The following is a 50,706-nucleotide window of genomic DNA, read 5'->3' on the forward strand; positions in this document are numbered from 1 at the left end:
TGACATCTTGATTGGCTTGTCGCCGTCTACGATGGTTCGGATCTCTGGCACCATTGCCACGATGACAATCACGACAATCGACAATAGGAAAATCAAAACCGCATTACGAGCCGAAGTTGGCAGAACTTCATCCAAAGAGGTCGCGGTGGTGCTTTCAATGCGTTTTTTCCACTCAGGATCTTTCAAGCGCTCTTGATAATCAGGATCGTCGTTCAGTTCCTTACCGCGTTTCAAGCTGTACAGAGAAAGCAAAAGTGTGCCGAACAGCGTTGCAGGAACCGTCACCATCAAAATAGAAAGCAGAGTTATGGAATGTTGAATATCTGAAAGCTGCGCGAGGTAGTACACCACTGCTGCTGAGATTGGCGATGCAGTAATGGCAAGTTGAGATGCAACAGAAGCCGCTGCCATTGGACGCTCAGGACGAATCCCGTTCTTCAATGCCACATCACCGATGATAGGCATGATGGAATACACCGCGTGGCCAGTACCCAATAGAAAAGTCATCGAGTAAGTCACAAACGGAGCTATCAAGGTGACGCGTTTAGGGTTCTTTCTCAACACCCTTTCCGCCACTTGCAGCATGTATTTTAAGCCACCGGCCGCTTCGAGGATCGAAGCACAGGTTACCACCGCGAGAATGATCAACATGACGGTGACAGGTGGAGACGTTGGTGGCATCTTGAAGACAAACACCTCGATAACCAAACCAATACCAGAAACAACACCTAAGCCAATACCGCCATACCGAGACCCGATATAAAGGACGACTAATAAAAATAGAAACTCAAAATACAACATAAGCAACCCTGCTAAAAATGTGGACTAATGTTATTTTCTCCCTAAGCTCAGCCATTTACTTATTGCTTGGTCACACTATGATTGTAGGTTCACGTCAATTGTTTTTTATAAGATTATGGTCACGCTAGCACGCCCATAAGTTTATGAAATGTAATAAGAAGCCAGACGCAAGACCTAGATTTGTTATGTGGAATAATCATAATTGTTTCTGTTAGATCTGGATGGCCTATAAAACATCAAACTCATAACTTAACGGTATGTTTTCAATCACAATCAATTACACTTAAAGTCACTCAGAAGCATATTGCCGAGCTGATTGGATACATTCTTACTGAACGCTGACTCGCCTATCACTAGACACTATGTCAAAATACCCGCCCTCACGACGACAACACAGAAAGAACCACGTATATGAATTTTCAAGCTGCTATTTTTGATATGGATGGACTGCTGCTCGACACCGAGCGACTTTGTATGCAGGTTTTTGAAGAAGCATGTCACGCGCAAGGTGTTCCGTTTTTGCAGGATGTTTACCTAGGCATCATTGGATGTAACGCAAAAACCATCGAACAGATTTTTCGAAATGGCTACGGTGAAGGGTTAGATTACCCCGCGCTGAATAATGAATGGCGCACGCGCTACAGTGCGATTGTTAAAAACCAAGCGATCCCCGTAAAAGACGGCGTGATTGAGTTGCTAGAGTGGCTAAAGTCGAATGACATTCCAATCGCGGTGGCAACCTCAACTCAGCTAGATATCGCAAAGAAAAAGCTTGAACTGGCAGGCCTAGATTCGTACTTCACCTCGTTAAGCACAGGCTGCGAAGTGACTCACGGCAAGCCTCACCCAGAGATCTACTTACTGGCGGCAGAACGCCTAGGTGTTGCGCCTGAAACTTGCTTGGCGTTTGAAGATTCAAACAACGGCATTCGCGCTTCTATGGCAGCCAACATGATCAGCTTCCAGATCCCTGATTTGGTTGAGCCTTGTGAAGAAGTAAAAGCGCTTGGACACACCATCAGCCCTTCTCTGCACGATGTGTTAGCACAGCTTCAACAAGCTGCAGCTTAAGCTCTGACTGCCGTTGATAATGCTTTTATCTGTCTCGTCCTAAAATACGTAGACAAGCCTCTCTATTAAGCCGACTCACAGAGTCGGTTTTTTTGTTGCTATTCCTTTTATAAAAGATAAAAAATCGCGCTTGAAACTGTTACAGTCGATGTGAAATAAATGCTAGGTAATCAATAAGATTGCTAACGTCTAAATATGGAGACAGAGACGCGTGAAGGAAAAGTTTGAAGACCAACTGCTTGATTTTGCACAGCAAGAAATGACACAAGATGCGGCGCACGACATTAGCCACATCAAGCGCGTCGTCAAAACCGCCAAGGCATTGTGTGCTCAAGAACAGGCTAAGCTTGAAGTCGTGCTGCCCGCCGCTTATCTTCATGATTGCTTCACCTTTCCTAAGAACCATCCAGACAGAGCCCAAAGCTCGCAAATGGCGGCCGACAAGGCTATCTCTTTCCTCAAATCTATCGAGTATCCCGCGCCCTACCTTGATGAAATCCACCATGCTATTGTCACTCACAGCTACAGCGCCAACATCACACCAGAAACCTTGGAAGCTCAAATCGTCCAAGATGCCGATCGCCTAGATTCTCTCGGTGCGATTGGTATTGCACGCTGCCTATACGTGGGTCAAAGCTTTAACGCAGAACTCTATAACCACCAAGACCCGTTCGCGGAACATCGTGACTTGGATGACAAGCATTACAGCGTCGACCACTTCTACGTGAAGCTGTTTAAGCTCGCTGAAACCATGAATACAGAATCCGCCAAGTTAGAAGCCAACAAGCGCACCGACTACATGCGTGGTTTTCTCGCTCAATTGGCGACAGAAGCTTAAGCTCCTTTTCATATAGAAATTAGTCCCCATATCATAAAGAATCGCTTTAGTTTGGAACCTTCAATGACCCAAGAAAAATTCGACACCATTTATCAACGTGCGGCTCACCGTAAAGGCGGAGCGGCCGAACTCGAAAAGATTGTCCGTGCGCCCCTTTCACAAGCCGAGTTATCACAAATCACTGATGACCGTTGGCTGGCCGCTTTTACCGAAAAGGTCTTCCAGTGTGGTATTTCGTGGAATGTGGTGAGAAAGAAGTGGCCACAATTTGAAGAAGTATTCTTTGAGTTCGATATTGAAAAGATGCTGATGCTGCCGAATGAGATGTGGGAACAGAAAGCGCAAGACCCGCGCATTATTCGCCACCTCACCAAGGTAATGACCATACCTGCCAACGCCATGATGATCCACAATGCCAAGCGTGAAGCGGATTCCTTCTCGCAAATGGTTGCCGACTGGCCATCAGAACGTATCACCGAGCTGTGGGATTACCTGAAAAAACACGGCAAGCGATTAGGTGGTAATACTGGAGCCTACACTCTGCGCCAAATGGGTAAAGATACTTTTATCTTATCTTCTGACGTTGAAGCGCATCTGCGCAGTACCGATGTGGTCGATAGTGGTCGTAACACCAAGCGAGCACAACTGGCAGCGGGTAAAGCCTTCAACGAATGGCAACAACAATCAGGCCGTAGCCTGAGTGAAATAAGTCAGATCGTTGCATACAGCTGTGGTGATAATCGCGTTTAGTTGGATTAAAAATGGCTTAAAGCTAAAGATTGCACACAGTTCCTCGCAAACTAAATGTTATAAGTCATTAACAAACAAGCGTACATCGCACTTTCACTCGGTGGCATTGTATAGATAAGTGTATACAATGTAGGGTAGCACTCATGAATTATTCTCGATTAACCCTATCCGACTAAACAAGGGCCCTTATCTCTATGACAGTTCTCAAAAACTCTGTCTCCAAAGGTGTAAAAACTAAAGTAACAGGCCAGACTCAAGACGATGTTGTTTACTGCCATATCTTCGACGCGATACTAGAACAAAGGCTGCCACCAGCCACCAAATTAAGCGAAGAAGCCCTCGCAGAAATCTTTGGCGTTAGCCGTACTATTATCCGTCGTGCCTTACTACGACTCTCTTTGGAGCAAGTTGTGGTGATCCGCCCTAACCGAGGAGCTGTGATTGCGGCTCCAACAGTAGACGAAGCCAAACAGATATTTAAAGCACGTGAAGTAATGGAAATTGCTATCACCGAGCTAGCCGTTAAAAACGCGACCAAAGCTCAAATCGAAGAGTGCAGAAAATTGGTCGCGAAAGAGAACTGTGCTTTCGACCAAGGTGATTACGGCTCTGGCTTACGTTTGTCTGGAGAGTTCCACATCAAACTGGCTGAAATGGCCGAAAACGCTCCACTGCTGGCTTTCCAACGCAGTTTAGTATCGCAAACCTCACTGCTGATCGCTCAATACGAAACGGGCAACCACTCAAACTGTTCTTTAGACGAACACTCCGGCTTACTGGATGCAATAGAGTCAGGCAACGAACAACAAGCCGTCGAGTTGATGCAAGAACATCTAAGCCATATTCGTTCTAAACTCAACCTAGACAGCAGCACAGCTTCTAGTGATCTACATGTGGTATTCTCCGATCTGCTTAAGAGCAAGTCATAGAAGATTCAACAAGCGATTAATAACTATCATTCAACAACTTCTTGTTAACAGCTTTTTGTTAACAAAATTGGAGAGAAGTAAGCCTGTGCGTTTACTTCTCTTTTTTATGCCCCCTCCCCTAAAAATAAAGACGACGATCGGCTCACACCCATCTAAAACACTGCCTATTCTAGCCTCAACAACGATCTTAGCCTCTACCGAATCACTTCCAACAGCGCCATAAACCTTGCCTTTATCTTGTATACATAGTTATCAATTCATTCACGCCATAAAACTGCTCACCCTCAATTCAAACCCTTATAAAACAGACGACTACAACCAAAATTAAATTGTATACAATTCACTACAACCTCTCTTTGTTGCATTTTTGTAAATAAATAGTTGACCACAGGGTCAGGATGGATAATTATTGACCTAGAAGTCAAAAAGAATACACATGGAAATATGTCGATTTACAAGGAGGTCTCTTGATTACTTTTTTGCTCAATCAGGAAATAAGACGTGAAGATAATCTGTCGCCAAATATGACAGTGCTCAACTACCTTCGTACCAAGGTGAATAAAACGGGTACAAAAGAAGGTTGTGGGTCGGGTGACTGTGGTGCATGTACGGTAGTTCTGGGTGAAGTGGTTAATGGACAGCTGCAATACCGCTCGGTGAACTCTTGCCTAACTTTCGTTTCAGCGCTGCATGGCAAGCAACTGATCACAGTAGAAGATCTACAAAACCGAGATCGCTCTTTGCACCCAGTACAGAAGGCGGTGGTAGATTTTCACGGTTCACAGTGTGGTTACTGCACACCGGGCTTCATCATGTCGATGTTTGCACTAGGCAAGAACAAACCCGATGCAAGTAAAGAAGACGTCATGGAATCACTGGCGGGTAACTTATGTCGCTGTACTGGCTACCGACCAATTGTTGATGCTGCGATGTCACTTTCAACAGACCAGCCTTTGATCGACCAATTTGCTGAGCTTGAACGCAACACCATCAAGAAGCTAGAAAGTATTCAAGACACCGAAGCCAACTTACGCCTTGGTCACCTCACCGCTTTTTCCCCGAAAAGCACCGATGAACTGGCCAAGCTTTTTCAAGCGCATCCGAACGCTAAGCTGGTTGCTGGCGGTACGGATTTAGCACTGGAAGTGACGCAACTCCATCGCGAGATTGAAACACTGATCAGCGTGAACCTTGTTGAAGACATGAAGGTATGTGAAGAGACCGACACCGATTTAATCATTGGTGCCAACCTGCCTATCAGTGATTCTTACTCACTACTGAAAAAGCACTACCCAGATTTTGGTGAACTGTTGCATCGCTTTGCTTCACTGCAAGTACGCAACCAAGGCACCATCGGCGGCAATGTAGCCAATGCTTCACCTATCGGTGACACCCCTCCTCTGCTGATTGCCCTGAACGCGAAGATCAAACTTCGTTGCGGTGACGAGTCTCGCACAATGCCGATTGAAGATTACTTCATCAGCTACAAAGTGACAGCGCAGAAAGAGAGTGAGTTCATTGAACAGATCATCATTCCTAAAACAAGCAACGACAGCTTTCGAGCTTACAAACTGTCTAAACGTTTAGACGATGACATCTCTGCGGTGTGTGGTGCGTTTGATATTCAAATCGAAGATGGCAAGGTTTCTTACGCTCGTATCGCCTTCGGTGGTATGGCTGCAACACCTAAGCGCGCGGCGCGTTGTGAAAATACGTTATTAGGTAAACCGTGGACAGACGCTAATATTAAGTTAGCGATGCAGGAACTGTATAACGACTTTGAGCCGCTATCTGATTTCCGTGCCAGCCAAGAATACCGTTCATTGTCGGCGGCCAATATGTTGCGCCGTTACTTCATTGAACGACAGAACAAAAACAACCAAATCGAAACAAGGGTAACGTCTTATGTCTAAATCAAATTCCTCTGGTCACAAGAGCAATGCGATGACCCACGAAGAGATGGTTACCATTGCAAAACAAGACCTAAAAACTGGCGTAGGTAAAAGCGTTAAACACGACAGTGCAGCCAAGCAAGTCACAGGCGAAGCGGTGTACATTGATGATCGCCTAGAGTTCCCGAATCAGCTGCACGTATACGCACGCCTGAGCACGCAAGCGCACGGCAACATCACCAAAATAGACCTATCTCCGTGTTACGAATTCGAAGGCGTGGCGATTGCCATTCAAGCCAAGGACGTACCGGGTGAACTAGATATCGGTGCCATCCTACCGGGTGACCCACTGCTCGCTGATGGCAAAGTAGAATACTACGGCCAACCTGTGATTGCCGTGGCAGCCAACGATTTAGAGACGGCACGCAAAGCCGCACATGCAGCCATTATTGAATACGAAGAGCTACCCGCCATTCTTGATGTAAAAGAAGCGCTAGAGAAAGAGCACTTCGTAACAGAAAGCCACACTCAACAACGTGGTGACTCGAAAGCCGCGCTGGCAAAAGCGAAACATGTGATCTCAGGTGATCTAGAGATCGGCGGCCAAGAGCACTTCTACCTAGAAACTCAAATCAGTAGCGTGATGCCAACCGAAGACGGCGGCATGATCGTGTACACCTCGACTCAAAACCCGACCGAAGTTCAAAAGCTGGTCGCGGAAGTAATTGGCGTACCGATGCACAAAGTCGTGATTGATATGCGTCGTATGGGTGGTGGTTTCGGTGGTAAAGAGACTCAAGCGGCCTCTCCAGCATGTATGGCTGCGGTTATTGCCCACCTTACAGGCCGACCTACCAAAATGCGTCTGCTACGTAACGAAGACATGCAGCAAACCGGTAAACGCCACCCGTTTTACAACCAATACACAGTCGGTTTTGACGACAACGGTGTGATTCAAGGTGCCGACATTACCGTTGCAGGTAACTGTGGTTACTCACCAGACTTATCAAGCTCAATCGTAGACCGTGCAATGTTCCACTCAGATAACGCCTATTATCTAGGCGATGCAACTGTAGTAGGTCACCGATGCAAAACCAACACAGCATCGAACACCGCATACCGTGGCTTTGGTGGCCCGCAAGGCATGATGACCATTGAACACATCATGGACGAGATTGCGCGTTACCTGAAAAAAGATCCTTTGGAAGTACGTAAGGCAAACTACTACGGCGAAGAAGGCCGTGACGTGACCCATTACTACCAAACCGTTGAAGACAACTTTTTACCTGAGATAACCGAACAGCTTGAACGCAGCAGTGACTATCACGCACGTCGTAAAGAAATCGCTGAGTTCAACAAGCAAAGCCCTATCTTGAAGAAGGGCCTAGCGATCACACCAGTGAAATTCGGCATCTCGTTTACTGCGACTTTCTTGAACCAAGCAGGTGCGCTCATCCATATCTACACCGATGGCAGTATTCATTTGAATCACGGCGGTACGGAAATGGGGCAAGGCTTGAACATCAAAGTGGCACAAATCGTTGCACAGGAGTTCCAAGTCGATGTCGAACGTATCCAGATCACCGCTACAAACACAGACAAAGTTCCGAACACATCACCAACCGCAGCCTCATCGGGCACCGACCTCAACGGTAAGGCCGCGCAAAACGCCGCAATGACCATTAAGCAGCGACTGATTGATTTCGCTTCTTCGCACTTCAAAGTGTGGCCTGAAGAAGTGGTGTTTAAGAACGGCATGGTGCAGATCCGCGATGAGATCATGACCTTCAACTCGTTTGTTGAACTGGCTTGGTTTAACCAAATTTCGCTATCGAGCACGGGCTTCTACCGCACTCCAAAGATCTATTACGATCACGAGAAAGCGCGCGGTCGCCCGTTCTATTACTACGCGTATGGCGCTTCTTGTTCAGAAGTTATCATCGATACCCTAACCGGCGAGAACAAGATTCTGCGTGTCGATATTCTGCATGACGTAGGCGCTTCATTGAACCCAGCGATAGATATCGGCCAAGTAGAAGGTGGCTTTGTGCAAGGTGTTGGTTGGTTAACGACGGAAGAGTTGGTTTGGAACCAGCAAGGCCGCTTGATGACCAATGGCCCAGCGAGTTACAAGATCCCAGCTATTGCTGATATGCCGATTGATTTCAGAACGCACCTTTTAGAAAACCGTAACAACCCAGAAGACACCGTCTTCAACTCGAAAGCCGTGGGTGAACCGCCTTTCATGTTGGGTATGTCAGTATGGAGCGCACTGAAAGATGCCATTAGCTATGTCGCCGTCGATGGCGCGATTCCTAAGCTCAACACACCTGCAACGCCAGAGCGCATTCTGATGGCGATACAGGAAGTGACTGAAACGGCTCCGACTTCGGTCGATGCACAATCAGAAACGGCTTAATCAGGTTGATTTAGAGCTTAGGAAGCATAAAAGGGATTTAGGAGGACATATGTTTAAGGATAATTGGATTCACGAACTGGCAAAACTGGAAGAGAACTACGAACCGTGTGTGATGGTGACAGTGCTCGAAGACAGAGGTTCCGTTCCACGCGATGCGGGCACCAAAATGCTTGTTACTCGTGACCGAATCATCGCTACGATTGGTGGTGGTCACCTTGAACATGTGGCCACTAAAATGGCGCGTGAAATGCTGATTGCCAGCGAAAAATCACTCAAAGTAGAACGCTTCAACCTAGGTGCCCGTTTAGGCCAATGTTGTGGCGGAATGGCAACATTAAGCTTTGAACCGATTGGCACTCAGCAGAATCACCTTGTGCTGTTCGGCGCTGGCCATGTTGCCAAAGCGCTGTTGCACATTGTCGCAACCCTGCCCTTCCGTGTGACCTGGATTGATGAACGCGAAGAAGTATTCCCTGAAACGCTACCACACGGTGTGAAAAAGCTTGTTTCAGATGATCCGGTTGGTGAAGTGAAACACATGCCGCCGAACAGCTATTACCTTGTGATGACCCACAACCACCAACTCGATTTCGATTTAACCAAAGCGATTATCGACCGTGAAGACAGCCGTTACTTCGGCATGATTGGCTCGCTTACCAAACGTAAGAAGTTCGACTTCCGCTTAGAGCAACGCGGCTACAGCCAAGAGCAAATCGAAACCATGATTTGCCCGATTGGCATTAGTGCTGTGAATGGCAAACATCCGGCTGAAATTGCGGTATCGGTTGCGGGTGAACTGATCGCACACTATCAAGGCCAAGCGCTTGAACAAAAGCGCCCAACCAAACACTATCGAAATCAGGATTTGACCGAGCAACACAGTCAACCAAGCGATGTAGGCGAACCACCTTTGGAAGAGAAGATCGCCTAGTACAAGTCGCAAAGCTTCGGTAGCCATAACGTTACTGAAGTCATTAAAAGGAAGTAAACATGACAACGCAACGCAAAGCTTATCGCGCCAGTATTTTACATAGCGTAGCCGATCCAAAAGATGTCGGTATCGATGAGTCTTACGACTATTTTGAAGACGGTGTTTTAGTCATAGAGAACGGCCATGTCGTCGATTTAGGGCATGCCAATGAAGTATTGGCTCGCCAGCCTAAAACACTCGAAGTAAAAGAATACAAAGACAAGCTGATCACCTCTGGCTTTATTGATACGCACATCCACTACCCTCAAACGGGTATGATCGCGTCTTACGGTGAGCAGCTACTTGATTGGTTAGAGAACTACACCTTCCCTGAAGAAAAACGCTTCAAAAACCCCGTCTACGCACAAAAAGTAGCCAAACTATTTCTTGACGAACTGGCCAGCAACGGTACGACTACAGCATTGGTATTCGGCACCGTACACAAAGAGTCGGTGAATGTATTCTTTGAAGAAGCCGAAAAGCGTAACCTACGCATGATAGCGGGCAAGGTACTGATGGATCGCAATGCGCCCGATTACCTCACAGATACACCAGAATCAGGCTATGCTGAATCCAAGGAACTGATTGAGAAATGGCACAACCGCAGACGTTTGCTTTACGCCGTGACACCTCGCTTTGCCCCAACCAGTACACCAGAGCAACTTGCTACTGTCGGTAAACTGCTAGAAGAATATCCCGATGTGTACATGCATACTCACCTTTCTGAAAACGAGAAAGAGATCGAGTGGGTGAAATCGTTGTTCCCAGAGCGCAACAGTTACCTAGATGTTTATGACCATTACGGATTGCTTCACAAGCGTTCGGTATTTGCTCATGGTATTCACCTTTCTGATTGTGAATGCAAACGCCTTGCCGATACTGAATCTGCCATCGCATTTTGCCCAACCTCAAACCTATTCTTAGGCTCGGGCTTGTTTCGATTACCTGAGATGGAAGATCACGGCATTCGTGTCGGTATGGGTACCGACGTAGGCGCTGGTACTAGCTTCTCAATCCTGCAAACCATGAGTGAAGCGTACAAAATCATGCAGTTACAACATAAGAAGCTGCACCCGGCTAAGTCGCTGTTCTTAGCAACACTAGGCGGGGCACGTTCACTGCATTTAGAAGACAAGATTGGGAACTTGGAAGTCGGAAAAGAAGCGGATTTCGTGGTATTGGATCTACACGCCACTCAGCTGATGCGTTTTAGAATGGAACAAACCACTAAGCTTGAAGAGAAACTGTTTGTATTAATGAGCTTGGGTGACGACAGAACCGTTAGCGAGACTTATATCTACGGCGAAAAAGCCTACGACGTTAACTTTAAAGATTATAAGAAGCTCGTTAGCTAATCTTAAAGTCGAGTAACAATCGCTAGATAGCGGCAACCGTCGTTTATTAAATAATCCGTCCAGATTTATCTAGCTTTTAAAGACCAGCCGTTAACACTGCTGGTCTTTTTTTGTCATTAATTCAAAGAAATATAAATTATTGCTCATCGTGTGCTTCATACCCATGACGTGGCCGGCTTATATTGATAGGTTAGGTTTACTCGGTGAGAGTTTGCACATTTTTTCAGACAGTCAGCTTTTTCCGTTTAAAACAGAACCAACACTCTCTTAGAAAGGAATTCTATGTTTGAACAGGTCGTCAGCATTCTGTTTCCCGTTTTTGCTTTAGCCAGTGCTGGCTTTGCAGTCGGTCGTTGGCTTAAGCCCGATTTTAAACCAATCAATCGCATCAACATGGATGTGTGTATTCCTGCGCTAGTATTTGCATCGCTGACCACCATGCCTCTCGACACAGAACAACTGCCACTCATCACCGCTTCTTTAGTTACGGTACTAGTGCCAGCATTGTTGATGATTCCGATCTGTAAGATCTTTAAGCTCAACTTCAAAGCTTGGGCTCCCCCACACATGTTTCGTAACAGTGGCAACCTTGCAATTCCCCTGTTCACTTATACCTTTGGCGAAAGCGCATTAGCCCCTGCAGTACTGCTATTTGTGGTGTCGGCTTGCGTGCACATTAGTGTAGGTTTGGCATTACTAAGTGATGGTAACCCGATAAAACAGATTCTTAAGATGCCGATCTTCTTAGCCGCTGCATTAGCGATGACGCTCAACCTGTCTGGCATTGCAGTGTGGAATCCAATCTATGAAGCCACATCGCTACTCGGCCAAGCCGCCGTGCCTATCATGTTGTTGTCGCTGGGCTCGCAAATGGTGAACTTAAAGCTAAGCGGACTCAAAGTTGGCTTATTTTGTACCGCTCAATCGCTGTTTACAGGATCCATCGCCTTTACCATCATCTACTTCTTTATCCCGTTGCCTACGTTGCACCTACAAATGATGGTGTTGTTCACCATGTTGCCACCCGCCGTGATGAACTACCTGTTCGCTGAAAGGTTCAATGTAGAACCTCCGAAGGTCGCGTCTATGGTGTTGTTTGGTAACTTCTTGAGCGTGATTACCTTACCGATTTTGCTGTCGTTCGCGCTGTCTTTGTCGCCTTAAAGAACCACGAACCTTCAGGTTTACGACCTTTAAAACTTAACAAATCAATAAAAAGGGAGCGCAACTTAGCAGAGTTGGCGCTCCCTTTTCAGACTATATTTTCTGTTTATCTTAGGCTGTGTTTCTTTCAGCAAGCACTTCCTTGAAAGCAAACATGCCATTGAGTGCCGAAGGGAATCCCGCATAGACCGACATCTGCAATATCACTTCTTTGATCTCTTCCTCGCTACATCCAACATTGAGTGCTGCATTCAAATGTACCTTAAGCTGAGGCGCACAATTGCCAAGTGCAGTGAGAGCTGCCACGGTCGCAATCTCTCGCGATTTCAAATCCAAACCGGTGCGTGAATAGACGTCACCAAAGGGATACTCGATAGTATATTTGGCAAGATCAGGACAGATATCTTGCAGGCTTTCGATAACCTGTTGCCCTGCTTCTCCGTCGATATGATTAAGCCTTTCTAAGCCAGTTTCAAAACGTGATTGATTCATGAGTCTGTTCCTGTATTTATAGTTCACAGGAACACCTTACAAGTTAGAGTCGACTCTAAGTCAACGGACTTTTCCATCTCGATACAAACTAATTTTTTGCTCTAACGCTGCCAGATGTTTTTGTTGCTCTTCGATATGAGCTCGCAAATTCTGTTGATGTTGTTCGAGTAACACTTGCCGCTGAGAAGTCGACTCTGGCCCTAACTCCCTCAGCTTTGCGTACTCTAGAATTTCATCCAGTGGCATTGCGGTATCTTTCAGGCGCTTCACAAACTCAATCCAAGTAACGTCCTTCGATGTATACACTCGATGGCCGCTACTGTTTCGTTGAATATTTTTCAGCAAGCCTATTTTTTCATAATAGCGAAGCGTGTGAGCCGACAACCCCACCAACCGAGAAAACTCACTCACATTCATTACTTCACCTTTTCTATCTGGGTATAAGTACTAGGAACTCAAACTATGCGCACTTATCTAATTTGAGCTCTGCGGTCACTTTCGTCAAACGTAAAGCAATAGCAAAACACACTAAGTAAGGACTCACATACCAAAAGATGCTTTCTAGTGGCTGCTTCACCTGCGCTTCTCTGGTTTTTATGTACTGGTTTTTCTGCTTCTCATACTGACTCAGCATACCACTCACCCACACGGCGTCGCTTTCCACCAGCGATACGCTAGGTTCAGGAACCGTAAAATCGGCAGCATTGGGCAACAGAGTGAAATCGACATCTTTGAATGTGATCGCTGTATTCAAATACCACAAACACGCTTCGTGGTACTGACCATTAATGTCTAAAGACGGCTGACCGGTGCAGAGATCACTTCTTAATTTATCCAAAGAAAACTGCTGAATCGACTCTAAAATAGCGACCGCTCTGGTTTGTTCTGTCTCAACCCAATCACCGGCCACCGATGCGCGAATTTCAGACACAGCACCAAGCATGCCGATACCCGCCAACAACGGCCATAAATAATCCATCAATTTCCACTTTCGTCGGCTCAAGTTGAACCCACACAAAATTGGAATATGTAAGATGAGCGTTAGCCCTAGTGATAGCAAAACGAAATTCAAAGAGCTAGAGAGCATGAGTTCGCTATCGAAGAAGTTCTTCATAATGAGAAACTTGCCTGTATAACAAAGAGAAATTTGATACTAGGTTCGATATTTGAAAAGAGTGTAAGGGGAAGGTAAAAACAGCACCAAGATTGGCGTTGGCGCTGTTTATTTGAGCATATAGTTACCGAGACTAAACTTACTTCGGAATTATTTGATGGTACTAAAATCGAGGTTTCTAGGAACAGCAACACTAACAACCTGGCTTCCCGCGATTAAGTCATGCAAGCAACGTCTGTTTTTACGTAAAGCAAATAGATAGTTTAGCAACGCAATAAATTGACCAATCAAAGGGATATATATAACGACTGTCATCGGTAGGACTCGTTTACCCAGTATATTGAGCAACCCCATTTGTTCGCCCTTCATATCGACAATCGCGATTTCCATTACATTTTTGCCAATAGTCTGCCCTTTCTTATGCAGCAAATAACCATTCAACAAAAGGAACACGAACCAACCGTAAGCAGTGACAGCTATTAGTTCTGCTGTATCAGCCGTCCCTGTTTCAAATATTTTTTGGAAATAATCGGTATAGAGATAAATTGGCGTCACAGTAGCTACAGCAATTAGGACATCAATAAAAATGGCCCAAAAGCGTAACCATCTAGACGCAAGTCTTACTTCAGGTACATTTTCAACTGTCGGTGACAGGCTTTCTAATGATTCGTGCTTATTTTTCCCCAAATTGTTGGCTGACACACTAACAACTTGAGTGCCTGCGATTAAGTCATGCAAGCAACGTCTGTTTTTTCGGAAAATAAAAAGAGAATCCAACATGGATATTAAATGGCCAGTGATAGGTATAATAGTAAAGGTAATCATAGGTATCATTCGTTTACCCACTATTTTATATAACCCTATAGATTTACCTTCCATATCGACAATCGCAATTTCCATTAGATGTTTGCCAATCGTCTGTCCCTTCTTATTCAGTAAATACCCATGTACCAATAAAAACATCAGCCCTAAATAGGCATAGACAGCAGCGACTTCTCTAAGGTCTATCACCCCTGTATCGATTGTTTTTTGAAAATAATCTGTATACATAAAGATTGGCGCAATGATGGCAGCCGTAATAACACCATCAATAAAAAACGCTAAAAGACGAGGCCATCGAGATGCAGGGATAACTTCCGTTGTATTTTCACTAATTTCAGAGTTGTCGCTACCTGAACTTTTCTTTGAAACAATGACAACTTGAGTGCCAGCGATTAAGTCATGTAAGCAGCGTTTGTCTTTGCGAAAAACAAACAGATAATCTAACGTCGGTATAAATGGACCAATAAAAGGTATGTAAGCTATAGCCACCATAGGAATGATTCGTTTGCCCACTATGTTTAGCAAACCTATTTGTTTACCTTCCATATCGACAATCGCAATATCCATTAGATTTTTACCAATTGTCTGCCCCTTCTTGTGAAGTAAGTACCCTTGGCACAAAAAGTAAACCACCCAACCATAAACAGTCAGAGCAACTTGTTCTGTTAGCTCAATGGTTTCACTGGAAAGCAATTTATCGTACAAACCGCCATATAGAAAAACAGGAACAATGAAAATCGCACACACGAAAACATCAATGATAGATGCCCATAAACGAGACCATCGAGACGCGAGTACAATTGCAGGGGTGTTTTCTATTGCTTCAGACATGTCCTTTCCTAAGGTGGTATTGATTATTGGCGTAGAGGAATCGATTTTGATAGCGCCAAGTTGACGTACTGATAGACAAATCTTGAAATTATTCCGAAAGAAAACACTTTGCTTTCAACGGATAAGTCACGCTTTATAAAATCACGCGAAACATAACACAAACCTATAACTCCACTAATACTCCATGCAATATATGTGAGCTTAGTTGCGTAAATTTAAGCGATTAAACCTCGGTAAGATAGTTTGAAGGAAATTTAAGAGGATAAATCTTCACAGGCTCGTTGTTTTTACTTAACACTCTGTATTAATAAGATTTTTGTTAATTAAAAAATGAGATATTAGGAGCACTGTTGCTATTTCACAGCCAGCACATGCTCGATAAAGTCAGACTTCTTTTCACGGTACTCATCTTGTGGCCAACCTTCGCAAGACATTTTGAAGGTGTTATATTGCTGAACTAATGCCGGATTCGCACGTAGCTTGTCACGAAACCTTAGAAAGCATTCGAACTCAGAACCATTGGCGACCACTTGCAACGCCACATCATCCCCTGATGTAGACGCCAACATACAAAGTTCGGGTGTTCTTAAGGTATCGAGTTTCTCTTTAAAGCCAAGTGTTGTGAGTCTCTCTATAACATCCTCAAGTTCGCCAAGTTCAACACCTACGAAGATATCCAAATCACCCTTAGACAAGGCAAAAGGAATAGAAGATGCGCCTACGTGCTCAACTCTCGCGTTAGGGATTAGCTTTTTGATGTCACGTCCGTATCGGACAAACAGCTCATTGCAAGCCGCTTGATATTGTTCAGCGGGGTAAAATTTCATGTATCCTCACTCCTAATCACAAACTATTGAACACACCAATTACTAACAGAAACAACACGATGCTAATAGCTCCGATATAAGAGATTCTGATTCGCTCTTTTTCAGTTGGAATCAATGAGGGAAAGCGCCCTAGAGTGAATGCTTTACAGACTATCCAGCCAGATCCGTAACCAATGAACTCAATCACTAACGACTGAAACATATATCTGAAGAATGCGCTTAATGCCCTAAAATACGCGACTATCACCTCTTCCATTTTCTGCCCTAATTAAAGTCAATTTAGAACAGAAAGTGCCATGGATAGAGATTCAGATCAAGAACCTTATATGGAACTATCGGTGCGATAACCAGCCCTATTTCATTCTACTTAATGAGGCAATAAAAATGCAGCTAGGGAAAGCGCCAATTGTTTTAATTAGCGCCTTAAGTCAGTTAAACAAAAAATTTATTCGCTCACTAACAAAACTGATTAGAACAACGAACAGCGAGACAATCAACTAATTCACGTTGATATTTCTCGACAACTGAAAAAGAAAGAATAGGCTTAAGTAGTTGCTGAATGTCCTCAACTGAAGTATTAGAAAGTAGTGTTCCTTTATAATTTATCGATAGATTTTCTTGAGAGTTAGGGCTCTTAGTTCCTAACAATATGTTTAGCTTAACCATACGAGCAAGCTCTTCCTGATATAAAAAGAAATTGCGTAAATGCGTATCGTTAACATAAGATTTAGCGTCTTGATGAACAGTTAACACATCTTCAATCATCTTATTTAGCTTACTTCGAGATTCAATAGCGGTTTCCATTATTTTTAGCCATTGGTTTTCTTCTTGGGTCAACAATGATAATAAAAATAACGTCCGAGCCTTATTATAATCAATAAACCCCGGCCACATAATATCATCGCCACACGCTAGATGCGCTCGCTCAAACTGCTCACATGCTGATCTAAAGTACAAGATTGCATCTTCTTTATGAGAAGGAGATATAGAGCTCACTTTGTCTAGTAACAAATCAACGCCGCCAATAGACAGAATATCTACGTCCTTCAAACCCAAAGAACTAGAAAGAACATACATTGCTTTTTTATTAAAATAGAGTCCTAAGTAATTATGATATATCGTTTTAGTAACTGGATTACGAAGAATTGGGCCTCTAACGTGCAGTAAATCAGCATGAATGTTGAAATTCCTATCCGCTACAAAACTCTGATAAGAAACGACAGCTTTGAACAACTTTATCGTCTCGGTAATCTGAATAGCATTACCTTTACTAATGGAATGCAAGATACCACGCCTTCTCTCTACTTCAACAAGGATAGAGTCCATACGTTTTCGATACTCCAGCTTATCAATATCGCTGGCGTTAAACACCGCTGGAAACAATACGATCAGGTCAATCATATATTGAAGAGTATCGGCGAAAAGAACAGCTGTGTCAGATTCCTTTTTTAACTTAATTTCTATTGATTTGAATAACTCTTCACCGAGCTCTTTTTCATTCCTATGCTGGAATCGATTCACTAGTTCAGGTACCGATATTACATAGTTTTCATTATCAAGAATATTACCGTCCATTTTAGTAATATTGTTTACACTATCAATTGATGTATAGGTACGAACAGCTATAAAAAGAGCCAAGACAGCTATACAAAAGCCAACAATTGATATAGTAAAGTTAAGTAGGTCTTTACCTTCTTTTATGTAGTAAATCCAAATCGCAAATGCTGCTGATAGAGCAACAAGTATCGCAATCACAAAATATATTATCCTAATCGCTCTCATACATTCCCTTTAATATTTTTATTAGATAATACTAAAATATGAGATGAGTTTCATCCATATAGATAATTCACTTTCCCGATTGCCCAAAAACAAAAAGCCCCGGTTATAGGAACCGGGGAAACAGGGTGGGATGAGTTTGGCGCGTGCCCGAAACCAAACTCTCCCCAAGCCTCACCTAAGACTCATGCTCTTAGGTAAAGGATGCTGATTACTGTTATTGCAAAGTACTGTTATTGAAGCGTCGCGCCTTGCTCAACCCAAGTGCCGATGAGTGCGCGTTCTGCATCGGTCATTTGAGTCATGTTGCCAAGCGGCATCACCTTGGTTGTTACGGTTTGAGCAACAATTCTTGGTACGTTGGCTTTAATCTCTTCTGGGGTATCAAACATCACACCGGCTGGCGCAGCAGCAAAAGCGGCGTGGCTCGGGGTTGAGGAGTGACACACAGAACAGCGCTCTTGAATGACTTTGTTGATGGTTTCAAAGCTTACGCCTGCGCTAGCCGTTTGCATTGCGTGGTCTGCAGGAACAGCTTGAGAACGAGTCGTCGTTGAAGCTGTGCCGTTCGAAACAGCCTCTTCTGTCGTCGATTCAGTCGCGCTTACTTGCACTTCTTGAACCACTGGCGCTTGTACAACCGGAGTCATCTGCTTTTTCGCGTAAGGCGAGGTAACAAACGCAAGCGTGATCATCCCCAATGCCGCTACAGGTACTGTCCATGCAAACTTCTGGCTACCATGACGGGTGTTGAAGTAGTGACGCACCAAGATACTAAAGATCGCTAGCCCAGCAAGAATCAACCAGTTGTATTCCGAGCCATAAGTGCTTGGAAAGTGGTTACTGATCATGATGAACAGCACTGGCAGTGTCATGTAGTTGTTGTGACGAGAACGCAGTAGGCCTTTCGCTGGCAATGCAGGATCCGGTTCGCGCTTCTCTTCAATCGCTTTCACTAAGTTACGCTGCGCCGGCATGATAACGCGGAATACGTTACCCACCATGATGGTACCAATGATGGCCCCTACGTGGATGTAAGCGCCACGACCACTGAACACTTGAGTTAGGCCATATGTTGCAGCGACTAGTAGTACAAACAGCACAACGCCAAGCAACACGGGGGTTTTACCTAATGGCGAGTCACACAGTAAGTCGTAAATAAACCAACCAGCAACGAATGAACCAATACCAATCGCGATTGCCGTTGTTGAATCAAGGCCAGAGCCCGGTGCAATCAGGTAAATTTCAGCGTTGAGGTAGTAAACCACACCCAGTAGACACACACCGGTGATCCACGTGAAGTAAGCTTCCCATTTAAACCAGTGCAGGTGCTCTGGCATCTCTGGTGGCGCAAGTTTGTACTTCTCTAGATGATAGATACCACCGCCGTGAATCGCCCATAAGTCACCTGAAAGGCCCGTTTTAGGGTTAACTCGGTTAAGGTTGTTTTCTAACCAAACAAAGTAAAATGATGCGCCTATCCACGCAACACCAACAATCATGTGAGCCCAGCGTATTGCTAAATTCAACCATTCTGTAATATGCGGATCCATAATAAACTCCTGTATCACAACGCTTTAGCTAAGCGTTGCTCTTCCTTGTTGTCTTCCGTTGGCAAATCGTCCAAATGCAATGCCACTCGATCGCTGTCGAAATAAACTTCGTCACAGTTGTGCCCTTCGCCGCCTCTATCGACGATCAAGAACTGGTCTTGATCGGTGAGGGCGAGAACTGGGTGATGCCACACCCCTTTGTGATAGTTCACTCCTTGACGGCCGTTGCTCATGAAAGCTCGGCTATTGGCTAATGTTGGATCGTCGCCTTTTGGCGCAACAACAATTAAATAGGGTTGACCAAGTAATGGAATGAATGCCTGAGAGCCAAGTGGATGACGCTCTAACATTTTGATGGTCAGTGGGTAGCTCAACGGTGTGGCTTGGAAGATGCTGATGATCGCTTCTCCTTCTTGGTCTTGCACATCCGTTGTCGCTAGCTTGTGGTAACGACGTGTTGATCCACTGTTGATCATGAAGAAATCACTATTATCAGACTCAATAACATCGCCAAACTCTGCAAAAGCCTGCTTGGTTAACGGTTCGATAGATAAACGACGTATTCCATTACTCATACTCATTTCCTTACCTATTTCGCTTTCGTACCAAATAGACGCAAACGGCTGATACCACCATCTGGGAATATGTTTGCACGTACGTGGGTAATCGCACCAAGGTCGTTAACCTCAGAAATGAATTCGTGAATCTCGTGCGCTTGCAGTTTTTGTGCTGGCAAGAGTTCACGCCAGAATAGGCTTTGTGTTTCAACTTGGTCGTCGGTGCCACCTTTCACGTAAGCCGCTTGAATTGAGCAGCTGTCTGGGTAGTTACCTTTGAAGTGTGCCGTATCCACAACGATACGTTCGATATTACCTGGGTGGCCTAATGCCACGATTACCCAGTCGTTACCCGGTGTACGACGACGTGCTGTTTCCCAGCCATCACCCATGTTTTCACCGCGCCCAGGGCCTAAGATGTTGGCTTTGTTGCCATAATGTTCATCGCTACATGCGAGTGCTCGGCCACCGTGCTCAACGGCTGCTAGGTCAACTTGTTGCTGAGAGTCTATTGCGTCCCAATCCACGCTTGGTCGGCCATAAACACGTAAGCGTGCGACACCGCCATCTGGGTAGATGTTCAAACGTAGGTGCGTAAATACTTGGTCGCTTTCGATGTCTTCAAGATGATGATGATCGCCTTGTAGTGCCATTGAAGACAGAATCTCTTGCCACTCTGTTGAGTCTGTTGGCTCACCTTGTGGTGAATAACACGCGTCAATTGATGCCGAAGGTGGGAAGTTACCTGTGAAGAATGAGGTATCAATATCAACGCCAGCAATGGTGCCAGCTAGGCCAAGGCGAACGACACAGTAATCGTAACCTTCGCCGCGTTTACGTCTGCTTTCCCAGCCGTCCATCCACTTGCCGTTATCGTCGTATAAGTCGTCTTTCCACTCTGGTGCTGCGTGGCTGAGTAGACGGCTTTTATCTGCGAAAAAATCATCTGTTGCAAAAATAGCTTTTGCGCCGAGTTTTTCATCTGCAAGGTTTATGTACTGTTCAAATTTATGGGTCATGTCCGTGTAATCCTATGAAATTAATCAAGTAATAATAAAATGAGAACTTAGTGGCTTATTCGCTTATAAAGCATACTCTTAGCGCACTAAGACTGGGCTGAGATAGCTGTTAACTCCGTTAACTTACATATCCCAGAGACGAAACATCGCGATCTTATTGATCTCTTGAATCGCCGTAGCAAACTCAGTTTCACTATCATTTCCTAATCGCATCTCGAACGACTCAAGAATTTGGTAACGATTGGCTCCCTTCACCGCCATGATAAAAGGGAAATTGAAGCGACTTTTGTAGCTGTTGTTATAAGAAGTGAATTTTTCAAATTCTTCGGCGTTGCACTGGTCGATGCCCGCCCCCGCTTGTTCTTTGGTCGACGACTCGGTAAGTTCGCCGTTTACTGCTGCTCGACCGGCTAAATCCGGGTGAGCATTGATCAAAGCCAACTGTTTACCTTGGTCTGCACTTAACAAAGTCGATGCCATTTTCAGATGAAGATTCTCGATATGGTCGTCTTCGGCATTCAAACCTTGGTCATACACCAGTTCTGCAACCCACGGGCTGTGTTCGTAGACGTCAGCAAAGTGAGCGACAAAGATATCGCGGTCCATGGTTGTTGGTTGGCATGATCGAAATTTAGTCACGTTAAGCCTCCTTGCTTCACTGCTACTTTTGCGGTTGATGAATAGCGTTATTTGGTTGATATGGATGATGTTGGTGCCAGTGGTTAGCAATATCGATTCTACGACACAACCACACGCTGTCGTGCTGTTTGACGTAATCTAAGAAACGTCTTAATGCAGCAATACGACCGGGGCGGCCAATCAAACGACAGTGAAGCCCAACCGACATCATTTTCGGTGCGGTTTCACCTTCCATATAAAGGGTGTCAAACGTATCTTTTAGGTATTGGAAGAACTGCTCACCCGAGTTGAAGCCTTGCGCCGTTGAAAAACGCATGTCGTTCACATCGAGTGTGTAAGGGATCACCAATTGCGGATGACCGGTTTCGATGTGCCAATAAGGCAGGTCATCATCGTAGGCATCCGAGTCGTAAAGAAAACCGCCCTCTTCTGCTACCAAGCGACGCGTATTTGGACCTGTTCGACCTGTGTACCAACCTTGTGGGCGTTGACCCGTCACTTGTTGGATGATCTCAATCGCTTTGCTCATGTGGTCGCGCTCTTCAGACTCATCAATGTATTGATAGTCAATCCAACGATAACCATGACTACAGATTTCGTGACCCGCCTCGACCATGGCTTTAGCAACGTCTGGATGACGCTCAATCGCCATAGCAACCGCAAAGACGGTCAATGGGATTTCATATTCATCGAACAAGCGAAGAACACGCCATACACCCGCGCGGCTACCATATTCATAAATGGATTCCATGCTCATGTGACGTTCGCCTTTGATCGGCTGTGCTGACGGGATCTCTGAAAGAAAAGCTTCAGACTCGTCGTCTCCATGTAACAAACAACGCTCACCGCCCTCTTCATAGTTCAATACAAAAGAAACCGCGACGCGCGCATTACCTGGCCATTGAGGGTTTGGAGGGTTAGCTCCATAACCGATCAAATTCCTTGAATAATCCTTATTCATCCAAGTACTCCTAACATAAGTGGTTGGCTTGGCCGCTCTTTCACTGGTTCATCAAAATAAATCAGTTAATGGACTTTCCAAAAATCGAGTAACCTTACCCCTGTATATTTATTGTATACAATTATTTATCTCGATGTAAAGATTTTGTTATCCAAGTTAAATGGTCGCAACTTTTTTAATTAAAAACAACAAGTTAACAAAATTCAAGTTCATTAAAAAGCGATAATCAAGATCTATAAAGTCAAGAAAAACGACAGATTAACCAACATTTTTATAACAATTAGCTTTACTAATTGTGTACAGTTCGTACATAGTTAGTGATAACAAAGTGACCAGTTGCATTCTTTGCAAGGTCGAAATAGACAGATAAACCACGGAACAGAGGAGCGCCAAAAGCGCTATTAAAGGACTATGGGAAGACTAACAACACACGTATTAGACACTACTCACGGCTTACCGGGTGCAGAGATAAAGGTAGAGCTTTTTAAGGTCAACGAAGGCTCAACAGAAAAGCTGGTGACGGTACTCACCAACTCCGATGGCCGAACCGATGCACCGATTCTGGCAGGGAATGATTTCCGACCGGGGAAGTATCAATTGGTGTTTTACGTAGCCGATTACTACAGAAGTAAAGGCGTAGAGCTGGATGGCGTGCCTTTCCTAGACGACGTGGTTATTCGTTTCGGCTTAGATGATCCAGAAGCGCATTATCACGTTCCTCTTCTCGTCTCGCCTTACAGTTTCTCCACCTATCGGGGCAGTTAGTCCCGTGACCTAGAACTTCGAACTAAGCTCAACCGTCGAATAATAAACAGATTAACGTGTACATCCCAAAGGGTGTGCACTCACTAAACACGCTCATATAAAAATACTAACAACGTTATTAGTTAGAGAGTTGATGACTAAACAACAGATAACTAAAGAAATAACGGCTAGGAAAAAACCATAAAACTTAATATTGAAATCTCGCTGTATTCAATAAATGGATCACAACATAAAAGGACTTGCTGACATGAGTGAGAGTAAAACAGAAATACTCAACCAAGATGCGAACAACGGAATTTTAGAGAAATTTTTTAAAATTAAGGCCCATGGAAGCAGCGTAAAAAATGAGTTAGTCGGCGGTGTCACCACCTTCGCAACCATGGCTTACATTATCTTCGTTAACCCACAAATCATGGCCGCTTCTGGCATGGATTCAGGCGCGGTATTCGTCGCGACCTGTATTGGTGCTGCGATCGGTTGTTTGTTAATGGGACTATTTGCGAACTGGCCTGTCGGCCTTGCACCGGGCATGGGCTTGAATGCCTTCTTCTCGTTCACGGTTGTAAGCGAAATGGGTTACAGCTGGGAAGTCGCACTGGGTGCGGTGTTTATCTCCGGCATCTTGTTTGTCGGGATGAGTTTCTACAAGGTTCGACAATGGATAATCGAAAGTATCCCAGTGAGTCTGCGTTACTCCATGACAGCGGGTGTTGGTTTGTTCTTAGGTCTGATTGGCTTAAAAACAGCAGGTATTGTCGTCGAAAATCCAGCGACTTTGGTTTCTTTAGGGGATTTTACTAAACCAGAAGCGCTACTGGCCGCTATCGCCTTCTTGATCATCGCGGTACTCAGTGAGCGTAAAATATTTGGTGCCGTGTTAATCGGAATTTTGAGTGTGACTCTGGTTGGCATGATGCTTGGCTTAGTGCAGTACAACGGCTTCTTCGCAGCTCCACCAAGTTTAGCGCCTACGTTCCTAAAAATGGACATTATGGGTGCTCTCGATGTTTCGATGATCAGCGTTATCTTGGCTTTCCTTTTTGTAAACATGTTCGATACCGCGGGTACTTTGATGGGCGTAGCTGAGCGCGCAAACCTAACCAACCCTGAAACGGGTAAGATCGAGGGCTTGAGCAAAGCGCTGAAAGCCGACAGTATCTCAAGCGTGGCAGGTGCATGTGTGGGTTGTCCACCAGTCACCAGTTACGTAGAAAGTGCCGCAGGCGTTGCAGCAGGTGCGCGAACTGGCTTATCAGCGATTGTGGTTGGCGTGTTGTTCTTAGCAGCGATTTTCCTATCACCACTTGCAGGCATGATCCCCGCTTACGCTACTTCTGGCGCGTTGATTTACGTGGCGTTTGTGATGATGAGCAGCATGCAGCACGTGGATTGGAAAGACTTCACCAACGGTGCTCCCGCAGCTATTACAGCGTTAATGATGCCACTGACGTTCTCTATCGCGAATGGTATCGCACTGGGTTTCATTACCTACACAGTGCTGAAACTGGCGACAGGTAAAACAAAAGACGTATCAATTTCGATGTACTTCCTAGCCGCGATTTTTGTCGCGAAGCTCGTGTTCATCGGTTAATCAAATCGTTCTTGAGCCGTCTCTTAGACATTTGGTCATTTAGAGATGGCTCAAGAATGAGTGCTTGGTTTGTTCACAAGCCAAGCTATTAAGACACATGCTAGAACAACATTTTTAAGAAAAAGCTAATAGTGCTAATCAGCGGAGTGTAGACGCATTCCGCTCGGTTAGTGCACCTTTTTTATGACCCTACGCAGTTTGTAGAAGTCATTATTTGACCGCCAATCGCCTGTAAACGGAAACGCAGGCAGAGGAATATCAAATGAAACTTCTGTACACCCTAAATGAAAGACCGCCTCACGGCTTAACCTTTTTACTCGCTTTACAGCACATGCTCGCCTCGATTGGTGGCATTGTTGCTGTTCCCCTCATTGTCGGCGCTTCTATCGGCCTACCTAACACAGAGATCGTCTCGCTGATCAATGCTGCGCTACTAGCGTCAGGTATTGTAACCGTCGCTCAATGTCTCGGCTTTGGCCCTGTTGGCATTCGACTGCCCGTTGTTATGGGTTCGAGCTTTGCCTTTTTAGGTGTCGCTATCTCAATCGGTAACGAAGGCGGTGTCGCCGCTATCATGGGCTCGGCGCTTATCGGCTCGTTTGTCGTGATTGGTGCCAGCTTCTATATGGACAAGGTTCGGAAACTGTTCCCAACCGTGGTAAGTGGTGTGGTGGTTACCCTAATCGGCTTAACCATTTTACCGGTTGCCATGAATTGGGTCGGAGATTCTCCTGCCAACACGGAACAATTCGCTACGCTACCAAAACTGTTTCTAGCTCTAGTCTCTTTGGGGATTGTGGTTGGTGTATCGGTTTACTGTAAAGGCGCGGTTGCCGCTTCAGCCATCGTGATTGGTTTAGCGGGCGGCTACATTGTGGCGCTATCGCTCGGTATGGTCGACCTTGAACAAATCAGCTCTGCCGCTTGGGTTGGCGGACCTGAACCTTTCAAATATGGCTTTACCTTTTCTGCCAGTGCCATCATCAGTATGAGCTTGGTGTACATCGTGGTGATCGCCGAAGCAACGGGTGACTTCATGGCATTGGGCAACAACTGCCAAACCCAAGTCAGCGGTAAAGATCTAAAACGTGGGCTGTTAGGCGATGGCCTTGGTAGTACCTTATCTTCGATTTTAACAGCGATGCCATTGGCGTCGTTCAGCCAAAACGTCGGCATTGTGGGTATCACAGGGGTAGCAAGTCGCTATGTAGTGGCTGCAACCGGTGGTTTACTAATTTTAGGCGGTTTATTCCCGAAATTAGCTGCTATTGCCGTCACGATTCCGAAACCTGTTTTGGGTGGTGTGGGCTTTGTGATGTTCGGTATGATTGCTTACGCGGGTATCCGCATGTTGATCAAAGCCGCAGACACCAAACGAAATGCCTTGGTAATCTGTGTAGGTTTGGCGTCTGGCTTGGCGGTAACTTTCGAACCAAGACTGCTGCAACACTTACCGCATGATTTGGCGAACTTCCTTCACTCGGGCATTACCACAGGCACCATCATGACGGTTCTGCTAAACCTTGTGTTACCAAAATCATCAAAAGCTGAAGAACAAGAAGCGTTAGCCGAGAGCCAAGCGCAAGTTGAGCTAAAAATGAAAGAACAGGCTGAAGAAGAACTACACTCAGGCGAGCAGTTAGAGATTCAACATGCAAGTACAGAAGCAGACGTTCAAGCGGCATCAGAAAATCCTGAGCCAAAAACGAACTAGCTGATTCCCCAATTTAACTGGTTCACTGACTAGCGTAAAACCGATTTTCACAGAATCAGGGAATGATTAGAACATTGAACGTTTTAACGCCCCCTGATTCGAATTTATCTATCAACAGCAAATACCAACAAAGACCCTCTTCCCTGAAAAGGCTGAGATGGCTAAGGACTACTATGAATGGAAACAATCTGGATTAAGAATCCTCTCGCAATCTACACTGGCTCACAGGCTGATGCAGAAGGCGGAATCGTCATTAAAGGTAATAAAGTCATTGAATTGGTTGGCAAACACAAAGAGCCGACCTTACCCGTAGATTACAGCGTCGACGCCTCTCGTCATGTTGTAACTCCCGGGCTTATCAATGCGCACCACCACTTCTATCAAACCCTAACGCGTGCCTACCCTGGCGCACTCAATAAAGAACTCTTCCATTGGCTACAAAGCCTCTACCCAGTTTGGGCTAACCTCGATTCTGAGATGATGAGCCTTGCTACAGAGCTAGCATTGGTCGAGTTAATGATGTCGGGCTGTACCACCGCGTCAGACCACCATTACTTGCTACCAAACGGGCTTGAGCATGCCATCGATTTACAAGTCGAAGCGGCAGAGAAGCTAGGTGTGAGAGCGATATTTACGCGTGGCTCCATGAGCCTTGGAGAAGATGAAGGTGGACTACCTCCACGACACACCATTCAAACTGAACAAACCATTATTGATGACAGCCAACGCTTAATTCGCGATTACCACCAGCGTGATGAAGGGGCGATGATTCAAATCGCACTCGCGCCTTGTTCGCCGTTTTCAGTCACTACAGACCTGATGAAAGAAACCGCCAAGATCAGTGAGCGTGAGAACGTGATGATGCACACTCACCTATGCGAAACCTTGGATGAAGAAGACTTCTGTATTGAGAAATTTGGCCTACGCCCTGTGGATTACCTAGAAGATGTGGGGTGGCTGAATGAACGCACTTGGCTTGCTCATGGTATTCACTTCAATCCAGAAGAGATCAAACGTTTGGGTAAAGCGGGCATTGGTATCAGCCATTGCCCGACGTCCAACATGATGCTGGCTTCCGGTATTTGTAAGAACAACGATCTTGAAGCAGCAGGCGTAAAAGTCGGGTTGGGTGTTGATGGTTCCGCCTCAAACGACGGTTCAAATATGATTGCCGAAGTGCGCATGGCAATGTATCTACAACGCCTGCAATATGGTTCTGCCAATGTTTCACACCTCGATGCACTGCGCTGGGCAACGTCAGGCTCAGCACGCGCAATGGGCAGAACCGACATTGGTACGCTAGAGGTTGGCAAACAAGCCGACCTCGCAATGTTCAAACTCGATGATATTCGTTTCTCTGGTAGCCACGATCCACTCGCTGCATTACTACTTTGTGGTGCTCAACAAGCGGATAAAGTGATGGTGGCCGGAAAATGGCGAGTTAACGATGGTGCCGTTATTGGCGTAGACATGGAGCAACTGATGCACCGCCACCATTCTGCCGCAATGAAGCTAGGTAAACTGGCGATGAATAACAACTAACTAAGATACTTGCCCATCAAAGACTGTAGGCCAAAGCGAACGGCTTTGGTGGGTAAACTTATAAGCATTAGAAAACACCCGCAAGCATCCCAAAAAATCTGCAAACATGATTGCCTCTCAATCTGTATCAATCTATTTCTTTAAATAGTTCTACCTTTATTAAATCGGAAATATAAACAATAACTAATTAAATACAATCTAATTGAATATAATCTAATTTAATTACACCTAATATAAGATCACCTAATAAAACATTCGCTAATAAAAATTCCCGTCATTATAAAAACACCCGTACATTGTTTGGCACAGATCAAATTTAAAACGCTCGTTCTATTTATATATTCATTAAATTAATCAACAGATTTAGTAATAATAAGAATAATGGCGATAATTATATTTTTATCATTTAACACCTTTATGAATAGAATGAAAACCTCTCGAGGCCTTTCCATAACTAGCCTGACAAAAGAACCAAAACTAATGATTCAAATATCATTAAATTCAATAGATCAACAAACGACCAATATAAATCCAAATGTGTGACCTAAATAGAACTTTTCATTATAAATCTGCTATAGATTGACCGAATCTTATAAAAACAAAAAACACATTAAAGAGGTTAGTTTTAAAGAACAAAAAATAATCACAAAAATAACAATATTAAAATATTCAATAACCCTTCATAAATATTTAAAAAATGCCATCAAGTGGTAGGGGGATTATTGTCTTTGCAAAAAGCTAATAACAAATCTAACAGGGCTAAACGATGAAAAAAATCACAAAAACACTCGTATTATCTTCGATATCAATTGGGCTACTTTCCTCTTTTGCACTCACTTCTCAAGCCGCTCCAGTTCAAATCAACCAAGCGTCAGCTGAACAAAACATACCTCAAGTTACCTACGACACGATCATTGGTGAGAATGGCGTCTTTATCGATTTAGAAACTGACAACTTTATTCTTAAGCAACAAGAGTGGTATCAGATTCAAGCCTATGTAGAAGGTGCTTTGGCCCTACCCGTGACAGAAGCCAGTATGAAGTCGACTTTAAGTATTCCTAACGACATTCCTTTCTCTAATTTCCAAGCACTGGTTCAGCAATACTCAAATATTCACGATACCGCCTTTTATTGGAAAAAAGATCTTTATCCAAGCATCGTTGGTCTTTCATTAAGCTTGGCCAATTACGTCCAAATTAAAGACTACATGCTTAACCCACTTAGTGATGCTTTGAATGAAATGCTGGCCAAAGCATTCTCGCCGCTCCCAGAAGATATCGAAGCGGTAGAACGCAATAGAAAGGTGGCGATCGCTTACCTGAAAAGCCTGCAGAGTTTTTCCATGAGATACCAACAAGAAGTGTCTGACGTTGGCGGTAACCTATTGGAATTTTCAGCTACATTAGATACACAAAAATTGCAGTTAGATGTGTTGGAAGGCACTCACAACGGTTACCTAAGCGACGATGGCAGCGCGCTTCAGCAGCGAGTGAATGACATCAATGCGCGTATTACTCAACTCAACAAAGATTACACTCACTACGTTACGGTCGCCTCTACCGCGGTGACTTATGCATGGTTCCCTCTGGTTGCAGGTCCAATCATGGGCGTATATGGCGATAAAGCAGAAAAAGCACGCAAACTTCGTAACGAATTACAAAACGAAGTAAAAGAGCTTCAAGACCAGTTAACTTACACACAGAAAATATATAACTCTTATCATCGCTCTTCAGAGAGTATCGATATGATTTCTCAACAAATAGAAAATGCGATTCCACATATTAATAAGCTGAAACTAAATTGGCAGAAAATGAATGCCGACTTTACTTCACTGCTCGTTGCTTTAGAACAAGCCCAGAATAATGCCGACATCATGAAAGACGACGCAATGCTAGGCGCAATAGGCGCTCTTGCCAATACAACGGTTGCAGAAAGTAACTGGAGTAATATTAGTGAGAAAGCAAAAGCGTTCGCAAACAATGCATATATACAAGAAATGGAATAGTCCATAGACCTCTCGATCATATAAAAACACAAAAATATAACGCAATAGCCAAAAATATATCCCTAACAGAAAGCCACACCTTATCAAAATTAAGGTGCTGGCTTCTGCTACCCAAAATTTGGCAAATACTAATTTCGACAGGACATCAATATGAGACTTCTACCTATTATTATTTCTCTTTCATTCTCTCCACAGGCTTTTTCTAGCGATTGGCTTGAACTGAACAATTTACCCAATTCAACCGAATACCCAACTTGGGTTCAATCGGCCTATTCCGATGTCGGCGTTCTATCTCGTTCCACATCCGATTTACACATCAACCTCAGTGATTGGATAGCAGAACAAAACCTTTACGTCACTCAACCCTCAAAAATCGTCGTTTTTGCAGATACCATTGAAATTCCAGAGAATTTCAACTTGCTTGTAAACAACCAAAACATCCTTATTTTTGCGCGGAAAATCGTTGGCCAAGGCACGCCGACGTTTGTGCTCGGACAGCAAGGCTCTGCAGCCTCAATTTCTGTGATTGCCGGCGAAATAGAAACACCGATTAATGTACTCGCTTTCCAAAGCGATGGCAGCATTACACGAGATGCCCTAACAGGAAATACAGGAGATGGTGAATCCGTTGTCTTAGCAGGAGAGCACTACCGAAGAACGACCATTGACTCGAACATTACTGGGCAAATGAAACTGGCTACTGAACCTTTTACAGACATTGTTAATCGCTCGTTTGATATGGCAGCCAGCTTATACGATACCAACCCAAAGCTTAGCCTCGACCTCATCAACTGGATTGAACAGAGCTTGCGTTACTCAGGTTCAGTGGTGGAAGACGATCCGATTCTTTCCGACCTTTACCTACAAACGGTCGCGTTCAAGCAATTCATTAGCTTCAGCACCAAAGAGAGCAATTACGTTCCTTATCTCGACAAGGTGTTATATCAAGATAAATACGAAGCCTATTTGAACGCTATGATCGCGTATCAAACTCAATGGGACATTATTCAAGATAGAAACACGGTCATTGAAGACAAGATTGAAGCCGCCAAGTTAGCACTCGCTAACATCGAAGACGTTCTACGCGCTCAGAGTTCGATCATCACACAAACCCAATCCAACATAGACAAGATAGGCGATAGCCTGACCGAGGTCGATAGCCAATATAAAGCACAAGAACTAGTCACTCTCAGTTCAAGAACCACTTATTTAGTTGGTGTCGAGAATTGGAAAACCCAACAACAACTCAATGCGGCTCTCGCAATATTCAAAGCAATAGCCGAAATTGGAAGTGCCGTGAGTGGGGTATTCACAGGCAACCTTTCTGGTGTGAATGACCTAACCGAGCAATTGGCTAAAACACCTGAAGCATTAGAAAAAGCGAAAAACCTCGTCACCAATATCAAGTCCGTCACAGGCATTATTGATAGCGTGACCAAAACGATTTCTGGCATTTCTCAGTTAACCGCGGATATTAAATCAACCATCAAGCTCCAGAAGGTATCTGAAGCGATGGATGGCTTTAACTTCAACATCCCAACCATCAATGAAAGCAATCTGGCGTGGGATCTGATGATCACCGAGATCCGCAGCAACTTAAGATATGCCGATAGCTTAGGTATCAAAGGATCAAGACAATACCTACTCGAACTCGAAAAGCAGGTTCTGCTCGGTAAGGCAATTAACATCACGCAGCTTAACTTTGCTCACGAGCAAGCGAAGTTGGTAGACCTCTTACTCACCAATAATGTGACTATCAATCAACAACAAAGATTGAACGATGCGATCGAGGGTTATCAAGTAGACACCGACAGCTTCGATTCGATTGAACGTGAACTATCACGAGTATTGATGCACTTTAAGCGTCCGATGTTCGTTGCTTTGTCTAACTATGTTCAGGCATACGAATATTGGGCATTGAAGCCAAGCGAAGTTACGCCTTCTCTGAATAAAAGCTACTTGGACTACCAATTTGATTTGGCTACTGTCGAAAGTGAGTATGTAAATGCTCTGTCTTCTTTCCAACCAGCACCACAAGATTTCACCATCGACAACTACACCATTTCTAGCCCCGAGCAACTAGAGAGCTTTGCAACAACCGGACAACTAAACTTCACCATTCCACTAGAACAAGTTCAATTGTGTTCGTTTGACCGCGTTAGGCTTTCCACGGTACGAGTGTTCTTAGAGGGTGAAAACCTACCTTATGGCAAGCAACTCAACCTGCGAGTTTCCAGTTCGGGTAACTATTTAGACCGATATGAGAACAAGGACTATCAGTTCAGTTCTAACCCTGTTTCACGCGCGTTCTATTACCGCCTAGATGATCCAACCACCAACGATGTTAGCATCATCACCGATGGTGCCGTGGCGAATAAATTCGAATACGCCTACTTCCAACCCACTCCGTTTTCATCATGGAATGTCACGCTCAACAACTTTGATAAAACCGAGCAAACGAACAACCAGTACTTAAAAGATGTCGAACAGATTCGCGTCGAATTCTTAGGCAGCGGTATCCCGAATGGCAATAGCTGCTCTAATTAGCTATGTGCTACTTTAGCTAACCGAAGCGTTGCGTTAATCCAAGAGACCGAGGTTAAGGGGATCAACCACCAACAAAAAGGCCGACGTGGTGTCGGCCTTGTTCAATCAGTTCGATTTTTAAAAACCGATTTACATCTTAATCCATCAGGCTCTTAGACTTAATCGCCTTCTTAGAAAGCTCTTTGGCAAAGGCTTTGATATCAGTTTCAAACTCATCGACGCTTTGACGAATGTCATCCAGTTGAACGGTCTGCATCACTCGATTTTCCATTACGATTTGGCCGTTAACAATAGTGGTGTCGATGTTGCTTGGGTTCGCTTGGTAAACCAAAGTCGCATATGGGTCGTAATTCGGCATCATGTTCGCCGATTGTGTCTCTACAATCACGATGTCTGCTTTCTTACCCGCTTCAAGAGAACCGATTTGGTCTTCCATGTGTAGGGCTTTCGCACCACCTAATGTCGCCATCTCAATCACTTGCTCAGGAATCATGATGGTGCGATCTGAATGCTTTAAGCGCTGCATATTAGCTGCGTAGCTTAGGGTGCGCATGATATCGACTTGGTTTGAACTCATTGGACCGTCTGTTCCTAAGCCAATGCGCATGTCGGCACGATACATCTCCCAAGCAGGCGCAATGCCTGTCGCCCCTTTGGCGTTCGCCATTGGGTTGTATGAGATACCCGCGTCAGCTTGCTTGAGTAGCTTTTGATCGTTCTCTGACAGGTGGATACCGTGAGCAATCACGACACGCTCATCAAGCACACCGATTTCATCCATGTATTCAACTGGCGATGTCGCTTTGGTTTCGTCTTTGATGCGCTTTTCTTCATTCGGGAATTCAGCAACGTGAATCAACACGGGTACATCGTATTGAGCCGACAGTTTATTGATTTCTTGCAGCTTATCTTTGCTCACGGTGTACACCGCGTGTGGTGCATAAGCAGGTGTGATTAACTCATCGTTTTTGTACTGCTCAATAAAGCCTTTGGCATACTCGATGCCGCCGTAAGGTTCTTTGGCATCAACCACTGGGAATTTAATCACGGTTTCACCCAGCACGGCGCGCAGGCCGACTTCTTTGGTCGCCTTAGCCATTTCGTCCATGTGGTAATACATGTCAGCGTAAGTCGTGACACCACTTTGCGCCAACTCGATAGAACCAAGTTTGGTTGCGTTGTAAATCAATTCACGGCTTAGCTTTTCTTCCTCAAGTGGGAAGAAGTAAGCAAACAGACGATTCGAGATGCCCTCTTCCCCCAAGCCACGAAACGCTATCATAGGCAAATGGTTGTGAGCATTGACCATGCCCGGCATAACGATTCCATCTTGAGCGTCAATCACCTTTTCAGCGCGGTATTGAATAATCAAATCCTCGTTACCAACAGCGATGATCTGGTCATCTTTCACCACAACCACACCGTCTTCAATCACATCCATTTCTGAATTGATTGTTAGAACCTGTCCATTGGTGATGATCAGATCGGCGTTGTATGTTTGCGTCGCGACCGTCGAACCACAACCTGCCAGTAGAACTGTGCTGATGGTGCATGCCAAGCTTTTAAGCGTCATTGCTAAACCTTAATGTTGTGCGTGTAATAAATATAGAAGTCTAATATTAGCTTCTAGCTTTAATAAAAATGAGGTAATTGAATTTTTGCCGATACTATAACGCTAACTTTAAATAAAATGGCATACCTAATCGAGCCAAATTCAAGATAAATAAGTTATTGCACAACAGGTCACAAAAGTAGCTTTGCACATATGCTCACTCACATGCACAAACAAAAAAGGCCTGCAATCGCAGACCTAAATAAACGTTCAAACAACGTTAGCCTTTCACCCCACACCCTTTAATCACTAGCTGGGTGATGAATTCAGCGGCATCTTCATAGTCTTTATCATCGAGCTGCTCTTTCTGCATCACGCTACAAATCTGCCAGCCAAAATCGGCGTAGGTTTGGGTGGCTGCCCAGATGGTGAACATCAGGTGGTGTGCAGGAACGTCATCCATTAAGTCTTGTGCTGACCACGTTGAGAACTTATCGAGGATCATCTGGGATTGCTTATACAGTTCGTCACCAATCTCTTTCGGCAATACTTTAGCGCCAGACATCACTTCGTTTGCAAATACCTTAGAGGCGTGTGGATGGTCACGAGAGATGATCAACTTAGTTTGAATATATTGAGATAGGGCTTCAACAGGGTCGCTGAGCTCTTCAATCGGACGTGACGCTTCCAGTAAGGGCTGAGTGACGGTTTCTAGAACGGCATTGTAGAGCTTATCTTTGGAGCTGAAATAATAGAATACATTAGGTTTAGGGATGTCGGCCGCTTTCGCGATATCAGCCATTTTTGTTGCGGCATATCCATGAGTAGCGAATTGTTCACACGCGACTTCGATGATTAAATCTTGATTCTTTTGTCTGATCCTAGACATATTGCCCCCCTTACAGCTCATCAATAAAACCATAGTAATCAACGTGCTTTATTAGTCCAGAAGATAATTCCAGAACTCAAGGTCACCGCATCGATAACAATAAAATGGCCGCTCTATTTGTTAAGAAGCGACCATTCCATACCGTGTTTTTGAACTGTTCAAGTTATAGAATCAATATTGCGCGGAAGTCATTCACATTGGTCAACGTCGGTCCCGTGGTAAGAAGCACACCGACTTGCTTGAAGAAATCGTAGCTGTTGTTGGCATCGAGATAGTCTTGCGCTTTAAGCGACAAGCTCGAACCTTGCTGCCATGTTTGTGGGGTAATCCACGCGCCCGCATTGTCCTCCACGCCATCAATCCCATCAGTATCAGCGGCCAAAGCGAAGATATTGTCTTGGCCCTTGAGCTCGTTATATAGACTCAACAAGAACTCACAATTACGCCCACCGCGACCATTTCCCTTAACTGTTACCGTGGTTTCGCCGCCGGAAAGTATCACGCAAGGCGTCGCAAATGGGTGCTTGTGATTGGCCACTTGCTTAGCCAATGCAGCGTGAACTTTCGCAACATCTCGCGCTTCTCCCTCTATACAATCACTCAACAGATAAGCCGGAATGCCTAAGCCTTCAGCTTCTGCTGCAGCGGATTCCAATGCCGACATCGGGGTGGCGATAATATGGTGCTCTGCATTTTTCCAACATACGTCATCTGGCTTAACGGTTTCTGACTCTGGATTATTTAACCATTCAAATGCCGAGCGTGATGTTTCTATTTGGTAACGTTCTAAAATTGCCATTGCATCAAAACGCGTGGTGGTGTCGGGTACGGTTGGGCCAGAGGCAATCACGCTAATGTCATCACCCGGCACATCAGAAATCGCCAGTGACACTACCCTTGCAGGATACGCCGCTTTGGCGAGTCGCCCACCTTTGATAGACGATAAGTGTTTACGCACACAGTTCATCTCATCAATGGCTGCGCCCGACTTGAGCAGCGCCTTATTGATTTGTTGCTTCTCAGCCAAGCTGATGTCGCCACCGGGCAGGCTTAGCAAAGCAGAACCGCCGCCAGACAGTAGGCAAATAACGGTGTCGTCAGCACTCAGGCCGTTCACTAATTCCAACATACGTTGGCTCACTTCTAAGCCCATGGCATCCGGGACGGGGTGCGCCGCTTCGATCACCTCAATGTGTTCGCAAGGTGCGGTGTGTTCGTAACGGGTCACGACGAGACCTTCAAGGTCACGCAGTGCGAGATCTTGCTGTTGCTTTGCTTGCCAAACCGCTTCGAGCTCAGCGGCCATCGACGCGGCTGCTTTTCCTGCGCCAATTATCACAGTTCGCCCAGCTTGGTTAGCTGAGCGGTAAAAAATGTCTTGAGGAAGAAAAGGTTCGATGTGATTTTTAGGTAGCGCCTGATTAACAGCACTTGAGAAAAGGGTTTGCAGAAACTGCTTAGCATCAATGTCCATCAGCCACTCCTTAGTTGACGGAGAAAAAAAGAACCCCGATACAAGGCTAAAGGGTGCCTGCTAAGATCAAGTTGGAAAGGAACAACTTCAACCTCTGCCTCGTATCAGGAACGCGTATAAAAGGAGACGAAACTACGCGATTTATAAACAAACAGGTGGGCTACGAATCAATAGCAGCCCGAATTAATTAACGAATCGAGTGGTCAGAACGTTTCTCAATCGCTTGGATAAGCGCAGAGTGGTCCCAACCTTCACCGCCCATTTCGGCGCACTCGCCAAACAGCTCTTGAGCGTTAGCCGTATTCGGCAGCGCGACACCCAATTCTTGAGCGCCCGTTAGCGCTAAGTTCAGGTCTTTCTGGTGAAGCGAGATTCTAAAGCCAGGATCAAATGTGCCTTCAACCATGCGCTCGCCGTGTACTTCCAATATCTTAGAGTTAGCAAAGCCACCTAGTAGCGCCTGACGGACTCGTGCTGGATCAGCACCGGCTTTTGAAGCAAACACTAAGGCTTCAGATACGGCTTCAATATTCAGTGCCACAATGATCTGGTTTGCGACCTTACACGTTTGACCTGCGCCGTTGTCTCCGACTAGCGTGATGTTCTTACCCATGATTTCGAACAGAGGACGAGCTTTATCAAAGGCGTCTTGTTCACCGCCCACCATGATAGTCAGTGCCGCATTGATAGCGCCTACTTCGCCGCCGGATACCGGAGCATCAAGGTATGACGCGCCGCCTTCGTTGATTCGAGCTGCGATTGCTTTGGTCGCGATTGGCGAGATCGAACTCATGTCGATAACCAGTTTTCCAGCTGCACCGCCCGCCGTTAGGCCTTTCTCAACACCGTTATCACCAAACAGGACATCTTCAACTTGAGGGGTATTCGGCACCATTAGGATAATGATATCTGCTGCTTCAGCCGCTTCTGCTGGTGAATGACAGATCGTTGCACCCGCTGCCACAAGATCGGCAGGTGCTGCATTAAAGTGATCCGACAGAATCAAATCGTGACCTGCTTTTTGAAGGTTACTCGCCATAGGTTTACCCATGATGCCAGTTCCTATAAATGCAATTTTAGACATGTTGTTCTCCTTAACGTTTGAGGGTTACCAGACGCAATTAACGGTACTGGTGTAGCCAACCAAGGCCTTCTGTCGTCGTTGTTTTTGGCTTGTATTCGCAACCAACCCAGCCTTGATAGCCAAGCTCATCAAGATAATTGAGCACGAATGGGTAATTGATTTCTCCAGAACCCGGTTCGTGTCGGCCTGGGTTATCAGCCAGTTGGACGTGTGCAATTTGGCCAATGTTCTGCTGCATGGTCGGCGTAAGATCGCCTTCCATTATTTGCATGTGATAAATATCGTATTGGATAGAAAGGTTATTGCTCCCTACCTCTTTGATGATCGCTTTGGCTTGCTCTGTGGTGTTCAAGAAGAAGCCCGGAATATCGCGGGTGTTGATCGCTTCTATCACTAAGCTGATGCCTTCTGCTGCTAGCGCGTTTGCCGCGTAATGCAGGTTAATCACAAACGCCGATTGCGCGTCTTGTTGGGTCACACCTTGCGGAACAATCCCGGCCAAGCAATTCACTTGTGTACAACCGAGTGCTTTAGCGTAAGCGATGGCTTTAGGTACACCCGCTTGAAACTCTTCAACTCGTGTTGGGTCTACCGCGATACCACGATCACCAGCATCCCAATCACCCGCTGGCAAGTTAAATAGCACTTGCTCTAGGTTATTAGCGTCGAGCTTTGCTTTGATTGCCTGAGCATCAAAAGCGTAAGGGAAAAGATACTCCACACCTTGAAAGCCCGCTTCTGCGGCAGCTTCAAAGCGATCCATAAAATCAACTTCCGTGAATAACATTGACAAGTTTGCTGCAAATTTTGCCATGACTCTGTCCTTATTCTTTATCTGGTAAAACTATGACGGTTTAGTGAAGCAACGGTTATTTGGTGGAGCTACGGTTGCTTAGCAAGCCTCGCTCTATTGGAGACTTTCCATAGAGCTAAACCTCAGCTCTACGGATACACATGACTTAATGATTACTTGTACGCTAGCGCTGTTGGGGCATCGCCACGGCTTTCGGCTAGCGGTTCAAATTCATTGATGGCGTTGATCTCCACGCCCATCGCAATGTTGGTCACTCGCTCAAGAATCAACTCAACAACAACCGGTACCTTATGCTTGTTCATCAGCTCTTTAGCTTGCTCAAACGCCGCCGCAATTTGGTCTGGCTCACGAACTCGAATCGCCTTACAGCCTAAACCTTCAACAACGGCTACATGGTCAACACCGTAGCCTTCAAGTTCTGGCGCATTCTGGTTATCGAACGCCAGTTGTACACAATAATCGATATCAAATTGACGCTGTGCTTGGCGAATCAAACCTAGATACGAGTTGTTCACCAACACATGAATGTATGGCAGGTTGAATTGAGCACCTACCGCCAGTTCTTCGATCATAAATTGGAAATCGTAATCACCAGAGATGGCAACGATATCGCGATTTGGATCAGCTGCTCTTACACCCAATGCGGCTGGTGTTGTCCACCCTAACGGGCCAGCTTGACCACAGTTGATCCAGTTACGCGGCTTATAAACATGCAGGAACTGAGCGGCAGCGATTTGCGACAAACCAATGGTGCTCACATAGCAAGTGTCACGACCAAATGCCTTATTCATCTCTTCATAAACCCGCATCGGTTTCATTGGCGCTTCATCGAAATTGGTTTTACGCAGCATGGTCGACTTGCGTTCCTGACACTCACTTGCCCAAGCATTTCGGTTCGGCAGCTTGCCAGCGTCACGCCACTCTTGTGCCACTTCAACCATTAGCTCTAGTGCAGCTTTTGCATCAGAGACAATGCCTAAATCAGGACAGAACACGCGTCCAATTTGCGTCGGTTCAATGTCGACGTGTACGAACTTGCGGCCTTCGGTATAAACATCCACAGAACCGGTATGACGGTTAGCCCAGCGGTTACCAACACCAAACACAAAATCAGAACTCAGCATGGTTTCGTTACCGTAACGGTGAGAAGTTTGTAGCCCCACCATACCCGCCATTAACTCATGATCATCCGGAATCGAGCCCCAACCCATTAAGGTTGGAATAACAGGAACACCAGTGATCTCGGCAAACTGCTGCAACAATTCAGACGCGCCAGCGTTAATCACGCCACCACCCGATACGATCAGCGGTTTTTCCGATTGAGACATCATGGTTAATGCTTTCTCAACCTGAGCGCGTGTTGCTTGTGGCTTATAAGGCTCTAGCGGTTCATAGGTATCGATATCAAATTCAATCTCAGCCAGCTGAACATCAATCGGTAGATCAATCAGGATTGGACCCGGACGACCCGAACGCATTAAATGAAAGGCTTTTTGGAATGCACGTGGCACTTGAGCCGGTTCAAGAACCGTAGTCGCCCACTTAGTGACTGGTTTAGCGATAGATTCAATATCAACCGCTTGGAAGTCTTCTTTATGAAGGCGGGCACGCGGGGCCTGACCTGTAATACATAGGATTGGGATTGAATCTGCAGACGCCGAATAAAGTCCCGTGATCATGTCCGTTCCCGCAGGGCCAGAAGTACCAATACACACACCGATATTGTCTTGATTGGTACGTGTGTACCCTTCAGCCATATGCGATGCACCCTCTACGTGGCGAGCTAAGACGTGGTCGATTCCTCCGAGTTTTTTCATAGCCGCATACATAGGGTTTATTGCTGCGCCGGGAACACCAAATACGATGTCTACACCTTCACGTTTAAGCACTTCTACCGCTGCTTCAATCGCTTTCATAATTGCCATTCGAACCTCCAGTTCAGATTGTATACAATTAACCTAACTTTTGTGTACTATGAACCATCCTCGCTATTTATCAACCCCAGAATGAAACAATCTTGTTACATAAACCCATCACATTAAGTACGCACTTACCCTGAAAAGCTTACAATTCATTGCTTTACATAAAATATCTTTACGTAAAAATAAATTACAAAAAGATTAAATGATAAATAAATGTTAAATACCGTTTGCTTGTTTACAATTTCTACCATATAAATATCCTTAAAAAGATAATTTTGTATACAAAATGACATCGTGTTGTATAAAGGAGACAAGCAATGATGAATGACGTGAAAGAGAGAGAAGATGTGCTGTGTATGCAGGTACTTGGGAAGATGGACAACTCCGAGTACAAAGAGATCTTGTCTAAAGATGCATTAAAGTTCTTAGAAGCCCTTGTTAATAAGTTTGGAGATCGCCGTCATACCCTGCTAAATGACCGTGACATAAAACAAGCTCAATATGACAACGGTGAGTTACCTAATTTCAGAAAGGACACCATATCCATTCGTCAGAATAATGAATGGAAAGTGGCAACACCGCCGCCAGAGTTACTGGATCGCCGCGTAGAGATCACCGGACCTATCGAAAGAAAGATGGTGATCAACGCGCTAAACTCAGGCGCGAAAGTCTTCATGTGTTGCTTTGAGGATGCCTCTTCCCCGACTTGGGCCAATATGGTCGAAGGGCAAATCAACCTAAGAGACGCCAACCTTGGCACCATTAGTTATTTCGATGAGAAGAAGCAGAAGCGTTACCAATTAAACGACGATCCTGCACTGCTGATCGCACGCCCACGAGGGATCCACCTTCCTGAGCAATCCATCCAATTCAACAATCAGCCTATCGGCGGTTGCTTGATGGACTTCGCCTTGTACTTTTTCCATAACTATCAATCACGAGCACAACAAGGTTTAGGGGTTTACTACTACATTCCCAAGCTTGAGAGCATGGAAGAAGCACAGTGGTGGGACGATATTTTCAGCTTCACCGAAAACTATTTCCACGTACCCAAAGGCACCATTCGTGCGACGGTTTTGATTGAGACGCTTCCAGCCGTATTCCAAATGGAAGAGATCTTGTACGCAATGCGTGATCATATCGTGGCAATGAACTGTGGCCGTTGGGATTACATCTTCAGCTACATCAAAACGCTGAAAAACCATAAAGACCGCATCCTGCCTGACCGCCACGGGATCGGCATGGATCAAGAGTTTCTAAATGCCTATAGCCAACTGTTGGTGCGTACTTGTCATGCTCGCGGCGCACTGGCGATGGGTGGTATGTCGGCCTTTATTCCAGCGAAAGATCCGCAAGAAATGGCGCGTGTAACCGCCAAGGTTATCGAAGATAAGCAAAGAGAATCTCAGAACGGACACGACGGCACATGGGTCGCGCACCCTGCACTGGTTGATTTGGCAATGTCGATCTTTGATAAGCACTTAGATGGCAAAGTAAACCAAATGGATTTCCAAAGCCCAGAGCATGTGATCAATGCAGACTCGTTGCTAAAACCTTGTGAAGGCAGCCGCGACGAAGCCGGCGTGCGCAAGAATATCCGTATTGCGCTGTATTACATCGAAGCTTGGATTCAAGGCTACGGCTGTGTACCTATCTACGGCCTTATGGAAGATGCCGCCACCGCAGAGATCTCAAGAGCCAATATTTGGCAATGGATCCACCACGGCGTCACGCTTGATGACGGCCAAACCTTTACCAAACAATTGTTCCACTCTTGGCTTTACCAGGAGTTAGACACGATAAAACATGAAGTCGGTGACTCGCGCTATGCAGCAGGTCGATTTGAAGAGACAGCTGATCTTTTCTATCAACTTTCTACAGCCGAAGAGTTCGCTGCCTTCCTAACTTTACCCAGCTATGGGCTATTACAAGAGTCCAGTTAGGACTCTTGTACCGAGCTGAATCAGTCAATGATATTCACAAACAAGAGTAATGATTGGCTGGCTGAGCTTGGTACGTATGCCCCTTGAAAAACTAGGAGATAACATGGGAAGTTTAACTCTACAACAAGCGTTAACCATCATCGATGGAACCTTAAAAGCAGGAAACAAAATCCACACAGAACCTTTGACGGTCGCCGTCTTAGACAGCGGTGGCAAGCTGATTTCTCTGCAACGTCAAGACGGCTCTAGCATGATGCGACCAGACATCGCGATCGCTAAAGCGTGGGGGGCACTCGCACTGGGTTGTTCCTCTAGAAAACTCGCCCAAGATGCTGACAACCGACCAGCATTTATCTCCGCCGTAAACGTGCTCGCGCACGGAAACATGGTGCCAGTTCCTGGGGGGCTACTGATTCGAGACAAGGATAAAACGGTATTGGGTGCTATCGGCGTGAGCGGTGACATTTCAGACATTGATGAAAGCTGCGCCATTAATGGTATTGGCTGCGCAGAACTGTTCAGTGATGAGATGCTGCAAGCTTAACTCGCTAACTCTCTGTACTTGAAATTCTTAGACAGGAACAAAAAAACGAAGCGATTAGGCTTCGGTTTTTTGATTCATAAGTTGCGCCAACAACACTAACGAATAACGTGTGATTAGACAAAGAGCACTAACGAACAAGAACCATTAAGCGCGTCCATTTGGTATCTTGCTTTAGCTTGTTAGACAGCCAGTAATCCACACTAAACGATCCCGCGCCAAGTACCGCTAACGCTAGATACCCACCAGCAACAGAGACATTTTTGTAGAAGTGAATCATTTGACCCGACGAACTTGGGTCGAAGTGAAACATAACACCAGAGACTAAAGAAAAAAATGCAATCGAGAACGCTGTAAAGCGAGTCATAAATCCAGCTAAAATTGCAAGCCCGCCACCGAGTTCAAGCAAGATAACCAAAGGCAACAAGTGAGCACTAACTCCTTGAGATGCCATATATCCCGCGGTTCCTTCATAGCTAAATAGCTTTCCCCAACCCGCTTGAATAAACAAGTAAGCCAATAAAATACGAGCGAAAAAAGTTAGTGTGTCGTTCAATCTAGTGTTCATAGTTCTAAGCCTTGATAAGTTTCATTGCCGATAGGTTATTCGACTTAGCATTAAGATGATAACGAGAAAAATAGAACAACTTGTTTGAAATTTTAGTAGACATGCTCGCATACAAATTACTGACTAAATCCGAAGATTGAACAACCTCAATGCGGTTACCATTGCCTTAAATTCATTAAAACACTTGCTTTGAAAAAGCTAGAGAAGTGCTGGAGAGCCTCGGCTCAACCTAAGCCATCTAAATGAGTCAGAGATGTAAACCCATTTAACAAACACAAAAAAACCGAAGCTCATCACTTCGGTTTTCAAATCAGATTAAGTTAGCTCAGTTCAATAAATTCAGCAAGCCGCTCCAGCCAGTCAATTACTCGTAAGCACTCAACCATGTTTTCAGCAGCTGGTTAGTATTTTTCTTCTGGCTCGCAGACAGAGATTTCACAAGCTTCTTCTGCGTTTCAACATGCTCAGTCATCATTTGGTCAATAAGAATAAGACCATCTTTTGTTAACTGAACACTCACGCTGCGTCTGTCTTCTTTACTGTGCTCACGACTGATCAGCCCTTTAGCTTCTAGCTTATCAAGGCGATTGGTCATCGCGCCTGATGTCAGCATCATCGAGCCGATCAATTCTGACGGAGTCAGTCGGTAAGGCTTTCCAGAACGTCGCAACGTCGCCAGCACATCAAACTCACCCAGCTTCATGTCGTATTTTTTATGAAGCTCGGCAACTTGCGTCTCCATATACTTGGCAATACGCATAATCCGGCCCATCATTGCCATAGGCTCAGTTTCTAATTCGGGCTTTTCCTTTGCCCATTGCTCTACAACGCGGTCGATAGCATCCATTTGCAATCTAGCTCCGTGATTAGTCTTGTTTACTTCAAACTAGTTTAACATAAAGATACTTTACAACCACTAGTTCTCAGTATACAGTTCCACACAACAGTTATCTTAACGTAAAGATATTTCAGATGAACATATTATTAGCAATGATCCCCGCGTTCTTTTGGGGGACAACCTATGCAGTGACGCAATTTACGCTACAGGAGTGGCCACCATTATTATTGGGTGCTTTGCGTGCATTACCTGCTGGTTTGTTATTGCTAACGGTAAAACCAACGCTGCCTAAAAAAGGCGAGTGGCAGATCATTTTCACATTGGGCCTTATCAATATTGCGACCTTCTTTGGCTTAATCTTCGTAATGGCGTTAACGCTGCCTTCGGCCATCTCTGGTGTAGGCATGATCTCCGTGCCGGTGTTCGCGATGATCTTCCACTGGGTAGTGAAAAAGCAGCGTCCACATTTGATTCAAGCTCTTTCAGGTATTGGCTTGATCACCTTAGCGTGGATATTGTTTAATCCAAGTCAGATCGCATTAAACCCGATCGGTTTGGGCGCCATGTTTGCGGCAATCATGTGTATCGTTATCGGCAGCAGCATTACCAAATCACTGGGTAATCGCATGCACTGGTGGAAAGTATTAACGTGGCAACTGATTTTGGGTGGTACGATTTTGTCTGTCGCGTCTGGCGTTCATGCGTTCATCGACCCGCAACCTTATGTTAATGCTGTCACTCATTTCGATTCTCGCAATGCAATGGGTCTATTGTGGGTAATTGGGCTAAATACTGCGCTTGGTTACGGCATGTATGTATGGTTACTACAACGTATGTCTGTGGTTGATTTCACCTTCGGTGGCATCGCTAACCCAGTGGCTGGCATCGTTACGGGGATGGTGTTGATGGGTGAATCCTTTACTCCAGTACAGTATTCACTGATGACAGGCATGATCGTGATGTCACTGCTACCGCAACTTATTCTGGCAGTAAGACAGTCCAAACAAGTTAAGCCTGTTACGCAGTAGACACTGTCTCTTAAACGTATTGATCAAGAACGCGCCTCATTGTGGGCGCGCTTTTTGCTGCTACGCTAAAAACAATAATCCAGCAGCCATACTCGCCGAGTTGATCATTCCTTGAACTAAATTAAACCCTCAAAAAGAACAATAACTTTAACTCACCCTGCCTTTGTGAAAATAAATCATTAAAAAAGATTACATTAGAGATTTAATTTCTATATTTCATTTCAATTAGAGATAAAAAGACAAAAAATTTCTCCGACGACCTACTTATACTGTGCCACGTCATTAAGGCGCCACAAGCTTATGATTTAAAATAATTATTAATGAGTAGTCACCATGAATTCGAAGTCTCTAACTATCTTGCTTTTTGTCTCTGTTTGCTTAATTTGGGGAACCACTTGGTTCGCTATGGAAGTAGCATTGCATTCTATCCCACCTATTTTTGCTACTGCGTTACGCTTTTTACTTGCAGCACCTCTGCTTGCGGTATTAGCGAAAGTCTTCAACCAACCACTGCTGTTCCCTAAAGGTAAGCGCCAATGGCTGCTTATTGTTGCGCTGATGTATTTCGCGATTCCGTTTACGTTGATGATCTATGGCGAGCAATACATCTCTTCAGGTTTAGCGTCGATCATCTTCGCCAACATGCCTGTGGTTGTGATGCTGATGTCTGGCTTATTCTTAAGTCTACGACTGGCGAAGCACCAGATATTCGGTTTGATTACTGCTGTTGTGAGCCTATGTTTAATCCTTGGCAACGAAATGCAGATGGGTGGCGATGACTACCTAATTGGCACGGTTTGCTTAGGCCTTGCTGTTGCGATTCACGCAGTTATGTATGTGCTGGTTCAAAAGCACTGCAAAGGTATTGAAGTACTGACCTACAACGCCGTACCGAGCCTGATTGCTGCTTTATTCTTATTCGCTGTTTCAGCTGTAGGTGAAAACGTGAATGTTGAATCCTTCACTGGGGATTCAATCTCAGCCGTGGTTTACCTAGGCTTTGTCGCGAGTGTTGGCGGCATTGTGGCTTACTTCAAATTAGGACAGGTTTCGACCCCTTTCCAAGCGTCTATCTGCTTTTTGATTTTCCCGGTAGTAGCGCTGCTAATATCTTGTTACGTCAACGGTGAAGTTCTGTCTGAACAATCATTGTTTATGATGATCCCCCTGCTTTGCGGCATTTTACTCACCAAGGCACCAAAGGGAATTTTCAAGCTGCGTACCGAATTAAAAACCGTAAGAAACTGATCCGCGTGAAACCTATTTTGCGGATTAGATATACATATCCCACATAAACAAAAAGCTCCAATATCACTATTGGAGCTTTTTGCTTATTTCATAATATCGAGACCAACATTAGCGCCAGCTAAACATTCGCACTTCGTTGCCCTCTTCAGGTTTCTTCGGAATGTTTAAAGATAGCGCTAGAGAAACCACGGCCATCACTGCACCAATATAGAAAACCGTTGCAGGAGAAGACAACCAAATCACACCAAACACCACTGGAATAACGACCGCTGCAATATGATTGATGGTGAAAGAGACACCAGCGGTTGATGCCATGTCAGCCGGATCTGCAATTTTCTGAAAGTAAGTTTTGATCGCTAGTGCCAATGCAAAGAACAAATGATCGACCACGTAAAGTGCTGCCGCCCACTCTGCGTTTTGCACTAAGCCATAACCGACAAATACACCAATCAAACCGACATACTCGAAAATCAGCGCCTTACGCTCACCCACCACACCAATAAATCGACCAATACGTTTTGCGAACAAGAAGTTAAATAGGTAGTTGATTAAGAACAATAGCGTTATGTCAGCTGCCGAGTAACCGAATTTCTCTACCATCAGAAAGCCTGCAAATACGGTGAAGATTTGTCTTCTTGCACCACTCATAAACGTTAGTGCGTAGTAGAGCCAGTAACGCTTTCTCAATACCAGTTTCTTATTTTGTTGGGTCTTAGTCTGAAATTCAGGGAAACCAAAGGTCATCACCAAAACTAAAACAAAACCAATTCCGCCAGTGATGCCATACACCCAAGCAAAGTCGAGTTTGAGTTGCTCTAACATCACCCAAATGGAGCCATAAGTGATTAAAGATGCCAACGCGCCAACGGAGATCATCTTACCTAACATCTCTGGTGCTTCTTCTTTACTCAACCATTGTAGTGACAAAGACTGCTTCAGCGTTTCAAAATAGTGGAAGCCCGTCGACATCAAAATCGTAGTCAGCAACAGACCAGTGAGTGAAGGGAACAGACCCGTAATCGCGGTGCCTACAGTGAGCATCGCTAGCGATATCAACATAAAGCGTTGTTCACGTATGAAGGCCAGCACAAACACTACGGTAAACGCTAAGAAACCAGGTATTTCACGAACACTTTGCAGTAAACCAATATCCGCACCATCAAAGTTCGCTTTTTCAATCACGAAGTTATTAAGCAGTGCCATCCAGCTCGAAAACGCGATAGGAACAACAATCGAAATCAGTAATAAAAAGTTTTGCGGCGTTTTCCAGCTCGCAGTTCTATCGAACATTGACGGACTCCTGTTCGTCTAATTGAGTAAGCACTCGTAAGGTCAACTGCTCAGTATACGGGTTAATCTTCCAATGCTCTGGGCTCCAGCCTTTTACGAAACGTTGGAAGTCGGCCCATGCGACATAGAACATTGGTCGCCAAGCGGATTCGACTTCATAGAACGAAAGCTGTGGCTGATAGTACGCCAATGCCTCTTTCAAGTGTCGGAAGTAAATATCCAGTACCTGTGACTCAAGTTCAGCGCAGTCTTGCGGCCTCACCGCACTACTCATGAACAAAGCGACATCTTTCATCGCACAACCGTGACCCACATATTGGAAATCGACGGCAGCTGCGTTTTGGATTTCTGAATCAAAACAGAAATTGGCAAGCTTGGCGTCGCCATGTACCAAGGTTGGATACGGACACTTTTTGAGTAAATGGTCGATGTGCTTGGCTTGGTTCTTCAAGGGTAAATCAGTCAAAGTGTTTAACTCATCAGGACGTGTGTCTAAATGCCAATATGTGCCGACTTGCCACAATGAGGCTGATTGTTCTTGATCTACATTGATGTGCTTTGCGTGAAAGTTAGCGAGCCATTTTAGGCAAGCATCGCGTTGTTTATGTTCTTCTAGTGTATAACCAGAAGCTCGTTCAGACTGAGTCTCTTCGGTCTCCACAACATCAAAAGCAGCAAACACATCAAACTGAGAAGTTAACGGAAAGCCTATATCCGCTAAGTCTTGCATCACAATTAGCCACTCATTCTCTTCTAGTTCACAGTGCAACCCTGTAGGTATAGGGCAACGTTCGTCCCACTGTTGGGTGAACGATTGATACCATTTCGTCTCAACTTGGTAAGAGTGCACCTTTCGCTGATGAGATAATTTGGTGTTCCACCCCTTGGGGTGTTCGGCTTTATCTGGCAATACGACATGCTTAACGATGACGCTGTTCATCGAAGCACTGTTATTTTTAACAAAGACCAAGCGAACTAACTCGCCGTAACCGCCCCACAAGCGTTGAATAACTTGTATATCAACGACTTCATTGCATCCGAGCGAGTTGGCAATTTTCTGATAAAGTACGGGAACCGATTGGCTCGAATCGGCTTCAGTTTGGCTAAGTTGTTTTGATGACTTTGGTTTTGGCACAATTGATTGAGACATAAGTACCATTTATGCCTCAGACGCTAAAAGATGCGACCATTGTTTCTGCCTATGCATGTAGTGAACAACATAACTGCACACTGGAACGATCTTAAAACCTGCCTGTTCTATTTCAGGTAAAATAGATTCCATCATCACCTTACCAAAGCCCTTGCCTTGCAGTTCATCAGGGATACGAGTCGAGGTGATATGAAGCACATCCCCTTGTTTGTGGTACTTAACGACTGCAAATTGGTTTGGTTCGAGTTCAACTGTGATCTGGTTCTCATCTTGAACCCATTTTATTGCCTTCATTCTCAACTCCTACAAATAATTGATACGACAAACAATTAAAGTTTGAAGTATGAGTTCCATGTAATAGACTAACGCAAGTGCATATAAATAAAACTAAGTACTTACAAACAAAGTAAATAATTTCAATTCTCTGGGTTAATATAAAATCCATCCAAAGAAAAGACACTCTATAAATCGATGTAAGTACACCTACTAAATCTAGCACGTAATTACCCCTTGTTAGCAAGTCATCAATATCTAACAGACGCATGTTGGCGCATGGAGAACATATAATGAACGCACCACTGAAGAAGCCTTTGGAGCATAATCAGGCACTTCAAGACCCTCGTAACCGCACCGTTTCTACGATAAACAGCACCGATGCACTGGCCATGATTGAGCACGGCAGTGAACTGACATTAAATGTCTCGACTCCGGTTGGCACTAAGTTTCTCGCCACCACCAAATTTATCGGAACGCACAGTGATAACTGTATTGTGGTTGAGGTTCCCGAGGTATCCAACGAAGACCTGAATTTTTTCTTTCAAGAAGGTTTTTGGATGACGGCTCGTGCTTACTCTTTGCGAGGTGAAGGCGCGCTTATCCACTTTAGAAGCCAAATCCACCATAAGGTTGGTGAACCCTTCCCTATTCTTGTACTCTCAACGCCAAGTACGATGCAAGTGACTCAACTGCGTAAAGAAACACGCTACGAAGTGAACTTAGCTTCAAGAATTATTTTCAACGACCAACGAGCAAATTGTGAGATAAGAGACTTATCAAAAAGTGGTTGTCGCTTTGTTACCTCACCAACCTCTCGTGCGATTCAAATTGCCGACCGAGTGTCTATCGAGATTACACCTGAAAACTACAATGGCCCACTGATTCCACCATTGAGGGGTGTCATCTGTAATCTGCAAAAATCGACGCACTACGCTCGATACGGTGTGGAATTTGATGATATTGGTCGAGCTAACGCTAAACACTTGTTGGCAAAATTGAAGTTCGATGGCACCAAGCTCTGCTTACGAAACGCGTAACCTAGTTTGATACCAAGACCATATCGTTATTTAAGACAGCAGGCCGAATAAATCCGATCACTAGCGTTCTAATTCGCACCAAACAAAAAGCCATCGACCCTAGAG

44 protein-coding genes (1 of these 44 running past the window's edge) are annotated in these 50,706 nt (G+C 45.0%); 20 read left to right on the forward strand and 24 right to left on the reverse strand.

The genetic code is table 11. The features are described 5' to 3' along the window. Window positions 1-801 carry the 5' portion of an anaerobic C4-dicarboxylate transporter gene (locus ACFI6G_RS14010; RefSeq protein WP_462710315.1) on the reverse strand. Its footprint begins 528 nt before the window's first position, so only the first 801 of its 1,329 coding nucleotides appear in the window; its start codon is at window positions 799-801; the stop codon falls past the left edge of the window. Window positions 802-1,212: 411 nt separating this feature from the next. On the opposite strand from ACFI6G_RS14010, the gene ACFI6G_RS14015 reads away from it, so the two are divergent. From ACFI6G_RS14015 to ACFI6G_RS14055, 9 genes are all read left to right on the forward strand, one after another. Then, a complete protein-coding gene (locus ACFI6G_RS14015) occupies window positions 1,213-1,872 on the forward strand; it encodes an HAD family hydrolase (protein ID WP_462710316.1) in 660 nt (219 codons plus the stop codon). 211 nt (window positions 1,873-2,083) lie between these two features. Next, a complete protein-coding gene (locus ACFI6G_RS14020) occupies window positions 2,084-2,710 on the forward strand; it encodes an HD domain-containing protein (RefSeq protein WP_462710317.1) in 627 nt (208 codons plus the stop codon). 63 nt (window positions 2,711-2,773) lie between these two features. Beyond that, on the forward strand, window positions 2,774-3,460 hold the full coding sequence (locus ACFI6G_RS14025; protein ID WP_010432771.1) for a DNA-3-methyladenine glycosylase I: 687 nt from the start codon (window positions 2,774-2,776) through the stop codon (window positions 3,458-3,460). Between the two features lie 194 nt (window positions 3,461-3,654). Further along, window positions 3,655-4,389, forward strand: coding sequence for a GntR family transcriptional regulator (locus ACFI6G_RS14030; protein ID WP_010432768.1), 735 nt, complete (start codon window positions 3,655-3,657; stop codon window positions 4,387-4,389). 467 nt (window positions 4,390-4,856) lie between these two features. Then, window positions 4,857-6,302, forward strand: a complete 1,446-nt coding sequence (gene xdhA, locus ACFI6G_RS14035) for a xanthine dehydrogenase small subunit (RefSeq protein ID WP_022570952.1) — start codon at window positions 4,857-4,859, stop codon at window positions 6,300-6,302. Further along, the gene (xdhB, locus tag ACFI6G_RS14040) at window positions 6,295-8,700 is read left to right on the forward strand and encodes a xanthine dehydrogenase molybdopterin binding subunit (protein ID WP_462710318.1); all 2,406 of its coding nucleotides are present in this window, start codon (window positions 6,295-6,297) and stop codon (window positions 8,698-8,700) included. Before xdhA ends, xdhB begins: the two co-directional genes overlap by 8 nt. Before the next feature lie 49 nt (window positions 8,701-8,749). Next, window positions 8,750-9,631 carry a xanthine dehydrogenase accessory protein XdhC gene (gene xdhC, locus ACFI6G_RS14045; RefSeq protein ID WP_462710319.1) on the forward strand — a complete coding sequence of 294 codons (882 nt, stop codon included), beginning with the start codon at window positions 8,750-8,752 and terminating at the stop codon, window positions 9,629-9,631. 59 nt (window positions 9,632-9,690) lie between these two features. Beyond that, window positions 9,691-11,025 carry a guanine deaminase gene (gene guaD, locus ACFI6G_RS14050; protein WP_010432757.1) on the forward strand — a complete coding sequence of 445 codons (1,335 nt, stop codon included), beginning with the start codon at window positions 9,691-9,693 and terminating at the stop codon, window positions 11,023-11,025. A gap of 282 nt (window positions 11,026-11,307) precedes the next feature. Then, complete coding sequence (locus ACFI6G_RS14055; RefSeq protein WP_016766959.1) at window positions 11,308-12,189, forward strand: AEC family transporter; 882 nt, start codon at window positions 11,308-11,310, stop codon at window positions 12,187-12,189. A 111-nt stretch (window positions 12,190-12,300) separates the two neighbouring features. On the opposite strand, the gene ACFI6G_RS14060 is transcribed toward ACFI6G_RS14055, so the two are convergent. The 12 genes from ACFI6G_RS14060 to puuE all read right to left on the reverse strand — a co-directional run bounded on the left by ACFI6G_RS14060 (window position 12,301) and on the right by puuE (window position 22,783). Next, on the reverse strand, window positions 12,301-12,681 hold the full coding sequence (locus ACFI6G_RS14060; RefSeq protein WP_016766958.1) for a carboxymuconolactone decarboxylase family protein: 381 nt from the start codon (window positions 12,679-12,681) through the stop codon (window positions 12,301-12,303). 60 nt (window positions 12,682-12,741) lie between these two features. Then, window positions 12,742-13,098, reverse strand: a complete 357-nt coding sequence (locus ACFI6G_RS14065) for a MerR family transcriptional regulator (protein WP_010432749.1) — start codon at window positions 13,096-13,098, stop codon at window positions 12,742-12,744. A 43-nt stretch (window positions 13,099-13,141) separates the two neighbouring features. Beyond that, window positions 13,142-13,660 carry a hypothetical protein gene (locus ACFI6G_RS14070; RefSeq protein WP_010432746.1) on the reverse strand — a complete coding sequence of 173 codons (519 nt, stop codon included), beginning with the start codon at window positions 13,658-13,660 and terminating at the stop codon, window positions 13,142-13,144. Between the two features lie 285 nt (window positions 13,661-13,945). Next, a complete protein-coding gene (locus ACFI6G_RS14075; RefSeq protein WP_102306090.1) occupies window positions 13,946-15,448 on the reverse strand; it encodes an RDD family protein in 1,503 nt (500 codons plus the stop codon). Window positions 15,449-15,801: 353 nt separating this feature from the next. Continuing rightward, window positions 15,802-16,275, reverse strand: a complete 474-nt coding sequence (locus ACFI6G_RS14080) for a GrpB family protein (RefSeq protein ID WP_010432739.1) — start codon at window positions 16,273-16,275, stop codon at window positions 15,802-15,804. Between the two features lie 16 nt (window positions 16,276-16,291). After that, window positions 16,292-16,531, reverse strand: a complete 240-nt coding sequence (locus tag ACFI6G_RS14085; protein WP_016787543.1) for a hypothetical protein — start codon at window positions 16,529-16,531, stop codon at window positions 16,292-16,294. A 200-nt stretch (window positions 16,532-16,731) separates the two neighbouring features. Continuing rightward, window positions 16,732-18,057 carry a hypothetical protein gene (locus ACFI6G_RS14090; protein WP_102306091.1) on the reverse strand — a complete coding sequence of 442 codons (1,326 nt, stop codon included), beginning with the start codon at window positions 18,055-18,057 and terminating at the stop codon, window positions 16,732-16,734. Window positions 18,058-18,287: 230 nt separating this feature from the next. Continuing rightward, entirely contained in the window at window positions 18,288-19,607 is a 1,320-nt protein-coding gene (locus tag ACFI6G_RS14095) for a urate hydroxylase PuuD (RefSeq protein WP_016787541.1), read from the reverse strand. Window positions 19,608-19,621: 14 nt separating this feature from the next. After that, window positions 19,622-20,182 (reverse strand): ureidoglycolate lyase, encoded by a 561-nt coding sequence (locus tag ACFI6G_RS14100; protein WP_050612594.1) that lies wholly within the window; start codon window positions 20,180-20,182, stop codon window positions 19,622-19,624. Between the two features lie 14 nt (window positions 20,183-20,196). Beyond that, window positions 20,197-21,183, reverse strand: a complete 987-nt coding sequence (gene alc, locus ACFI6G_RS14105) for an allantoicase (protein ID WP_010432724.1) — start codon at window positions 21,181-21,183, stop codon at window positions 20,197-20,199. A gap of 123 nt (window positions 21,184-21,306) precedes the next feature. Beyond that, complete coding sequence (uraD, locus tag ACFI6G_RS14110) at window positions 21,307-21,822, reverse strand: 2-oxo-4-hydroxy-4-carboxy-5-ureidoimidazoline decarboxylase (protein WP_010432721.1); 516 nt, start codon at window positions 21,820-21,822, stop codon at window positions 21,307-21,309. Between the two features lie 22 nt (window positions 21,823-21,844). After that, window positions 21,845-22,783 carry an allantoinase PuuE gene (gene puuE, locus ACFI6G_RS14115; protein WP_010432718.1) on the reverse strand — a complete coding sequence of 313 codons (939 nt, stop codon included), beginning with the start codon at window positions 22,781-22,783 and terminating at the stop codon, window positions 21,845-21,847. A 411-nt stretch (window positions 22,784-23,194) separates the two neighbouring features. Here puuE and uraH point away from each other — a divergent pair, with 411 nt between their 5' ends. The 6 genes from uraH (at window position 23,195) to ACFI6G_RS14145 (ending at window position 32,947) form a co-directional block, all read left to right on the forward strand. Next, window positions 23,195-23,548: a hydroxyisourate hydrolase gene (gene uraH, locus ACFI6G_RS14120; RefSeq protein ID WP_010432716.1), complete on the forward strand. Its 354-nt coding sequence runs from the start codon at window positions 23,195-23,197 to the stop codon at window positions 23,546-23,548. Between the two features lie 247 nt (window positions 23,549-23,795). Beyond that, the gene (locus ACFI6G_RS14125; protein WP_010432713.1) at window positions 23,796-25,139 is read left to right on the forward strand and encodes an NCS2 family permease; all 1,344 of its coding nucleotides are present in this window, start codon (window positions 23,796-23,798) and stop codon (window positions 25,137-25,139) included. 262 nt (window positions 25,140-25,401) lie between these two features. Next, window positions 25,402-26,853 (forward strand): nucleobase:cation symporter-2 family protein, encoded by a 1,452-nt coding sequence (locus ACFI6G_RS14130; protein ID WP_010432711.1) that lies wholly within the window; start codon window positions 25,402-25,404, stop codon window positions 26,851-26,853. 177 nt (window positions 26,854-27,030) lie between these two features. Then, the gene (locus ACFI6G_RS14135) at window positions 27,031-28,395 is read left to right on the forward strand and encodes an 8-oxoguanine deaminase (RefSeq protein WP_010432708.1); all 1,365 of its coding nucleotides are present in this window, start codon (window positions 27,031-27,033) and stop codon (window positions 28,393-28,395) included. Window positions 28,396-29,161: 766 nt separating this feature from the next. Continuing rightward, the gene (locus tag ACFI6G_RS14140) at window positions 29,162-30,400 is read left to right on the forward strand and encodes an alpha-xenorhabdolysin family binary toxin subunit A (protein ID WP_016785510.1); all 1,239 of its coding nucleotides are present in this window, start codon (window positions 29,162-29,164) and stop codon (window positions 30,398-30,400) included. A 150-nt stretch (window positions 30,401-30,550) separates the two neighbouring features. Then, the gene (locus ACFI6G_RS14145; protein WP_016787538.1) at window positions 30,551-32,947 is read left to right on the forward strand and encodes a hypothetical protein; all 2,397 of its coding nucleotides are present in this window, start codon (window positions 30,551-30,553) and stop codon (window positions 32,945-32,947) included. Window positions 32,948-33,083: 136 nt separating this feature from the next. On the opposite strand, the gene ACFI6G_RS14150 is transcribed toward ACFI6G_RS14145, so the two are convergent. The 6 genes from ACFI6G_RS14150 to gcl all read right to left on the reverse strand — a co-directional run bounded on the left by ACFI6G_RS14150 (window position 33,084) and on the right by gcl (window position 40,685). Further along, window positions 33,084-34,520, reverse strand: a complete 1,437-nt coding sequence (locus ACFI6G_RS14150) for an amidohydrolase (RefSeq protein WP_462710320.1) — start codon at window positions 34,518-34,520, stop codon at window positions 33,084-33,086. Window positions 34,521-34,779: 259 nt separating this feature from the next. Further along, complete coding sequence (locus tag ACFI6G_RS14155) at window positions 34,780-35,388, reverse strand: TetR/AcrR family transcriptional regulator (RefSeq protein ID WP_010432697.1); 609 nt, start codon at window positions 35,386-35,388, stop codon at window positions 34,780-34,782. A gap of 163 nt (window positions 35,389-35,551) precedes the next feature. Next, complete coding sequence (locus ACFI6G_RS14160; protein ID WP_102461176.1) at window positions 35,552-36,862, reverse strand: glycerate kinase type-2 family protein; 1,311 nt, start codon at window positions 36,860-36,862, stop codon at window positions 35,552-35,554. Window positions 36,863-37,049: 187 nt separating this feature from the next. After that, window positions 37,050-37,946, reverse strand: coding sequence for a 2-hydroxy-3-oxopropionate reductase (locus tag ACFI6G_RS14165; protein WP_010432690.1), 897 nt, complete (start codon window positions 37,944-37,946; stop codon window positions 37,050-37,052). Window positions 37,947-37,983: 37 nt separating this feature from the next. Next, window positions 37,984-38,760, reverse strand: a complete 777-nt coding sequence (gene hyi / locus ACFI6G_RS14170; protein ID WP_102306095.1) for a hydroxypyruvate isomerase — start codon at window positions 38,758-38,760, stop codon at window positions 37,984-37,986. Between the two features lie 152 nt (window positions 38,761-38,912). Then, the gene (gcl, locus tag ACFI6G_RS14175; protein WP_102461175.1) at window positions 38,913-40,685 is read right to left on the reverse strand and encodes a glyoxylate carboligase; all 1,773 of its coding nucleotides are present in this window, start codon (window positions 40,683-40,685) and stop codon (window positions 38,913-38,915) included. Window positions 40,686-40,999: 314 nt separating this feature from the next. On the opposite strand from gcl, the gene aceB reads away from it, so the two are divergent. Both aceB and ACFI6G_RS14185 read left to right on the forward strand, forming a co-directional pair. After that, the gene (aceB, locus tag ACFI6G_RS14180; protein ID WP_016766948.1) at window positions 41,000-42,625 is read left to right on the forward strand and encodes a malate synthase A; all 1,626 of its coding nucleotides are present in this window, start codon (window positions 41,000-41,002) and stop codon (window positions 42,623-42,625) included. A gap of 103 nt (window positions 42,626-42,728) precedes the next feature. Further along, window positions 42,729-43,169 carry a GlcG/HbpS family heme-binding protein gene (locus ACFI6G_RS14185; protein ID WP_008220964.1) on the forward strand — a complete coding sequence of 147 codons (441 nt, stop codon included), beginning with the start codon at window positions 42,729-42,731 and terminating at the stop codon, window positions 43,167-43,169. 127 nt (window positions 43,170-43,296) lie between these two features. Here the strand turns inward: ACFI6G_RS14185 and ACFI6G_RS14190 are convergent, their stop codons facing one another. Further along, on the reverse strand, window positions 43,297-43,734 hold the full coding sequence (locus ACFI6G_RS14190; protein ID WP_010432679.1) for a DoxX family protein: 438 nt from the start codon (window positions 43,732-43,734) through the stop codon (window positions 43,297-43,299). Window positions 43,735-44,098: 364 nt separating this feature from the next. Continuing rightward, the gene (locus ACFI6G_RS14195; protein WP_010432677.1) at window positions 44,099-44,581 is read right to left on the reverse strand and encodes a MarR family winged helix-turn-helix transcriptional regulator; all 483 of its coding nucleotides are present in this window, start codon (window positions 44,579-44,581) and stop codon (window positions 44,099-44,101) included. A 125-nt stretch (window positions 44,582-44,706) separates the two neighbouring features. On the opposite strand from ACFI6G_RS14195, the gene ACFI6G_RS14200 reads away from it, so the two are divergent. After that, on the forward strand, window positions 44,707-45,600 hold the full coding sequence (locus ACFI6G_RS14200) for a DMT family transporter (RefSeq protein ID WP_016794368.1): 894 nt from the start codon (window positions 44,707-44,709) through the stop codon (window positions 45,598-45,600). Window positions 45,601-45,933: 333 nt separating this feature from the next. Continuing rightward, window positions 45,934-46,848 carry a DMT family transporter gene (locus tag ACFI6G_RS14205; protein WP_010432675.1) on the forward strand — a complete coding sequence of 305 codons (915 nt, stop codon included), beginning with the start codon at window positions 45,934-45,936 and terminating at the stop codon, window positions 46,846-46,848. A gap of 108 nt (window positions 46,849-46,956) precedes the next feature. On the opposite strand, the gene ACFI6G_RS14210 is transcribed toward ACFI6G_RS14205, so the two are convergent. Genes ACFI6G_RS14210 through ACFI6G_RS14220 form a run of 3 tightly spaced genes read right to left on the reverse strand, consistent with a single transcriptional unit; the run spans window position 46,957 to window position 49,582 of the window. Then, window positions 46,957-48,138, reverse strand: a complete 1,182-nt coding sequence (locus ACFI6G_RS14210; RefSeq protein ID WP_010432674.1) for an MFS transporter — start codon at window positions 48,136-48,138, stop codon at window positions 46,957-46,959. Beyond that, window positions 48,128-49,297 (reverse strand): phosphotransferase, encoded by a 1,170-nt coding sequence (locus ACFI6G_RS14215; RefSeq protein ID WP_010432672.1) that lies wholly within the window; start codon window positions 49,295-49,297, stop codon window positions 48,128-48,130. Before ACFI6G_RS14215 ends, ACFI6G_RS14210 begins: the two co-directional genes overlap by 11 nt. Further along, entirely contained in the window at window positions 49,298-49,582 is a 285-nt protein-coding gene (locus tag ACFI6G_RS14220) for a GNAT family N-acetyltransferase (protein WP_016766944.1), read from the reverse strand. A 272-nt stretch (window positions 49,583-49,854) separates the two neighbouring features. Between ACFI6G_RS14220 and ACFI6G_RS14225 the strand changes: the two genes are divergently transcribed. Beyond that, window positions 49,855-50,601 (forward strand): flagellar brake protein, encoded by a 747-nt coding sequence (locus ACFI6G_RS14225; RefSeq protein WP_010432668.1) that lies wholly within the window; start codon window positions 49,855-49,857, stop codon window positions 50,599-50,601. Window positions 50,602-50,706: the final 105 nt, after the last annotated feature.

The organism is Vibrio sp. PSi01, assembly GCF_054960695.1.

Coding starts and splice junctions, on each gene's coding strand:
- ACFI6G_RS14015 (WP_462710316.1), top strand. CDS start 1,213: ATGAATTTTCAAGCTGCTATTTTTGATATGGATGGACTGCTGCTCGAC.
- ACFI6G_RS14025 (WP_010432771.1), top strand. CDS start 2,774: ATGACCCAAGAAAAATTCGACACCATTTATCAACGTGCGGCTCACCGT.
- ACFI6G_RS14030 (WP_010432768.1), top strand. CDS start 3,655: ATGACAGTTCTCAAAAACTCTGTCTCCAAAGGTGTAAAAACTAAAGTA.
- xdhB (WP_462710318.1), top strand. CDS start 6,295: ATGTCTAAATCAAATTCCTCTGGTCACAAGAGCAATGCGATGACCCAC.
- xdhC (WP_462710319.1), top strand. CDS start 8,750: ATGTTTAAGGATAATTGGATTCACGAACTGGCAAAACTGGAAGAGAAC.
- guaD (WP_010432757.1), top strand. CDS start 9,691: ATGACAACGCAACGCAAAGCTTATCGCGCCAGTATTTTACATAGCGTA.
- ACFI6G_RS14055 (WP_016766959.1), top strand. CDS start 11,308: ATGTTTGAACAGGTCGTCAGCATTCTGTTTCCCGTTTTTGCTTTAGCC.
- ACFI6G_RS14060 (WP_016766958.1), bottom strand. CDS start 12,681: ATGAATCAATCACGTTTTGAAACTGGCTTAGAAAGGCTTAATCATATC.
- ACFI6G_RS14065 (WP_010432749.1), bottom strand. CDS start 13,098: ATGAATGTGAGTGAGTTTTCTCGGTTGGTGGGGTTGTCGGCTCACACG.
- ACFI6G_RS14070 (WP_010432746.1), bottom strand. CDS start 13,660: ATGGATTATTTATGGCCGTTGTTGGCGGGTATCGGCATGCTTGGTGCT.
- ACFI6G_RS14075 (WP_102306090.1), bottom strand. CDS start 15,448: ATGTCTGAAGCAATAGAAAACACCCCTGCAATTGTACTCGCGTCTCGA.
- ACFI6G_RS14080 (WP_010432739.1), bottom strand. CDS start 16,275: ATGAAATTTTACCCCGCTGAACAATATCAAGCGGCTTGCAATGAGCTG.
- ACFI6G_RS14085 (WP_016787543.1), bottom strand. CDS start 16,531: ATGGAAGAGGTGATAGTCGCGTATTTTAGGGCATTAAGCGCATTCTTC.
- ACFI6G_RS14090 (WP_102306091.1), bottom strand. CDS start 18,057: ATGAGAGCGATTAGGATAATATATTTTGTGATTGCGATACTTGTTGCT.
- ACFI6G_RS14095 (WP_016787541.1), bottom strand. CDS start 19,607: ATGGATCCGCATATTACAGAATGGTTGAATTTAGCAATACGCTGGGCT.
- ACFI6G_RS14100 (WP_050612594.1), bottom strand. CDS start 20,182: ATGAGTAATGGAATACGTCGTTTATCTATCGAACCGTTAACCAAGCAG.
- alc (WP_010432724.1), bottom strand. CDS start 21,183: ATGACCCATAAATTTGAACAGTACATAAACCTTGCAGATGAAAAACTC.
- puuE (WP_010432718.1), bottom strand. CDS start 22,783: ATGAATAAGGATTATTCAAGGAATTTGATCGGTTATGGAGCTAACCCT.
- uraH (WP_010432716.1), top strand. CDS start 23,195: ATGGGAAGACTAACAACACACGTATTAGACACTACTCACGGCTTACCG.
- ACFI6G_RS14125 (WP_010432713.1), top strand. CDS start 23,796: ATGAGTGAGAGTAAAACAGAAATACTCAACCAAGATGCGAACAACGGA.
- ACFI6G_RS14130 (WP_010432711.1), top strand. CDS start 25,402: ATGAAACTTCTGTACACCCTAAATGAAAGACCGCCTCACGGCTTAACC.
- ACFI6G_RS14135 (WP_010432708.1), top strand. CDS start 27,031: ATGGAAACAATCTGGATTAAGAATCCTCTCGCAATCTACACTGGCTCA.
- ACFI6G_RS14140 (WP_016785510.1), top strand. CDS start 29,162: ATGAAAAAAATCACAAAAACACTCGTATTATCTTCGATATCAATTGGG.
- ACFI6G_RS14145 (WP_016787538.1), top strand. CDS start 30,551: ATGAGACTTCTACCTATTATTATTTCTCTTTCATTCTCTCCACAGGCT.
- ACFI6G_RS14150 (WP_462710320.1), bottom strand. CDS start 34,520: ATGACGCTTAAAAGCTTGGCATGCACCATCAGCACAGTTCTACTGGCA.
- ACFI6G_RS14155 (WP_010432697.1), bottom strand. CDS start 35,388: ATGTCTAGGATCAGACAAAAGAATCAAGATTTAATCATCGAAGTCGCG.
- ACFI6G_RS14160 (WP_102461176.1), bottom strand. CDS start 36,862: ATGGACATTGATGCTAAGCAGTTTCTGCAAACCCTTTTCTCAAGTGCT.
- ACFI6G_RS14165 (WP_010432690.1), bottom strand. CDS start 37,946: ATGTCTAAAATTGCATTTATAGGAACTGGCATCATGGGTAAACCTATG.
- hyi (WP_102306095.1), bottom strand. CDS start 38,760: ATGGCAAAATTTGCAGCAAACTTGTCAATGTTATTCACGGAAGTTGAT.
- gcl (WP_102461175.1), bottom strand. CDS start 40,685: ATGGCAATTATGAAAGCGATTGAAGCAGCGGTAGAAGTGCTTAAACGT.
- aceB (WP_016766948.1), top strand. CDS start 41,000: ATGATGAATGACGTGAAAGAGAGAGAAGATGTGCTGTGTATGCAGGTA.
- ACFI6G_RS14185 (WP_008220964.1), top strand. CDS start 42,729: ATGGGAAGTTTAACTCTACAACAAGCGTTAACCATCATCGATGGAACC.
- ACFI6G_RS14190 (WP_010432679.1), bottom strand. CDS start 43,734: ATGAACACTAGATTGAACGACACACTAACTTTTTTCGCTCGTATTTTA.
- ACFI6G_RS14195 (WP_010432677.1), bottom strand. CDS start 44,581: ATGGATGCTATCGACCGCGTTGTAGAGCAATGGGCAAAGGAAAAGCCC.
- ACFI6G_RS14200 (WP_016794368.1), top strand. CDS start 44,707: ATGAACATATTATTAGCAATGATCCCCGCGTTCTTTTGGGGGACAACC.
- ACFI6G_RS14205 (WP_010432675.1), top strand. CDS start 45,934: ATGAATTCGAAGTCTCTAACTATCTTGCTTTTTGTCTCTGTTTGCTTA.
- ACFI6G_RS14210 (WP_010432674.1), bottom strand. CDS start 48,138: ATGTTCGATAGAACTGCGAGCTGGAAAACGCCGCAAAACTTTTTATTA.
- ACFI6G_RS14215 (WP_010432672.1), bottom strand. CDS start 49,297: ATGGTACTTATGTCTCAATCAATTGTGCCAAAACCAAAGTCATCAAAA.
- ACFI6G_RS14220 (WP_016766944.1), bottom strand. CDS start 49,582: ATGAAGGCAATAAAATGGGTTCAAGATGAGAACCAGATCACAGTTGAA.
- ACFI6G_RS14225 (WP_010432668.1), top strand. CDS start 49,855: ATGAACGCACCACTGAAGAAGCCTTTGGAGCATAATCAGGCACTTCAA.